The organism is Rhodococcus parequi (assembly GCF_046042785.1).
Classification (GTDB): Bacteria; Actinomycetota; Actinomycetes; order Mycobacteriales; family Mycobacteriaceae; genus Prescottella; species Prescottella parequi.
In genome coordinates, this window is the sequence record NZ_JBDLNV010000004.1 from 457,279 (window position 1) to 514,068 (window position 56,790).

The window sequence follows — 56,790 nt, forward strand, 5'->3', positions numbered from 1 at the left end:
GCGACGGCCTCGGCGGTCATCGGGCCACCCGGCCGGTACCAGCGCACGGCCACCCAGACCGTGTCGCGCATGAAACGGAAGACGATCTCGACGTCGAGGTCCTGACGGAAGCTGCCGTCGGCGACACCGGCCTCGAGCACCCCGACCCACAGGTCGCGGAACTCCTGGTTACGCTCGGCGAGGTAGGCGAACCGCTCGTTGGACGCGAGGTGCTTGACCTCGTCCTGATAGATCGCGACCGCGCTGTGCGAGGCGTCGATGGCTTCGAACGACGCGATCACGAGTGCCTCGAACGTCTCCCGGGAGCCCATGCCGGCGGCGACGATCTCGCGGTAGCGGCCGAACAGGTCGTCCTGGAAGCCGCGCAGGATCTCGTCGACCATCGACTCCTTGGAGTCGAAGTGGTGGTAGAGGCTGCCGGACAGGATGCCCGCCGCGTCCGCGATGTCGCGCACGGTGGTGGCCCGGAGACCACGTTCGGCGAACAGGCCCGCAGCGAGTTCGAGGAGCTCGGCGCGACGCCCGGACTTGTTCGAAGACTCGTCGGCGTCTCGGGGTGGAGTCATGCCGGACATCCTACCAACCAAGCGATTGCTAGGGTACCGGCGCGTTTCGCCCAGTGGGCACTTCCGCGGCGCGGCCGAATGTCTCACCGGTTCAGTCGAACTGCACCGATGTGACATTCGGTCACGGACACGGTCGGCTACCTACGCGCGCTGGCTGGAGACCGAGACGATCTCGCCGGTCATGTAGGTGGTGTAGTCGCTCGCGAGCATCGCGATGACCGACGCGATCTCCCACACCTCGGCGGCGCGGCCGTAGGCCTCACGCGACGCCAGGCTGTCGAGCAGCTCGTCGCTGGTGACCTTTGCCAGGAACGGGTGCTTGGCGATGGACGGCGACACCGCGTTGATGCGGACACCGAACTCGGCGGCCTCGATCGCGGAGCAGCGGGTGAGCGCCATGACGCCGGCCTTGGCCGCCGCGTAGTGCGACTGCGAGTGCTGCGCGCGCCAGCCCAGGACCGACGCGTTGTTGACGATCACGCCGCCGTGCGGGGCGTCCTTGAAGTAGCGCATCGCGGCGCGGGTGGCGCGGAAGGTGCTGGTCAGCGTGATGTCGACGACGCGGTCCCACTGCTCGTCGGTCATGTCGACGATCGGGGTCTCGCCGCCCAGGCCGGCGTTGTTGACCAGGACGTCGATGCGGCCCAGCTGCTCGGCGGCACCCGCGATCAGCGCGTCGACCTGCTCGGTGCTCGAGACGTCGCACACGAACGACTCGACCTGCTGGCTACCGAACTCGGCCGACAGCTTCTCGACGGTCTCACCGAGACGACGCTCGTGGAAGTCCGAGACCAGGACGTCGGCACCCTCGAGCAGCGCACGACGCGCGGTCGAGAAGCCGATGCCGGTGCCGGCCGCGGCGGTCACGACGACCTTCTTGCCCTTGAGCAGATCGTGGCCCGCAACCTCTTCGGGAGCGACGGAGAGCGGGGACTTGATGGTGGCGGTCACGGGCGTGCCTCTCGGGGAAGGCCGAGCACGCGCTCGGCGATGATGTTGCGCTGGATCTCGTTGGATCCGCCGTAGATGGTGTCGGCGCGCGTGAACAGCCACAGGCGCTGCAGGTCGTTCAGCTCCTCGCCCGGCTCGGTGTTCTCGACGCCGACCAGCGAGGCCGCACCCTGGACCTCCATGGCGAGTTCGCCGAGACCGCGGTGCCAGTTGGCCCACAGCAGCTTCGCGACCGACGCCTCGCCGCCGTTGGCGCTGGCGTCGACGCTCGCGAGCGTGCGCAGCGCGTGAGCGCGGATGACCTGCAGGCTCATCCAGGCACGGGAGATCTTGTTGCGGATCGCCGGATCCTCGGCCGCGCCGTTGCGCTCGGCCAGTTCGACGATCGACTCGAGCTCACGGGCGAAACCGATCTGCTGACCGAGGGTCGAGACGCCACGCTCGAACGTGAGCGTGCCCATCGCGGTGCCCCAGCCGTTGCCCTCGCCGCCGACGACCAGGTCCGCGTCGGTGCGGGCGTTGTCGAAGAACACCTCGTTGAACTCGGAGGTGCCGGTGAGCTGGATGATCGGGCGGACCTCGACACCTTCCTGGTTCATGGGAACCAACAGGTACGACAAGCCCTTGTGCCGCGACGAGCCGGGCTCGGTACGCGCGACGACGAAGCACCAGTCGGCCAGGTGCGCGAGCGACGTCCAGACCTTCTGGCCGTTGACGACCCACTGGTCGCCGTCGAGGCGCGCGGTGGTCGAGACGTTCGCGAGGTCGGAGCCGGCGCCCGGCTCGGAGTAGCCCTGGCACCACAACTCGGTGACGGTCTTGATGCCCGGCAGGAAGCGCTGCTTCTGCTCCTCGGTGCCGAACGCGATGAGCGTCGGGCCGAGCAGCTCCTCACCGATGTGACTCACGCGCGCAGGCGCGTCGGCGCGTGCGTACTCCTGATGGAAGATGATCTGCTGGTTCAGCGTCGCCTCGCGTCCGCCGTACTCCTTCGGCCAGCCGAGGCAGGTCCAGCCGGCGGCAGCCAGGTGACGGTCCCACTCGAGGCGTTCCTCGAACGCCTCGTGTTCACGTCCCGGCCCGCCCAAGCCCTTCAGCTCGGCAAATTTCCCGGAGAGGTTCTCTTCGAGCCATTCGCGAATTTCCCGCGCAAAGGCCTCGTCAGCAGCTGTCTGCTCGCTGGTCTCAATACCCTGGCTAACGTCCACAGCGATACGGTACCCTACCAAGCACTTGCTTTGTATAGAGGTTCCGCCTCGCCTTAGGAGAGATTGTGAGCACGAATGTGACCACCGAGCCCCGGACGACCCCGGCCGCGCTGTGGCGCGCCGCTGAGCAATTCGGATCGAACGAGGCTGTAGCGGACGGATCCGACCGCACCACTTACACCGAACTTCTGGAGCGCGTGCGTCTCGCGGCCCGCGCACTGATGGCCAAGGGCGTCGAAGCAGGCGACCGCGTTGCGGTCTGGGCGCCCAACACCCATCACTGGATCGAGGCGTTCCTCGCCGCGCAGTACGCCGGCGCCACGCTGGTACCGATCAGCACCCGCTACACCGGCCACGAGGCCCTGGACCTGCTCGAGCGCACCCAGGCCAAGGTCCTCGTCGTGCCGGATCGTTTCCTGAAGAACGATCGCCTCGCGGCTGTCCTCGATGCCGCCGGACCCGCCGGCATCCCGACGCTCAAGCTCGTGCTGCGCACGCCCTCGGACGACCCCGCCGCCGGCGCCCCCACCACCGAGTTCCCCGGCGGCGAGATCCTCGAGTGGGATCAGCTCGCGGCCGCGGCCGAGCCGGTATCGGCCGACGACGCTGATGCTCGTGCCCGCGCCGTTTCCCCCGACGATGTCGCCGACATCCTGTTCACCTCCGGCACCACCGGAAAGAGCAAGGGCGTCATGACCGCCCATCGTCAGACCGTCGGGATCGCCGACGCGTGGGCCGACTGCGCCGAGGTCGACCAGAACGACCGCTACCTGGTGATCAACCCGTTCTTCCACACCTTCGGCTACAAGGCCGGACTCATGGTGTGCATTCTGCGCGGCGCCACGATGGTCCCGGCGGCGGTCTTCGACGTCCCCACCATCATGGCGACGATCGCGAACGAGAAGATCAGCGTGCTGCCGGGTGCCCCGACCATCCACCAGACGATCCTCGACTTCCCGACCCGAGACGACTACGACCTGTCGAGCCTGCGCGTCGCGATCACCGGCGCGGCCGCGATCCCGGTCGTCCTCGTCGAGCGCATGCAGGCAGAACTCGGCTACGACGCCGTCATCACCGCCTACGGCCAGACCGAGGCGGTCGTGGTGACGATGTGCCGCACGGACGACGACCCGGTGACGGTCGCGACATCGTCCGGCCGCGCGATCCCCGGCATGGAGGTCCGGATCGGCGAGCACGGTGAGATCCTGGTGCGCGGCGAGAACGTCATGCTCGGCTACCTCGACGACCCCGAGTCGACGAAGAAGACGATCGACGCCGACGGCTGGCTGCACACCGGCGACGTGGGTGTGCTCGACGAGCGCGGCTACCTCGACATCACCGACCGCCTCAAGGACATGTACATCTCCGGCGGGTTCAACGTGTACCCCGCGGAGATCGAGAACGCCCTCGCCCGCATGGATTCCCTCGCCGAGGCCGCCGTCATCGGCATCCCGGACGAGCGCATGGGCGAGGTCGGCCGCGCGTACGTCGTGCCGAAGCCGGGCGTCGCCGTGACCGAGGACGAGGTCATCGCGTTCTGCAAGGAGCGGCTGGCCAACTTCAAGATCCCGCGCGAGGTGGCGATCGTCGGCGCCCTGCCGCGCAACCCGTCGGGCAAGGTGCTCAAGAACGACCTGCGGGAGGGCAAGGCATGACCGTCCCCCACAGCGATTCCGGTCGGGGCGACCTTCCCGACGAGGGGGACGTCGTCACCTACGAGGTGCGGGACCACGTCGCGTTCGTGACGCTGAACCGTCCCGACTACCGCAATGCCCAGAACTCGGTGATGACGTACGCCCTCGACGCCGCGTTCGAGCGTGCCGTCGAGGACGACGACGTGAAGGTGATCGTGCTGGCCGGCAACGGCGAGCACTTCAGCGCCGGCCACGACATCGGCACGCCCGGCCGCGATCACCACGTGCACTACGAGAACAAGGCCGCACTGTGGTGGGACCACCTCGGCAAGGCCGGCGGTGACCAGCGTTTCGCCCGCGAGACCGAGGTGTACCTGGGCATGTGCCGTCGGTGGCGGGAGATCCCCAAGCCGATGATCGCGCAGATCCACGGCGCCTGCATCGCCGGTGGCCTCATGCTCGCGTGGTGCTGCGACCTGATCGTCGCGTCGGACGACGCGTACTTCTCGGATCCCGTTGTGCGCATGGGCGTTCCGGGCGTCGAGTATTTCGCGCACCCTTGGGTGCTGGGATCGCGGTTCGCGAAGGAGATCCTCTTCACGGGCGACCGCTTCTCCGCGCAGCGCGCGTACGAGGTGGGCATGGTCAACCGGGTGGTGCCCCGCGCCGAGCTCGAGACCGAGACCCTCGCGCTGGCCGCCCGCGTCGCGGAGATGCCGCGGTTCGGCCTGGCGCTCACCAAGAAGGCTGTCAACCAGTGCGAGGACCTCATGGGTCAGCGCGCCGGTATGGATTCGGTGTTCGGCCTGCACCACTTTGCCCACGCGCACAACGCCGAGGTGGGCAGGGACTCGCTGGGTGGAATGGACGTCAACAGTATGAAAGCGAAGGCGAAATAGTGGATCTCGAACTGGATGAAAAGGCCCGCGCCTTCCAGCTGGAAGTGCGCGAATGGCTCGCTGCCAACGTCCCGGCGGAGCCGCTGCCGTCGATGGACACCGCGGAGGGCTTCGAGGCCCACCGCGAGTGGGAGCACAAGCTCGCCGACGCACGCCTGTCGACCGTCTCGTGGCCCGAGGAGTTCGGCGGCCGCGACGCGTCGATGATCGAGTGGGTCCTCTTCGAGGAGGAGTACTACAAGGCCGGTGCCCCCGGACGCGTCAGCCAGAACGGCATTTTCCTGTTCGCGCCGACGCTGTTCGAGCACGGCACCGAGGAGCAGCTCGCGCGCATCATGCCGAGCATGTCCCGAGCCGACGTCATCTGGGCGCAGGCGTGGTCCGAGCCGGAGGCCGGCAGCGACCTCGCGGGCATCCGGTCGACGGCTCGCCGCACCGAGGGCGGCTGGATCCTCAACGGGCAGAAGACGTGGAGCTCGCGCGCGGTGTACGCGGACTGGGGCTTCGGCATGTTCCGCACCGACCCGGAGGCGCAGCGCCACAAGGGCCTGACGTACTTCATGTTCCCGCTGAACCAGGACGGCGTCACCGTCCGGGCGATCCCGCAGCTGGACGGCGAGCCCGGCTTCGCGGAGATCTTCTTCGAGGACGTCTTCGTCCCCGACGCCGACGTCGTCGGCGAGGTCAACAACGGCTGGCGCGTCGCGATGAGCACCGCCTCCAACGAGCGTGGCCTGTCGCTGCGCAGCCCGGGCCGCTTCATCTCCGCGGTCAACCGCCTGATCGAGGTGTGGAAGTCGAACGCGGACGAGACCGACACCGCGGCCCGTGACCGTGTCGTCGACGCGTGGATCGGTGCCGAGGCCTACCGTCTGCACACGTGGGGCACCGTCACCCGCATGCTGGAGGGCGTCCCCCTCGGCGTCGAGGGCTCGATCAACAAGATCTTCTGGTCCGAGCTCGACGTCCGCATCCACGAGACGGCGCTCGACCTCATGGGCGCCGACGGCGAACTCGCCGGCAAGTGGCAGGACGGGTACCTGTTCTCGCTGTCCGGGCCGATCTACGCCGGCACCAACGAAATTCAGCGCAACATCGTTGCCGAGCGGATGCTCGGACTCCCGAAGGCGGATCGATGAAATTCTCCCTGTCCACCGAGCAGCGCGATTTCGCCGGAAGCCTCCGCGGCCTGCTCGCCAACGCCAACACCCCGGCCGTCGTCCGGTCGTGGGGTGAGAACGACACCGCCCCGGGTCTGGCCCTGCTGCAGCAGCTGGCCGAGACCGGCGTGACCGCACTCGCGGTGCCGGAGGAGTTCGACGGCATCGGCGCCCATCCCGCCGACCTGGCCGTCGCATTCATCGAACTGGGCCGCGCCGCGGTTCCCGGCCCGCTCGTGGAGACGGCCGCGGCCGTTCCCGCCCTGCTGTCCGCGCTGAACGACCAGCAGCTGGCCAAGCGCTTCCTGCCCGCGATCGCCGAGGGCACCCTCGCGTCGCTGGTGCTCGAGCCGTCCACCCCGCGTGCCCTCGACGCCGATGTCGCCGAGCCGGTCCTGCGGGTCTCGGGTGACACCCTCGAGCTGGTCCGCCCGACCACGCAGCTCGAGTCGGTCGACCCGGCCCGCCGCCTGTTCGAGGTCGAGTCGGTCGAGACGCTGGCGCAGGGCGCGGACGTCGCCGCCGCCGCGGAGAAGTCCTACGACCTCGCGGTGTTGGCCGCATCGGCGCAGCTGATCGGCGCCGGCCACGCGATGATCGAGACCGCCACCGAGTACGCCAAGAACCGTTCGCAGTTCGGTCGCGTGATCGGCAGCTTCCAGGCCGTCAAGCACCACATGTCCGACGCCCTCGTCGCCGTCGAGATGGCGACCCCGCTGGTGTACGGTGCGGCGATCTCCATCGCCGAGGGCTCCGACACCATCGCCCGCGACGTGTCGGCCGCCAAGGTCGCGGCCGCGAACGCGGCGTACGTGGCGTCGCGCAAGGCGCTGCAGGTGCACGGCGCGATCGGTTACACCCTCGAGTGCGACCTGTCGCTGTGGCTGACCAAGACGCGGGCGCTGCAGTCCGCGTGGGGCACTGCCTCCGCACACCGCGCACGGATTGCGAGCGCGCTGTGAGCGGGGTCGGAGTGTTCGCGGAGGAGCAGATCGAACTCCGCAAGACGGTTGCCCAGCTGCTGGCCAAGCGCGCCGACGCGGCCGCGCTGCGCAAGACGCTCGAGTCGGGAGAAGCGTTCGACCGCGGCCTGTGGGACGTGCTGTGCCAGCAGGTCGGTGTCGCGGCGCTCGCGATCCCGGAGGAATTCGGCGGCTTCGGTGCCACGCTCGTCGAGCAGCATCTGGTGCTCGAGGAGCTCGGCGCTGCGCTGACGCCGTCGCCGATGTTCGGTTCCGCGGTCCTGGCCGCGCAGGCGATCCTGGCGACCGGCAACGCGGAGGCGTGCGAGCGCCTGCTGCCCGGCATCGCCGAGGGTTCGTCCATCGCCGCGCTGTGCTGGGTTGGCCCCGAGGGCCACTGGCGCAGTGACGACGTGGCGTGCACTGCCGCCGGCAACGACGCCGACGGCTACACCGTCTCGGGCACCGCCCACTACGTGCTCGACGGCGCGCACGCCGACGTGCTGATCGTGGCCGCGTCCGTGGAAGGCACAGACGGCGCGATCGCGCTGTTCGAGGTCGACCCGTCCGCCGACGGCGTCGCCCGCCGCCAGCTGCCGACGATGGACCTGACCCGTCCGATGTCGTTGGTGGAGTTCGCGTCCGCCCCGGCCGTGCGGCTCACTGCCGACGACGCCACCGCGGCGCTCGAGAAGGTCCGCACCGTCGCGATCGTCGCGCTGTCGGCCGAACAGGTCGGCGCCGCCGAGCGCTGCCTGCAGATGACGGTGGACTACAGCAAGGACCGCGTCCAGTTCGGTCGCGCGATCGGCAGCTTCCAGGCGCTCAAGCACCGCATGGCGGACCTGTACTTCCTGGTGGAGACGGCCCGGTCCGCGTCGTACGCGGCGGTGTACTCGCTCAGTGAGGGCCTGCCGACGGCCGCAGCCGACGCCGCGGTCGCGAAGGCGTACTGCTCCGAGGCACTGCTCGCGGTCACCGGGGACTCGATCCAGCTGCACGGCGGCATCGCGATCACGTGGGAGCACGACGCGCACCTGTTCTTCAAGCGGGCCCACGGCAGCGCGCAGCTGCTCGGCCAGCCGGAAGAGTTCTTCAAGGAGATGGAGACGCTCGCGGGTCTGCCCGCCTGATCTCCTCCCCTCAGATCGCCGAGGGCCGGCCCGGAAGATCTCCGGGCCGGCCCTCGGCGTATCCGGGGTATGTCAGCCCGCGGACGGAGTCCAGCGAGCGTCCCGGATCCGGTCGATCTTGTGGCGGCGTCGCGGCGCCATGATCCCCGGTAACAGGAACGACAGCATCTGGTCGATCCGCTCGTACAGGTCCTCACGGCCGGTGAGCACGTTCGAGACCAGTTGCACGCCGGTGAAGGCGCCGACGATGAAGCGGCCCAACTCCTCCGGCACGACCGTGTCGACGACGTCGCCCTCGTCGATGCCGGCGCGCACCACCAGCTCGCAGGCATCGATCCAGTCCGCGTACGGCTTCCGCGGTCCCCCTTCCGCGCTCATCTCCAGGGTCAGCCGGATACCGGCCCGCACGATCGAGTCCTCGACCATCTGCCGGCCCATCTCGTAGCAGAGCATCGCCAGCTGATCGAGGCCCGGTTCGCCCGACGACGTGATGGCCTCGACGGCTTTCATCGAGATGGCATGCTGCTCGTCGATGACGACGCTCGCGAGCTCGTCCTTGGACTTGAAGTGGAAGTACAGCGCGCCCTTGGTGATTCCGGACAACTCGACGATCTCGGCGAGGCTGGCCCGCTCGTATCCGACGCGATCGAACATCTCGGCGGCACCGTTGACGATCTGCTGCCGCGTGATCACCGCCCGTTCCTGCTTGAGCATTTCGCCAGCACCCTTCGTCTCACCTACACCGACAATGCATCATTGCCGACGGCGGCAGATCGGACCAGAGTAATTCCGCAACAAAATCCCACCTAGGCCGCGAGTTCCTCGAGATACTGCGCGACACCGTCCTCGTCGTTCGACGGCAGCACCCGGTGGGCGAGCGCGCGGACCTCAGGGATCGCGTTCTCCGGACACAGCGCGGTGCCGGCCCACATCAGCATCGGGATGTCGTTGACGGCGTCGCCGATCACCGCCACCTCGTCGACCGCAACGTCCCTCGCTGCGCACAGCCGCGCGAGTGCGCTGGCCTTCGAGACCCCCGTCGCCGCCATCTCGACGTACGGCGCACCGGAGTGGGTCAGCTCGACGCCGTCCACCCCGGCCGCGACCGCGAGCCGGTACAGCTCGTGGCTGGGCATCTCGGGATGTCGGGCGACGATCTTGACCATCTGCTCCCCCGTCCGCGGCAGCCGCTCCTCGAGGATCATCTCGTCGAGTGTCCGGTGGTGGTCGGCGTAGTCACACAGGGCCGCGTACTCGGGTTCGGCCACGAACGTCGTCGGCCCTACGTTGGCGAACACCACGCCGGGCACGAGCGTGCGGACGCGTTCCATCGCCGCGAGCGCCTCGGCGACCTCGATCGAGACGGTGCCGGTGATCTCGGGCGTGCCGTCCGCGAGGTCCAGGGTGACGGCCCCGTTGGCGCAGATTGCCTCGCCGCGGAATCCGCACGACCGGGCCAGGCTGTCCACCGAGTGCCGGGCCCGCGCCGTCGCCCACACCACCTCGATGCCGGCATCCCGCGCGGCCGCCATCGCCCGCGCGGTGCGCGGCGACACCGTCCGGTCGGAGCGCAGCAGGGTGCCGTCGAGATCGGAGGCCACCAGTCTGATTCGCGTCACCTGTCGATGATCCCAGGCGCCGGATGACGTGCGGCCGGCGCATTCGATACACCATTTTCTGAATACAGAATTGGATGTACTGTCACGGCATGGAGATCCTGGTGCACCGCGACGCCCTGTCCCGCTTCGGCTACGCACTCTCCGACCCGACCCGGGCGCAGATTCTGTTGAGCCTGCGGACGGCCCCCGGCTACCCGTCCGATCTCGCGGACGCCATCGGCGTCTCCCGGCAGACGATCTCGAATCACCTTGCCTGTCTTCGCGGTTGCGGACTGGTCGTGGCGGTGCCGGAGGGCCGGCGCAGCCGATACGAACTCGCCGACCTGCGGATCGGGCACGCGCTCGGAGACCTGCTGGGACTGGTGCTGGCGGTCGACCCGGCGTGCTGCCCGGCTGCCGCCGACGAGGGCTGCTGCTGATGGCGTCCGATGTCGCGATCCCACCCGATCGGCGGGTGGTGCTGACGCGGCGCATCCGCTGGCTCGTCGCCGCCACCATCAGCTACAACGTGATCGAGGCGGCGGTCGCATTGACCGAGGGCGCGCGGGTGTCGTCGACGGCGCTCATCGGGTTCGGCCTCGACTCGGTGATCGAGGTGTCGTCGGCCGCGGCCGTCGCGTGGCAGTTCGCCGGACGTGACCCCGAGGCGCGGGAGCGGACGGCGCTGCGCATCATCGCGTTCTCGTTCTTCGGCCTGGCTGCCTACGTCACCGTCGATTCGCTGCGGTCGCTGTTCGGCGTCGACGAGGCCCGGCACTCGGCGATCGGCATCGTCCTGGCCGCGGCCAGCCTGGCGATCATGCCGGTGCTGTCGTGGGCACAGCGACGGACGGGACACGAACTGGGATCGCTCTCCGCGGTCGCGGATTCGAAGCAGACACTGTTGTGCACCTACCTGTCCGGTGTGCTCCTCGTCGGGCTCTTGCTCAACAGCGCGTTCGGGTGGGCGTGGGCCGATCCGATCGCCGCCCTCGTCATCGCGGCGATCGCGGTACGTGAGGGTGTGGAGGCATGGAAGGGCGACTCGTGCTGCGCGGGCCCGGTCAGCGACCGAACACAGTGCCACCGTTGAGGTGGATCACCTGAGCGTTCACCAGGCCACCGGCCTCGCTGCACAGCCACAGGATCGCCGCACCGACGTCTGCTCCGGTACCGAGCCGGCCGATCGGAATGCCGCGAATCATCTTCTGCACGGCGGGATCGTCGGCGCGCCCCAGCCCCTCCATCAGCCCCAGTGCCAACGCGTTGGCGGTGACGCCGTGCGGTCCGCATTCCACACCGAGGTGTCGGATCAGCCCCTCCGAGCCCGCCTTCGCAGCGCCGTACGCCCCGACGCCGATCGGCAGCCCCTGGGACGATGCTCCCGACGAGATCTGGACGATGCGACCCCAGCCGTTCTCGATCTGACGGGGCAGCACCGACTGCACCATGCGCATCATCGCGGCGAGGTTGAGGTCGATCTGCAGCTGCCAGTCCGACGAGGGCATGTCGACGAACCGGTTCGGCCTTCCGCCGCCGTCGGGGATGCCCGCGTTGTGGACGAGGATGTCGACGTCGCCCACCAGGTCGGCCACTCGGGCGAGCGCCTCCGCGGTGCCGTCGCCGTCCGTGACGTCGAACGGGCACGCCACCGCCGCTCCGCCGGCGCCGGTGATCGCGTCGACCACCGAATCCGCTCGTGCGGCATGGAGATCGTTGACCGCCACGGTGGCTCCCGCGGCGGCGAGGACGTGCGCGATGCCCGCGCCGACACCCCGGCCCGCGCCCGTCACCAGGGCCGTGCGACCGCTCAGCCCGAACTGCTCCACCCCGAGGTCCATCGTGTCCTCCGTCCGCTCCGACAGTGCTCCCATCGTGGCAGTCCGGAGTCCCGAGCGGGCTCCGCTTCTCACCGACCGGGATTCTCGGTGCCCGAACGAATTCCGTGGAATCGGTCCGAGCGGAGAGGCCACTGTGTGATGCTCCGCGAATGACAGCCCGCTCCCTCGAGGAACTCGACGCGCTGGAGGACCTCCGTCAGCTCAAGTACCGGTACTTCCGGTCGCTCGATCTCAAGCGCTGGGACGACTTCGCCGACGCCCTCGCGCACGACATCGTCGCCGAGTACGGGACGCACGCACTGAGCCGTCCGCTGGTGTTCGAAAGCCGGGACGCGCTGGTCGGTTTCATGCGCAAGGCGCTTACTCCCGCGGTCACCTCGGTGCACTTCGCCCATCACCCGGAGATCACCGTCACCGGGTCCACCGCGGAGGGCACCTGGGCGTTCGAGGACACCGTCATCGTGTCCGAGGCACGATGCCTGATTCGCGGCGCCGGGTACTACCGGGACAGCTATCGCCGTGACGACGACGGCCGCTGGCGGATCACCCGGACGTCGTACGAGCGAATCTACGAGTCGATGGTCTCGCTCGACGACGTCCCGAGTTTCGAGTTCCTCTCGCACATGTGGTCGCAGCCGCCGGCGAAGGGCGCCTGACTTCCCTGCGGCGGGCCCGGAACGCTCCTAGCCTGGACCCATGACCACTCCCGAGATCACCCTGAATTCCGGAACAGTCATCCCCCAACTCGGACTGGGCGTGTGGCAGGCCACCAACGACGAGACCGAGCACGCCGTCCGCTTCGCGCTCGACGACGTCGGCTACCGGCACATCGACACCGCCGCCGCGTACGGCAACGAGGAGGGTGTCGGACGCGGCGTCTCCGGTTCCGCGGTGCCGCGTGAGGACATCTTCGTCACCACCAAGCTCTGGAACTCCGATCAAGGTTACGAATCCACCCTCGCGGCGTTCGACACGAGCCTGTCCCGCCTCGGCCTCGACTACGTCGATCTCTACCTGGTGCACTGGCCACTGCAAGATCCGGACACGCCTGCGGACGTGGGACGCGATGGAGAAGATCGCCGAATCGGGCCGCGCCAAGGCGGTGGGTGTGTGCAATTTCGAACCGCACCACCTCCAGGAACTGGTCGACCGAGGCGGCCTGCTCCCGGCCGTCGACCAGGTGGAACTGCACCCCCATCTCCCGCAGCAGGCCATCCGCGACTTCGCGGCCCTGCACGGCATCGCCGTCGAATCGTGGAGCCCGCTCGGCGGCACCAGCAACTCCGGCTGGGGCGACGCGTCCAAGCCCAACACCCTGCTCGCCGACCCCGTCGTCGCCCGCGTCGGCGAGCGCCACGGCAAGTCCCCCGCCCAGGTCCTCATCCGGTGGCACCTGCAGAACGGCCTGATCGTGATTCCGAAGTCGGTGCACGACAACCGCATCGCGCAGAACATCGACGTGTTCGACTTCGAACTGACCGATCGGGACCTCGCCGACATCGCGACACTCGACGACGGCGTGCGGGTCGGGTTCCATCCGGACGAGATGAACCTGGGCGCGCCGGACTAGGGCGATGCGCCGGGAGATTCGCGAAAACGCCGCGGCTCCCGGCCGCTTCCCGCACGATGGTCCCGCACCCAGACCGGTTCGGGAAGGACCAGACATGCGCGCTCGGCACCGCTTCGCCCTCGCCGCCACCTGCGCCGCGGCGGCGCTAGGCCTGACGCCGGGGGTCGCCGCGGCCACCCCGAGCGAGGGCGTCACCGGCGAGATCATCGCGCAGACCACCGTGGGCGACAAGGACTACATCCTCCGCAAGATCACGATCGCACCGGGCGGCACCACGGGCTGGCACTTCCACGACGGCATGCTGTACGGCCTCGTCACCGCGGGCACACTGACGCACTACAAGTCCGACTGTTCCACCGACGGCATCTACAACGCCGGTGGCACCATCGTCGAACCGAGCGGGCACGACTACGTCCACATGGGCCGCAACCTCGGTCCGGCGCCGATGGTCCTGCACGTGCTCTACGTACTTCCGACGGGTAAGCCGATGTCGGAGGACGCGCCCGCCCCTGCCTGCGCGTAGTCACCCGTCGATATCGGCGTGCAGGGAGCGACGTGCCGACGAGAACTGCGACGCTGGGCGCGCGGCAGGTGCAGCACCCCTGAACGCCGGACCGCTCGGCTACAGCTTCGATCGCGACCGCGACGGCGTCGCATGTGAATGACTGCGCGCCATCCGATCGGCCGCTCAGGCGTCGTTGCAGGCGAATCTTCGGTGAAGTGCCGAATATGATGGGAAGTGGCCTTTTTCTGGACGGATGCCCGTTATGTTCTGTGTCGGTCGGCTACCCGACGGTGGCTGCCGCGTGCCCCCGATGGGGGTGCGGACTGTATCGGGAAGGGAACACCTCCTATGGCCATCGTTGATCGGCCACGCCCGCGGCGGCGACTGTCTCGTAGCGCGGCAGCACTAGCTGCCGGCGCCTTCGCCGTCGCGACAATCGTCACCGGAGCGGGTCCGGCATCGGCGGACACCGTCACCGACACCATCACGGTCGGCGCGTCGCCGCTCGGGGCCGCAGTCGGCGGGGACCGCGCCTACGTCACCAACTACGGCAGCAACTCGGTGTCGGTGATCGACACCGCCGCGACCCCGCCCGCTGTCGTCGCCACCATCAGGGTCGGCGCGGCTCCGGCCAGGGTGGCGGTCGACGGCAACCACGCCTACGTCACCAACTCCGAAAGCAATACGGTGTCGGTGATCGACACCGCCGCGAACCCGCCCGCGGTCACCGCGACCATCGGGGTGGGCGCGCTGCCGTTCGGGGTGGCGGTCGACGGCAACCGCGCCTACGTCACCAACTACGGCAGCAACTCGGTGTCGGTGATCGACACCGCCACGAACACCGTCGTCGGCACTGTCCCGGTCGGCGGGAATCCAGCCGGGGTGGCGGTCGACGGCAACCGCGCCTACGTCACCCACCTCGCGGACGGCACGGTGTCGGTGATCGACACCGCCACGACCCCGCCCGCCGTCGTCGCCACCCTCCCGGTCGGCACGAACCCGTACGGGCTGGCGGTCAGCGGGGACCGCGCCTACGTCGCCAACCTCTCCGACGACACGGTGTCGGTGATCGACACCGCCGCGACCCCGACCGCCGTCGTCGCCACCATCCCGGTCGGCACGCACCCGTACGGGGTGGCGATCACCCCGAACGGGGACCGCGCGTACGTCACCAACAGAGGGAGCAACTCGGTGTCGGTGATCGACACCGCCGCGTCCCCGCCCGCCGTGGTCGCCACCATCCCCATCGGCGCGAGCCCGTACGGGGTGGCGGTCGACGGCAACCGCGTCTACGTCACCAACCTCAACGGCACGGTGTCGGTGATCGCGATCGATCAGCCGCCCACCCTCGCCGGAACCCCGGTTCAGGGGGTGGTCGGCCAGCCCTACAGCCACGCATTCACCGTCACCGGCCAGCCCGCCCCGACCGTGGCCGCCACCGGCACCCTGCCCGATGGACTCACCCTCTCCCCGGACGGGGTGCTGTCCGGAACCCCCACCACCGCCGGCACCTACACCTTCACGGTCACCGCATCGAACGGCATCGGCGATGCCTCGGTCCTGCCGGTGGTCCTCGACATCACCGAAACCACCCCGACCTCGACCGGATCGCTCGGGGGTGTCGGCTCGGTGAGCTGGACGTCCTGACCCCCAGCCAGCCAGACCGCGCGAGCACAGTGGCCGCCCACCCGACCGGGTGGGCGGCCACAGTCCTTCGCACCGACAGCACAAGGGGCGGCCCCCGGCGCGTGGAACTGCACGAGAAAGTGCCCCGGATCGTAAAATGCCGGCACCCTGGTGCAGCGGATGACGAACAGGTTTGTCACCGAATCGATCTCGCGGAACTGTTCGTCCACCGTCCCGCCCCCACCACATAGAACATAGTTGCGATTCTGGGGGTCTCGTGCGTCAGACGCCATCGTCGACGTCCTGCACCGCGCACGTCCAGTCCGGTCGGGACCATCGACTACGACGGCATCCCGCCGTTCTGGAACTCGGAAGCATCCATCCGGGGAACGGGCAATCGATGTCGAAGGACCGCCCGGTAGTCTTCCCGACAACTCGCCGACTGCGACCGAACAGTCGGTCGTTTCGGGAGGACCCACGTGAAGACGTTCGGCCGCGCGGCAGTTGCCGCGGTATTGACCACGCTTGCCCTGCTGGTGCCGGGAACCGCGGTCGCGGAGGTCCCGACTGCTCCGGGCGCACCGAATGCCGGGTCCGCGACCGTCGAGATCCCGGGGGTTCCCTTCTACCTCCCCGGCACCCTGAACTCCCGCGATGCCCGCATCGTCTACCTGTACGGCGAACGAGAGATCGCTCGTGCCAACGACACCCAGAAAGCGATCGGGGTCCCGGCCGAGGTGCGTTCACGCGTCCTGTTCGAGATGCGCAATGCGCTGCGAACCCACACCCGCGTCGTCATGTCCGACCGGGTCACCGCGCTCGGTCTCGAGATCACCGACCCCAACATGACGTGGGAACAGATCACCGACCGCTACCGCGCCCGCGGGCTCGACGGAACCGCGCTGCACGAGGCGATCGCCGAGTCGGCATCGAAGTCCCGCAAGGGCATCGACGAACAATTCGGCCTCGACCCGGAGAACCTGCCGCCGCTGCCGGCGATGCGTCTGGCGCCCGCAGCCTAGGCCTTCGCGCTCTGCCCTCGTTGCTCCCCGAACCCTCTGGTGCCCGGTCCGGGTAGCTGCCCCGCCGCCGTGAACTTCACGGGCATCGCCTCGAGCCCGGACACGAAGTTCGCGGGCCGGCGCGGCAGCGGCTCGGACGTCGCGAGCGCCATGTCCGGCAGGCGCGCGAGCAGCCGCTCGAACATCATCGCGCCCTCCAACCGGGCGAGCTGGTTCCCGAGGCAGAAGTGGGTGCCGAACCCGAAGGCCACGTGCGGGTTGGGCGACCGTCGAGTGTCGAAGCGCTCGGGCTCGTCGAACATGGTCTCGTCGAAGTTCGCGGACTCGAACAGCAGCAGCATCTTCTCGCCCTGCCGCAGGTCGGTCCCGAAGAACGTGGTGTCGCGGGTGACGGTGCGGGCCATGTTCTTGATGGGCGAGACCCACCGCAGCATCTCCTCCACCGCGAGGGGAATGCCCGACGGCTCGGCCACCAGTCTGTCGCGCTGATCCGCGTGGAGCATCAACTGCTCCATGCCGCCGCTGAGGACGTGCCGCGTCGTCTCGTCGCCGCCGATGAGGATCAGCAACGACTCGTTGACTATCTCCTGGTCGTCGAGGCGCTGCCCGTCGATCTCGGCGTGCACGAGGATGCTGATGAGGTCGTCGGCGGGTTCCTTCCGGCGCTCGGCGATGGTGCGGAAGGTGTACTCGTTGAACGCGACGTACGCGTCCATCATGGCCTTCAGCTGCTCCTCGGTCGCGTTGCTGCCCAACGCCTTCACCAGATCGTCCGACCACTGCAGGAAGATCTCGCGCTCCTCGGGCCGGACGCCGAGCATGTCGCCGATCACCGCCATCGGCAGCGGGGCTGCCAGGTCGGCGACGAAGTCGCACTCCCCCGTCTCGCACACCGCGTCGATCAACTGGTCGCAGATCTCGCGGATCCGGCCGATCTTCGCCTCCACCTTCTTGCGGGTGAAGCCGGTGTTGACGAGCCGACGGCGCTGTAGGTGCGCGGGGTCGTCCATGTCGATCATCTGCGGCAGCGGACCGGTCTCCGGGCGGATACCGCCCGCGTTGGAGAACAGGCCGGGATCGCGCTCGGCGGCGATCAGCGCGGCATACGACGCCGCGGCCGCCACCCCGTTGCGATCCCGGAACACCGGTTGACGGCTGCGCATCCACGCGTACGCCGCGCGGGGATCGCCCGACTCACCCGCGTAGAAGCGGCCGTCGAGCAGATCGGTGTCGTTCACGATCGTCATCCGCGTGCTCCTTCATCCGAACGGACGAACCAGAAAGCCTCGACAATCACCCAAACCTGCCCCGATAGTAGAACTTGTTCCTACCATCGGCGGGGTATCGGACACACGAGGGGAGACGTGATGGGCTCGGAGGCGGACGTCGGCGCATTCACCGACAGATCGGTCCTGGTCACGGGCGGAGGCAGCGGCATCGGCCTCGGAATCGCCCAGGAACTCGTCGCGGCCGGCGCGCACGTCACGATCTGCGGACGCGGCGCCGACAAGCTGTCGACGGCGGCCGAGAAGATCGCGGCGACCGGCGCATTCGCCTCCGGCGGGTCGGTCTCCACCGTGGCCGCGGACGTCACCGTCGAGAGCGACGTCGAGCGTGCCGTCGCGCGCGCGGTCCAGACCACCGGCCGGCTCGACGGCGTCGTCGCCTGCGCAGGCGGCAACGAGACGATCGCGCCGATCACCCAGCTCGACGCCGACGCCTGGCGCCGCACCGTCGACCTCAACGTCACCGGCACGATGCTCACGGTCAAGCACGGCGCCCGCGCGCTCGTCGCCGCCGGCGGCGGGTCGATCGTCGCGATCTCGTCGATCGCGTCCAGCAACACGCACCGCTGGTTCGGGGCCTACGGGGTCTCGAAGTCCGGCGTCGACCACCTGGTGCAGCTGGCCGCCGACGAATTGGGCGCCAGCAACGTCCGCGTCAACGGCATCCGTCCCGGCCTCACCCGCACCGACCTGGTTGCGATGATCACCGACGGCGGCCCGATCCTCGACGACTACCTGGCGTGCACGCCGCTCGCCAGGGTCGGCGAGGTCGGGGACATCGCCGCGCTCGCGCTGTTCCTGCTGGGGCCGAAGTCCACCTGGATCACCGGGCAGGTCGTCAATGTCGACGGCGGGCAGATGCTGCGCCGCGGGCCCGATTTCACGTCGATGCTCGAACAGGTCTACGGCGCCGACGGACTACGAGGAGTGGTGTCGCAGTGAGTTCACATCAGGTACTAGGCAAGCAGGTCGACATGCCGGTCGAGATCCGGACGGCGTCGGCGTTCATGGCGATGTACTCGGTCCCCACGAAGGCCGCGCAGAGGCTCATCGACAACACGGGCCTCGAGATCCTGCAGTGGCGCGGCGGGCGCGGATTGTGCGGGCTGGTGTTCGTCGACTACATCGACGGCGACCTGGGTCCCTACAACGAATTCGGCGTCACGTTCATGGTGCGCGATCACGAGCAGCGCGGATTCAACCACGTGCGACGGGATCTGCGTTCCCTGGCGAGCGGCAAGGCCGGTGCCCTCATCCACCAACTCCCGGTCGACGGCGAGTTCACCCTGGCCGCCGGACGCGGCATCTGGGGCTTCCCGAAGATCATGGCCGACTTCGAGGCCGACCACGTCAGCGACGTCCGCCGCGGCAGGGTCAGCCAGGACGGGCGCCTCATCGCGGAACTCACCGTCAAGCAGGGCATCCCGATGCCCGGCCGCGGGACCAACACCTCGCTCGACGCATACTCCCACCTCGACGGCGTCACCCGGCGCACCTCGTGGGACATGAACCCGCGCGGGGTCCGCACGCGACTGGGGGGCGCCGAACTGAGCCTCGGGAACCACCCGATCGCCGACGAGCTGCGTTCGTTGGGGCTGCCCCGCCGAGCACTGGCGACCACCACGATCCCGGACCTGCGGATGACGTTCGGGGACGCCGCCACGGTCTGATCCCCCGAAGCGCGCGACGCGCCGGGCCTTGCGAATCCAGACCGTCTGGTGTGTGCTGGAGACTTGGACGCTTGCTCAAGTTCGATTCTCCACCTCGCGCAAAGGATTACGTCGTGACGATCAGTCGACGCAGCGTGCTGGCCGGAGCCGCGGCCGCACCGGCGCTCGCAGCCATAGCCAGCTCGACCGCTTCAGCTCAGCCCCGCTCCGCCACCGCCTCTGCCCGCCGCACCGCGCCCGACCAGGGGTTCCGGGTCGGTGTCGGCCTGTCCGACATGACCGGCCCGGTCGCCGAGAACGGCATGATGGGCTACTCGCAGTTCGACCAGCGCGCCGAGGGCCTGCACCAGCGAACCCGGGTGCGCGCCTACGTCTTCGCCGATGCCGAAGACAATCGCGTGGTCTACACCTGCGCCGACACCTGCATGGTGTTCCAGGCGGTGCACGACGCCGTGCTCGCGCGGCTCTCCGCGAAGTACGGCGACCTGTACACCGAGAAGAACGTGATGCTCACGGCCGTGCACTCGCACGCGGCGTGTGGTGGCGCGTCGCAGGACTACGCCTACAGCCTGGCGACGCTGGGCTTCCAGCCGCAGGTGTTCGACGCCGAGGTGGACGGCATGGTCGAGGCGATCGTCGCCGCGCACGAGAACCTCGCCGCCGGCACCGTCGCATACGGGCGCAGCGAACTGAAGGACGCCAGTGTGAACCGGTCGCGGGCGGCCTTCGATCGGAACCCGCAGCAGGACAGGGACTACTACCCGCTCGGCATCGACACCGCAATGCGGGTGCTCCGGATCAGCCAGGGCGGCGACAACGTCGGCGGCATCGGCTGGTTCCCCACCCACGGCGCGTCGCTGACCAACAAGAACCACCTCATCTCCGGTGACAACAAGGGCGCCGCCGCGTACTTCTGGGAGCACGACGTCGCCGGGGTGCGCTACCTCGACGGCACCCCGGGATTCGTCGCGTGCTTCCCGCAGACCAACACCGGCGACATGTCCCCCAACCTGGACCTCGAGCCCGGGCACGGCCCCACCTCCGACGAGTTCGAGAACACCCGCATCATCGGTGAGCGTCAGGTGGCCGCCGCGCGCGAGGCGTTCAAGAAGGCCGCCCCGCTGTCGTCGACCACCGTCGACAGCCGAATCATGTACCTGGACATGGCGAACCAGGTGGTGGACGGCACGTTCACCTCCGACGGCCAGGTCCGCCGGACCGCGCCGGCGTGCGTCGGAGCCGCGATGGCGGCGGGCAGCACCGAGGACGGGCCGGCGATCGACATCTTCGCCGAGGGCACTCGCAACCCGATGATCGATGCGCTCGGCGGCATCGACACCCCCACTCCGCAGTGGCTCGCCGACGCCCAGGCGCCCAAGCTGGTGCTGGTGCCGGTGGGTCTGCTGCCCCCGGACGGCTGGGTGCCGCACGTGCTCAAGATCCAGATCATCCGCATCGGCGACGTCTACGTCGTCGGCGGCCCGGCCGAGTTCACCATCGTCTCCGGACTGCGGATCCGGCGCACGGTCGCGGAGGAACTCGGCGTTCCGCTCGAGCACGTCATCTTCAACGGCTACGCCAACGCCTACTCGAGCTACTGCACCACGCCCGAGGAGTACGACGCCCAGCAGTACGAGGGCGGTTCGACGCTGTTCGGCCGCAACACTCTTCCCGCCTACCAGCAGGGTTTCGCCGCGCTGGCGGCGGCGATGAAGACCGGGGCGGACGTCCCGCGCGGACCGGCACCGCGCGACCTGTCGGGCTTCCAGCCCGGCTTCGGGCGCGAGTTCCCCTTCGACGCGCCCCTGCCCGGCCGCAACTTCGGGGACGTCCTGGTGCAGCCCGCGGGCAACGTGGGCGCCGGAGAACAGGTGGCGGTCGAGTTCGTCACCGGCCACCCGAAGAACGACCTGCACCGGCGCGGAACCTATTTCGAGGTGCAGCGCCGCGACGGCGACCGTTGGGTGCGCAGCGCCGACGACGGCGACTGGGCCACCAGGTACCGCTGGCGCCGGGACGGCCTGAACGCGTCCGTCGCCCGCATCACGTGGGACGTGCCCGCAGGCACGCCGCCCGGCACCTACCGCATTCAGCACTTCGGCAACTGGAAGAACCCGGAGGGCGCGGTCTTCGCGCTCACCGGAACTTCCGCCGAGTTCACGGTGCGTTAGTCGGTCCCCCGGCAGCTGAAGGGTTCCCTGGTGCGCTCGCGGCGCAGGAGGGGGACCCTTCAGCTATCGCTGGACTCCAGAATTTCCTTGGCATTCTCCAGGTTTCCGCGCACGTCCCGGGCGTACAACTTCTGCGCGATGGCATCGGCGAACTTGAACAGGCCCGACCCCTCCTCGCCGTCCTGCCGGAACGTCACCTTGGTGGCACCGTCCCCGTCGCTCTCGAAGTCCAGTTCACGCGTGTACCCGATCTTCGACTCCCGCGAAGCGAAGCCGATCCGCTTGTTCTTCTCGTACGCGGTGATCTCCTCCGTGGCGTGAACCTTCGCGCCGGCAACCCTCGCGTCGAGTGATGCCACCGAACCGACCTCGTCGGGCGCACCCGAGAGCATCTTGTACTCGCTGATGTTGGTTCCCCACTCCAGCGCGTGCCCGGGATCGGTGAAGTACTCGAACACCTCGGGAAGCGGACGATTGATGACGACGGATTCGTCCGTCCGCAGCGTCTTGGCCATGAATCTCACATCCTCGACTCGCGACAATGGTCGACGCGTCACGCAAGAGTCTGGCGCACCCGCGCCGATCGACCGCTCGCGCAGCCGCTTTCATGGTCCACAGCGCGGCACCCGCACGAGCATCACTGTCGATCCTAGTCCGCCATCCTGCGGTTTTGAAGGCCCCCCGCACCGACGAAGGGTCCCTTCGTGCGCCGTCAGCGCACGAAGGGACCCTTCAGCCCTTCCCCATCCCCCCGGGTCTTGCTACAGCCAGGTGTCCTCGCTGGCGGTGGTGAGGAACGCCTCGAGGTCGTCCCGCCACTTCGCCGGCACGGTCTTGTCCGGCTCGATGCCGGTGTACTGGCCGCGGTAGAACAGCAGAGGCCGTTCGGTCTTGATCTCACTCATCGAGTGCACGCGCCCGAACACCACGTAGTGGTCGCCGCCGTCGTGCACGGTCTCCACCGTGCAGTCGATGTGAGCGAGCGAGCCGGTGAGGATCGGCGATCCCAACGGTGATGCCGTCCAATCGATCCCGGCGAACTTGTCGGGCTCACGTGACCCGAAGCGAGCACACGTGGACTGCTGCTCCTCGGCGAGGACGTTGACGGCGAAGCGGCCGGACCGCTCGATCGCCGCCCACGACCGAGAGGCCTTGGTGGGACAGAACAGCACGAGCGGCGGATCGAGCGACAGCGCCGCGAACGACTGGCACGCGAATCCCACCGGGGCATCGTCGTCGATCGTCGTGATGATCGTGACTCCGGTGCAGAACTGGCCGAGCACGGTGCGGAACTGGCGCGGGTCGATCTCCGCGCCTGTTCCGACACCGGACGGCTCGTGCGGGGACATTACTTGAACCCCACCGTGAAGTCGTGGCCCCACAGGCTCACGGCGGTGCTCTCCTTGGCGATCCACTTGTCGTCCTCGACCTCGAGGCCCTCGCAGCCGAATTCGACGTCGAATCCGCCGGGAGTCTTCATGTAGAACGACAGCATCAGGTCGTTGACGTGGCGGCCCAGCGTCGCCGACATCTTCACGTTCTTGCGGAGTGCACGGTCGAGGCAGAGCCCGACATCGTCGGAGTTCTCGACCTCGACCATCAGGTGCACGATTCCCGTGGGGTTCGGCAGCGGCGCGAACGCGAGGCTGTGGTGGCGCGGGTTGCAGCCGAGGAAGCGCAGCCACGCCGGCTCACCGTCGGCCGGACGCCCGACGACCTGCGGAGGCAGGCGCATCGAATCACGCAGCTTGAACCCGAGCACGTCGCGGTAGAACTCGAGGTCCGCCTCGTCGTCCTTGGTCGCGAGCACGACGTGACCGAGGCCCTGCTCGCCGGTGACGAACTTGTGCCCGTACGGGCTCACGATGCGGCGGTGCTGCAGGGCGACGGTGTGGAAGATCTCCAGACGGGCCCCGGAGGCGTCACGGCACTTGATGAACTCGACGACGCTGCGCTCGGCCGCCTCCTCCTTGGTGCCCTCCTCGAACTCCCAGTCGGCCTTGGCCAGACGTTCGCGGATCTCCTGCAGGCCTTCGGCGTTCGCGCACTCCCAACCGACGGCGTAGAGACCGTCGCGCTCACCGGGAACGATGACGAGACGCGCGGGGTAGTCGTCCATGCGCAGGTACAGGTTGTCGGGGTTCGAGCCCTTGCCCTCGATCATGCCGAGCACCTTGAGGCCGTACTCGCGCCACGCGGCCATGTCGGTCGCCTCGATGCGCAGGTATGCCAGTGAACGGATACTCATCACTTGCCTCCATCGAGCAGGAAGTCACTTGCCAGCCTGTTGAACTCGTCGAACTTCTCGAGCTGCGCCCAGTGTCCGCAGCCGCCGAAGACGTGTAGTTGGACCCGCGGAATCATCTTGAGCGCCACCAGCGCACCGTCGATCGGGTTGACCCGGTCCTCGCGGCCCCAGATCAGCAGAACCCGCTGACGCAGCTTGTAGGCGTCGCGCCACAGCATGCCGAGCTCGAACTCCGAACTGGAGAACGACCTGCCCATGGCCTTCGCCGCGGCGAGCGACTCGGGCGCGCTCGCGGCCGCGAATCGCTCGTCGATCAGCTCGTCGGTGATGAGCTTCTGGTCGAACACCATGATGCGCAGGAAGGCCTCGAGGTTCTCCCGCGTCGGCTGGTAGGCGAACTTGCCGAGATTCCGGACGCCTTCGGTGGGATCCGGTGCGAACAGGTTGAGGCTCAGGCCGCCGGGGCCCATCAGCACGAGCCGGCCTGCACGGTCCGGGTAGTCGAGTGCGAATCGCACCGCGGCGCCACCGCCGAGCGAATTGCCCAGCAGGTGAACACGGTCGGTGATGCCGATCGTATCGAGCAGATCCTTCAGCGCCGAGGCGCTGTGGCGGAAGTACTGCGGATGCTCGGTGGGCTTGTCGGACCGGCCGTAGCCGGGCTGGTCCACCGCGATCACGTGGAACTGCTGCGCGAGAACGGGAATGTTCTTCGCGAAGTTGGACCACGACGACGCTCCCGGTCCACCGCCGTGCAGCAGCACGATCGTGGGTCCGTTGCCGACGCCCGCCTCGTGGTAGTGCAGCTTCAGGTCGTCGCGGACCTGCGCGAAGCGGGACGTCGACTCGTACGTGAGTTCCTCGGTTGCCGTCATGTGTCGCCCCCTAGACCATCGTGTCGGTGAGCGGCAGGCCGAACTCGGCGCCACCGAACATCACGTACGCGCGTTCGGCATCGTTCGCTGCGTGCACGCGGCCCGCGTGCGCATCGCGCCAGAAACGCTGGATGGGGGTTCCGTTCGCCAGCGCGGTGGCACCCGAGTTCTCGAAAAGCAGGTCGATCGAGGCGATGGCTCGGCCTGTGGCGCGGACCTGGTCGCGGCGGGCGCGCAGACGCAGTTCCATCGGCACCTCCTCACCGGCGAGCAGGTGCGCGTACTCGTCGGCGACGTTGCCCGACAGCTGCCGCCACGCGGCGTCGATGTCGCTGGACGCCTCGGCGATCCGGATCTTGGCGAACGGATCGTCCTTGGCCTTCTCGCCGGCGTAGGCCGCGCGGACACGCTTGCCCTGGTGCTCGACGTGGGCGTCGTAGGCGCCGTAGGCCATTCCGACGATCGGGCTGGAGATCGTCGTGGGATGGATGGTGCCCCAGGGCATCTTGTAGACCGGAGCCGTGTTCTGCTGCAGGCCCGGTGCCGTCAGGTCGCTCATCGCCTTGAAGCTCAGGAAGCGGTGGCGCGGGACGAAGGTGTCCTTGACGACGACGGTGTTGCTGCCGGTGCCCTTGAGCCCGACGACGTTCCACACGTCGTCGATCTCGTAGTCCTCACGCGGAATGAGGAAGCTACCGAAGTCGACGGGACGGCCGTCCTTGATGACCGGTCCGCCGACGACGACCCACGACGCGTGGTCGCAGCCCGACGACCAGGCCCAGGCACCGTTGACCTTGTAGCCGCCCTCGATCGCCTCACCGGCGCCCATCGGGGCGTACGACGACGAGATCCGGACGTCGGGGTCCTTGCCCCACACGTCTTCCTGCGCCTGCTGGTCGAAGAGGGCGAGGTGCCAGTTGTGGATGCCGAGGATGCCCGCGACCCACCCGGTGGATCCACAGGCGCTCGCGATGTTGCGGACCGCGGTGTAGAAGGTGACGGGATCGGCCTCGAGGCCACCCCACTGCTCGGGCTGCACCAACCGGAAGAACCCGGTCTCCTGGAGCGCCTTGATGGACTCGTCGGGGATGCGGCGCAGATCCTCGGTCTCCTGCGCGCGTTCACGCAGCACCGGCAGTAGCGCGTCGATCCGCCGCATCACCTCGTGGCTGTCATGGTCACCCACTGGACGCTCCCGTCTGTAATTCGATGTTGACTTGCCCTGAGACTAGAACACGTTCTCTTCCGTGTCGAGAAAACGGCAATTCCACTGGTCATGCGAAGTCTTTGCCGATCACAAGCACGCGAAATCTAGCGGAATCTCCGGAAGTTCTATAACGTGTTCTAGCAACAGCTAGAAGGGATGTGAGGTACTGATGGCGCAGATTCGTGAGATCGATGTGGGGGCTCCGCAGACGCGTTTCGCACGCGGTTGGCACTGCATCGGCCTGGAGAGCGAGTTCCTCGACGGGAAGCCGCACGCGGTCGAAGCGTTCGGCACCAAGCTGGTGGTCTTCGCGGACAGCCAGAACAAGCTCCACGTACTCGACGCGTACTGCCGGCACATGGGTGGGGACCTCAGCCAGGGCGAGATCAAGGGCGACTCGGTGGCGTGCCCGTTCCACGACTGGCGCTGGGGCGGCAACGGCAAGTGCACCGACATCCCCTACGCCCGTCGCGTGCCGCCGATCGCGCGCACCCGCTCGTGGACCACGCTGCAGGAGAACAAGCAGCTGTTCATCTGGAACGACCCCGAGGGCAACCCGCCGCCGGACGACGTCACGATTCCGCGCCTGCCGGAGGTCTTCACCGACGAGTGGACCGACTGGAAGTGGAACCGCATCCTCGTCGAGGGTTCCAACTGCCGCGAGATCGTCGACAACGTCGTCGACATGGCGCACTTCTTCTACGTTCACTTCGGCTTCCCGAAGTACTTCAAGAACGTCTTCGAGGGCCACGTCGCGTCGCAGTACCTGCAGAACCACGGCCGGCCCGACGTCGGCAGCATGGGAACCCAGTACGGCGATTCCGTCCTGGACTCGGAGGCGTCGTACTTCGGCCCGTCCTACATGGTGAACTGGCTGCACAACAACTACAGCGGCTACAAGGTCGAGAGCATCCTGATCAACTGCCACTACCCGGTCACCCAGGACTCCTTCGTGCTCATGTACGGCGTCGCCGTACAGAAGCCCAAGGGCCTCGACGACGCCACCAGCGACAAGCTCGCCACCAAGTTCACCGAGGGCGTGGCGATGGGCTTCGAGCAGGACGTCGCGATCTGGAAGAACAAGACCAAGATCGAGAATCCGCTGCTCTGCGAGGAGGACGGCCCGGTCTACCAGCTGCGACGCTGGTACGACCAGTTCTACGTGGACGTCGCCGACATCGACGAGAAGGCCACGCAGCGGTTCGAGTTCGAGATCGACACCACCAAGGCCGTCGAGGCCTGGCAGCGCGAGGTCGACGCGAACCTGGCGCGGCAGGCGGAAGAGAAGGCGGCCGCCGAGTCGGCCGAACACAAGACGGGAGTGTGAGATGACCTCGACCTGGGCCAAGGCCCCCAGCTACGCCGACAGCCCGGCCCGGGTCGAGGCCGTCCGTGCACAGACCGCCGCCGACCAGCACAACTACCTCGAGCAGGGGCTGCAGGAGGTGCAGTGCCGCGCGTGCGGGACGTGCGTGCTCGTCCAGAAGAACAGCTTCAAGCACACCAGCATCCAGTGGCAGGGCAACCCTGCCGAGGTGTGCCCGGAGTTCACCGCTGCCGGCGGACGCGCCGGGTCGCGTCAGACCTGTCCGCGCATGCTCAGCAGCATCCAGCACGCGGTGATGGAAGGCATTCTCGAGGTCCCGGAGGACCGGCCGACCGGATCCGCCGGCTGACGTACCCGCGAGCGAGGCCCCGAACCCGAGACGGTTCGGGGCCTCGCCGCGTTCGGCCGGCCTGCAATGCCGCTCCCCCGCCACCCTGACTGCAACACGTGTTCGTTTGCAGGCGGAGCCGCCGCAAAGATTCGGCAATACTTACTGGCAGAAAGCATGGACTGGCATGCACCTAGTTCTATAACGTGTTCTACATGAGCAAGCAGGAATACGACATCGTCGTCGTCGGCAGTGGCGCTGCCGGCATGACCGCAGCCCTCACCGCGGCACACAAGGGGCTGAGCGTGGTCGTGATCGAGAAGGCCGCGCACTACGGCGGCTCGTCCGCACGGTCGGGCGGAGGTGTCTGGATCCCGAACAACGAGGTGCTGAAGCGGGACGGCGTCACCGACACCGTCGACGACGCGCGCACCTACCTCCACAGCATCATCGGCGACGTCGTCGATCCCGCGAAGATCGACACCTACATCGACCGCGGCCCCGAGATGCTGTCGTTCGTCATGAAGAACAGCGCGCTCGAGCTGCAGTGGGTGCCGGACTACTCGGACTACTACCCGGAGGCCCCGGGCGGTCGACTCGGTGGCCGCTCCGTCGAGCCGGTCCCGTTCGACGGCAATCGTCTCGGCGACGACCGCAAGAACCTCGAGCCGGACTACGTCAAGGCGCCGCGGAACTTCGTCATCACCCAGGCCGACTACCGCTGGCTCAACCTCCTCATGCGCAACCGCCGCGGACCGCTGCGGGCGATGAAGGTCGGCATGCGGTTCCTGGCGGCCAAGGCCCGCGGCAAGGATCTCCTCGTCCGTGGCCAGGCACTCATGGCCGGCATGCGAATCGGCCTGCGCGACGCCGGAGTCCCGATCCTGCTGAACACGCCGCTCACCGAGCTGTACACCGAGGACGGCGCGGTTCGCGGCGTCAAGGTGCTCGTCGACGGCCCCGACGGACCCACCGAGCAGATCATCCGGGCTCGTCACGGCGTCGTCCTCGGTTCGGGCGGTTTCGAGCACAACGACGAGATGCGCAAGAAGTACCAGCGCGCCCCGATCGGCACCGAGTGGACCGTCGGCGCCGCGGCGAACACCGGTGACGGCATCGCGGCCGGTCAGAAGCTGGGTGCGGCAGTCGAATTCATGGAGGACGCGTGGTGGGGTCCGTCGATCCCGCTCACCGGCGGCCCGTGGTTCGCGCTGTCCGAGCGCACGCTGCCCGGCTCCATGATGGTCAACACGCGCGGCAAGCGCTTCGGCAACGAGGCCGCACCGTACGTCGAGGCGACGCACATGATGTACGGCGGCAAGTACGGCCACGGTGACGGTCCGGGCGAGAACATCCCCACCTGGATGATCCTCGACCAGCGCTACCGCAACCGGTACACGTTCGCCGGCATCACACCGCGTTCACCGTTCCCGGGACGCTGGCTCAAGGCCGGAGTCGTCGTCAAGGCGAACACGATCGCCGAACTGGCGGAGAAGACCGGCCTGCCGGCCGACGCTCTCGCCGAGACGGTGGCACGCTTCAACGGCTTCGCGCGCAACGGCAAGGACGAGGACTTCGGTCGCGGCGACAGCGGCTACGACCACTACTACGGCGACCCCCGCCTGAAGAATCCCAGCCTCGCCGAGATCAGCAAGGCGCCGTTCTATGCGATCAAGATGGTGCCCGGCGACCTCGGCACCAAGGGCGGCATCCGCACCGACGTCGACGGGCGTGCGCTGCGCGAGGACGGCTCGGTGATCGAGGGCCTGTACGCGGCCGGCAACTGCAGCTCGCCGGTCATGGGGCACACCTACGCCGGTCCCGGCGCGACCATCGGTCCCGCCATGACCTTCGCGTATCTCGCCGTGCTCGACATCGCCGACCGTGCCCGTGCCGCAGCGCCGTCCGTGACGAACTGACAGGAGACGCCAGTGCCTATCGATCCGTCGATCGCGATCGGAGCCGAGCTGCCGGCCCAGGAGTTCTCCTGGACGCCGTCGGACGTGCAGCTGTACCACCTCGGCATCGGCGCGGGCGCACGCCCGCTCGATCCCCGGGAACTCGCCTACCTCGACGACGCCAAGCCGCAGGTGCTTCCGACGTTCGCGACGGTCGTCGCGAACATTCACGCGACCGAGGCACCGCGAGTGTCGTTCCCGGGCGTCGAGATCGACCTCGCGAAGGTCGTCCACGGCAGCCAGGAAGTTACCGTCCACGGGCCGATCCCGGCCAGTGGGTCCGCGCAGACCACGACTCGAATCGTCGAGGTGTGGGACAAGGGCAAGGCAGCGGTGATCGTGCAGGAATCTGCCACGGTCGCGCTCGACGGGTCGCCGTTGTGGACGGCGCGATCGTCCATCTTCGCCCGCGGCGAGGGTGGTTTCGGGGGTGAACGCGGGCCGTCCGAGTCCGTCGCACTTCCCGACAGGGCACCGGATTTCGAGTCGATCTCGCAGGTCCTGCCGCAGCAGGCGCTGCTGTACCGGATGTGCGGTGACCGCAACCCGTTGCACTCGGATCCGGCATTTGCGACCGCTGCAGGCTTTCCGGCGCCTATCCTGCATGGACTGTGCACCTACGGGATCGTCTGCAAGGCTGCCACCGACACCGTCCTCGACGGTGATGCCAGCCGCGTCAAGGGATTTCGCGCTCGTTTCGCCGGGGTAGTCTTCCCCGGCGAGAGCCTTCGGACGCGAATGTGGCGCGACGGTGACCAGCTACTGATCTCCGCAACCGTTCCCGAGCGCGACGACTCGCCCGCACTGGCCGACGTCGTGCTCACCGTCGCCTAGCGACGTCCGCACACAGCTGTACCGGTCGGGTCGGCGTCCACGCCGGCCCGACCGGGAATATCTGCACCCGTACTTCTTTCCCCTCACACACCTTGGAGTACACGAATGACGCTCAACGACGAGCAGTTGCGGCTGTCCCGGCGAGGATTCCTCACCGCGGGCGCCGCGGGCGCCGGCGTGCTGGCGGCCGGCGCACTCGGCGGGTGGACCCCGGCCTTCGCCGTCCCGGCCGGTTCCGCAGGTTCCCTGGGATCGCTCGGATCGACCGGTCCGGTGGCGCCGCTTCCGACGCCGCCGAACTTCCCGAACGACATCGCGCTGTTCCAGCAGGCGTACCAGAACTGGTCCAAGGAGATCATGCTGGACGCCACCTGGGTCTGCTCGCCCAAGACGCCGCAGGACGTCGTGCGTCTTGCCAACTGGGCGCACGAGCACGACTACAAGATCCGCCCGCGCGGCGCGATGCACGGCTGGACCCCGCTCACCGTGGAGAAGGGTGCCAACGTCGAGAAGGTGATCCTCGCCGACACGATGACGCACCTGAACGGCATCACGGTGAACACGGGCGGCACCGTCGCCACCGTCACTGCAGGCGCGGGTGCCAGCATCGAGGCGATCGTCACCGAGCTGCAGAAGCACGACCTCGGCTGGGCCAACCTGCCCGCTCCGGGCGTGCTGTCGATCGGCGGCGCCCTCGCGGTCAACGCCCACGGCGCGGCGCTGCCGGCAGCCGGTCAGACCACGCAGGCCGGCCACACCTACGGCTCGCTGAGCAACCTGGTCACCGAACTGACCGCGGTCGTGTGGGACGGCACCGCCTATGCGCTGGAGACCTACCAGCGCAACGATCCGCGGATCACTCCGATGCTCACCAACCTCGGGCGCTGCTTCCTGACGTCGGTGACGATGCAGGCGGGCCCCAACTTCCGCCAGCGGTGCCAGAGCTACACCGACATCCCGTGGCGGGAACTGTTCGCGCCGAAGGGTGCCAACGGCCGCACGTTCGAGAAGTTCGTCGCGGAATCGGGCGGCGCCGAGGCGATCTGGTACCCGTTCACCGAGAAGCCGTGGATGAAGGTGTGGACGGTCTCGCCGACCAAGCCGGACTCGTCGAACGAGGTCGGAAGCCTCGGCTCGGCAGGCTCCCTCGTCGGGAAGCCTCCGCAGGCGCGTGAGGTCTCCAGCCCGTACAACTACATCTTCTCCGACAACCTGCCGGAGCCCATCACCGACATGATCGGCGCCATCAACGCCGGAAACCCCGGAATCGCACCACTGTTCGGTCCGGCGATGTACGAGATCACCAAGCTCGGGCTGGCCGCGACGAATGCCAACGACATCTGGGGCTGGTCGAAGGACGTCCAGTTCTACATCAAGGCCACGACGTTGCGACTCACCGAGGGCGGCGGCGCCGTCGTCACGAGCCGCGCCAACATCGCGACCGTGATCAACGACTTCACGGAGTGGTTCGACGAGCGCATCGAGTTCTACCGCGCGAAGGGCGAGTTCCCGCTCAACGGTCCGGTCGAGATCCGCTGCTGCGGACTCGATCAGGCAGCCGACGTCAAGGTGCCGTCGGTCGGTCCGCCGACCATCTCGGCCACCCGCCCGCGTCCCGATCATCCGGACTGGGATGTCGCGATCTGGCTGAACGTTCTCGGCGTCCCGGGCACCCCCGGCATGTTCGAGTTCTATCAGGAGATGGAGCAGTGGATGCGCGGCCACTACAACAACAGTGACGCCACCTTCCGCCCCGAGTGGTCGAAGGGGTGGGCGTTCGGCCCCGACCCGTACACCGACAACGACATCGTCACGAACAAGATGCGCGCCACCTACATCGAAGGCGTCCCGGCGACCGAGAACTGGGACACCGCGCGCACTCGGTACAACCAGATCGACCCGCATCGCGTGTTCACCAACGGATTCATGGACAAGCTGCTCCCGTAGAGCCGCCTGACCGTTCCACCGACGCCGGTGGTGCCCGAGTTACCGCCCGGGCACCACCGGCGTCGTCGTGTGCCGGGCCGGCGCCGTCGGCGTACCGTCGAAAGTGATCGGTGACAGTCGCGAACGAGGGAGTGCTGTCATGACATCGACGAATCCGGACCCCGTTCCTCCCCCGCCGCCGTCCGGCCCGACGGAACCCGCGACTCCGTACACGGGCGGCCCGCACCCACCGCAGCAGTCCCCGGGACCGCCTCCCGTCAACGCCGGCTGGGCGGTCGCGTCCCTGGTCGCGTTCTGGCCGCTGGCGTTCGCGGCGTTCAGCAACGCCTTCGAGGTGTATCCGAGGTGGGCGCGTGGTGACTACGCGGGCGCGCAGTATGCGTCCGATCGCGTGCGCAAGCTCGGCCAACTCTCGTTGTGGATCCTCGGCGGAATCCTCGTGCTGCTCGCGATCGCGTACATCGTCATGGCCGCGTTGTGGATCTCGCACGGCGGGTACGACGACAACTGGCACCGCGGACGGATGAACCCGTAGCAGGCGCTCAGCCCGCCGGGACCGTGTCGCGTCCCGGATCGACGAGGCCCGTGCGCCGGGTGCGTTCCGCGCTGATCGGGACGGATGCGACGAGCACCGCCACGGCGGACACCACGGCACCGAGCCAGAACAGCCGGGTGAGGCTCTCGTGCGTCGGAACGGTCGCCGCGCCGACCGTGACAGCCGAGGCCGCGAGGACCGCCGCACCGACCGCGCTCGCGCCCGATGTCCCGACCGAACGGATCAGGCTGTTGACGCTGTTGGCCGACGCGGTCTGGTCCAGCGGGACCGCCGTCGTGATCAGTACCGGCATCGCGGCGAGCGCGAATGCGACGCCCACCGACACGACGAACGCGCTGACGCCGACGGTGAGGACACTGCTGCCGAACACGCCGCGTTCGACGAATCCGAGGCTGATCGCGGCCGCACCGACCGCGAGCACCACCCGTGCGCCCCAGTTCCGGATCATCGCTGCCGACGCCGGAGCCAGGAAGATCATCACCAGCCCGCCCGGCAGCATCACGAGGCCGGCGGCCGCCGCGCTCAGGCCGAGTCCGTAGCCGGTCGACGTCGGCACCTGGAGTTCCTGGGTGGAGGCGTACGAGCTGAGGAACATCGCGAAGCCGAGCAGCAGTGCGCACAGGTTCGACACCAGCACCGGCCGGCGGACCGAGGTTCGGAGGTCGACCAGCGGGTGGGCGACCTTCAGCTCCAACGGAATCCACACGACGAGGCCGATCACGCCGGCAGCTGCCAGCCCGATGGTCGCGGCACTCCCCCACCCCCACGCGCCGCCGTTCGAGACCGCGAGCAGCACGGCGGTCAGCGCCGACGACAGCAGCACCGCCCCGAGGTAGTCGAATCGTCCTGCGGCACGCGTGTTCGACTCCGGCACCACGAACGGCAACAGCACGGCCATCACGACCGCGAACCCGGCGGGAACCCAGAACAACGCCTGCCAGCCCAGGTGGTCGTAGAGGACGCCGGACATCGGCATGCCGAGCACACTGCCGACGCCGATCGTCGCGCTCATCAGCGCGACGCCGCTGCCGAGCCGCTCCGGCGGCAGGACGTCGCGCATCATGCTGATCCCGACCGGCATCAGCGCCATCGCGAATCCCTGCAATCCGCGGCCTGCGACGACCGACGCGAATCCGGGCCCCAGCGCCGCGAGCACGGAACCCGCCACCATCAGTCCGAGGCATACCAGGAGCATCGTGCGCTTGCCGAACATGTCGGCGAGCTTGCCGATCAGTGGTGTGCCGACGGCGCCGGTGAGCAACGTGATGGTGACCAGCCACGACGCGCTGGTGGGTGGGACCCCGAGGTCGACGGCGAATGCGGGCAGCACCGGGACGACGAGCGTCTGGAGAAGTGCGACCAGGATGCCGCTGAGGCCGAGGACCCCGATGACGAGCCCGCTCCGCGCACTGCGCGGAGCGGGCGTCGAAGCAGTCGTCACCCGGTCACGCGAGCTGCATTACCGGCGTCGATGGGAAGGACGGTGCCGCTGATGTGGGCGCTGCCCTCGGCGGCGAAGAAGAGCACCGCGCGGGTGATCTCGAACGGGTCGAGCCACGGCACGGGCTGCGCGTGCAGGGACTGGAAGACCGGCGCGACGTCGTCCATCGTCGGCTCTTCGAGGTCCGGACGCATCATCGAGTAGAGCGCCTTGTTGTGGATCATGCCGGTCGAGATGTTGCCCGGCGCGATCGCGTTGACGGTGATGCCCTTCTGCGCGAGATCCAGTGCGGCGCTCTTGGTCATGCCGATCACGCCCCACTTCGATGCGGCGTAGGCGACCATGTTGGTGTTGCCGGCGCGGCCGAGCATCGAGGAGATCGTGACGATGCGGCCGTAGCCACGTTCGATCATGCCGGGCGAGACGGCACCGATGGTGTTGAAGACGCCGGTGAGGTTGGAACCGATGGCCTCGTCCCACTGCGCCGACGTCATCGACTGCACCGGAGCGGCGACCGAGACACCCGCGTTCGCGACCGCGATGTCGACACGCCCCAATTCGGACTCGGCCCGCGCGACCAGATCGTCCATCGCGGCGCGATCGGCGGTGTCCGCCTTGACGGCGATGCACTTGCGGCCGGTGGCCTCGACGAGGCGCACGGTCTCGGCCATGTCCTCCTCGGTGCCCAGCGGGTAGAACACCGAGTCGCTGTCCTCACACCGGTCACAGATGACGATATCGGCGCCGCGCTCGGCGAACGCCACGGCGTGCGACCGGCCCTGTCCCCGGGCTGCGCCGGTGATCAGGGCGACCTTGCCTTCGAACTCCTCCATGCTGTGTTTCTCCTCGAGATCGGGGACCGTGACGACACACGGGGTCCGCATCTATCACTACCCGCCCGGTGTGTGACTGCGGCCACAAGTCCCGGCCAGCGGGAAGTCTCTGCACGTCTCCCACGGAAGCACATTCGGCGCCCCGATCGGTAGGTGCGACGTGATCGTCACCGACCGACGACGAGAATGACCAGCGCCGACACCGCCGCGAGACACGCGACGGTGACGGCCAGTCCGAGCATCAATGCGAACGGATACACGACGCGGCCGGCCGCGAAGTGCTCGCTGACCCGTTCGTACCTGCGCCGCGCCGTCACCACGACGACGGACGCCGACACGATCGCCCACGTCCCGAGCACCTGGATCAGCACCGACGATCCCGGCACGTAGCGCAGGCAGAGAAAGGCGACCGCGGCGAGGCTCGCGGCCGTGCGGACCCAGGCGAGCGTCGTCCGCTCGGGTTGCAGGCCGGGATCCCTCGGTCCCGCGGCCGCCGTGCTCACCTCAACACCACGATCAGCAGCGTGATGCCGGCGCCGGCGATCATGCCCGCCAGCACCGCCGCGATGGCGGGCACCGGGAGACTGCGGCCGGTGCGCATCGCCGCCTCGACGCCCATCCACCGGAGGAACGCGAAGACGACCAGCAGCACGGCGCCGACGAGCAGCCCGACCACGAGGACGGTGTGCACGGTGGGCCCGACGACGCCGGTCCCGAAGGCCTCGAGCCCGACCGCCGCGGCGATCAGTCCGAGGCCCGTCCGCACCCACGCGAGATAAGTGCGTTCGTTCGCGAGCGTGAAGCGCGGGTCCGGATCGTCGCCTTCCCGAAAGGCCCTGGGGCGCCACCCTCGCGATGTCATCGTGCCGACTCCTCCTCCCACCCCGGCGATGTCACCGGGCGTAACGCTTCAGCACGGCGGCACGCCTGCGCGCCAGTATGTCGCGGCGGCCGGTCGTGTCGATCCGTTCCGTGGCCGCCGGCAACTCCGCGACAACCTCGTCGAACCTCACTTTACGCACCGTCGGGGCCGGCAGATCGGGATCGGTGGCCAGCCACCACCGGTACACGCAGCGGGTGAACTCGTTGCCCGCGGTGTCCAGCCAGTTCGCCACGCCGGGGTCGCGGTGCGCCACCACGGCGCGGAAGACCCCGTCGGCGTCGAGCACCGCCTGGTGCCCGTTGAGCGACGTCTGCCGATACGTGTAGTCGAGCGACTGACCCCAGTAGTCACCGAGGTGGATGTTCCAGAAATGGCAGTCCGGGGGCGTCACCTCGAGAATCAGAGCCTCGTCGGATCCGATCTCGAAAGTGCCGCCGCCGTAAGCGATGTATCCGCCGTCGCTCGCATACGACGAATCGACCGTGGGCTGGGTGCGCAGCACGTTCCGCTCACCGTCGCGCAGGCTGTACATCGTTGCCCAGTACTCGGCGAATCCGTCGACGAATCGTCCGACGGCCTCCACTTCCCCGGTGACGGTGACCGGTTCCGTGACCGGCCCGGGTCCGGCGACATCGATCCGCTCGATCGAGACGTGGTACGGAGCCTCGGTGTCCCAGTCGTAGAAGTACTGCCGCGTGATGATGTCCTTCGTGGTCGGTGGCATCGGCAACCAATTACCCTCGTGGGGCTCGGCGCTGATGATCACCTCGAAATCGCCGTTGGCGTGCAACGTAATTCCGCCGGGATGGGAGATCGCGCCGAGCGTCGACCCGGTGGCCGCCCTGAATGCGGCCCGGAAGTCCTTCGGTCGGTCCCCGTCGGACTGCACCTTCTCGTACAGACTCACGGTGTCGTACAGGGTGAGCCCGACGTACCGGGCCCGACCACCGGTTCCGGTGAGCCGGTACGTCCCGGCGGGATCGAGAACCGCATGCCCGAACAGGCAGTCCGGCGACTCGGTCGCATACCGCTTGGTGTTGTCCTGCAGGTGCCCCACCTCGGGATAGTCCGGATCGGCGCTGAACACCACCTGCTCGAGACCCGCGTTGAGCAGATTGAGCAGATAGCGGTAGCCCGCCGCCCGCATCACCGGATCCTCCGATCGCGGATCGCCCGCGATCACCGTCGAAGCACGGGACAGGTTGTCGCACAAACCCTGCCACGCCGCATCGAGCTCGTGGTTGCGCTGTCGACGCTCATCGGAAGCCTGCACCGTGCCTCCGCTCAGGCCGGCTCGTCGCCGAGGATGGCGACGCGCTCCATGACTCGCCGGTACGGAAAGTAGTCACTGGCGGCATAGTGCTGCGTGGCGCGGTTGTCCCAGAACGCAATCGAGTTGGGCTGCCACCGGAATCGGCACTGGAAGTCCGGCACCTTGGCCTGGTCGAAGAGGTGCCGCAGCAGCGCCTCGCCCTCCGCCGGATCCATGTCCGGGATGTGCGTGGTGAACAGACTGTTGACGAACAGCGTCCGCCGCCCGGTCTCGGGGTGGATCCGCACGATCGGATGCTCCACCGGCGGGAATTGTTCCTTCATCGCCGCAAGCTTCTCCGGTCCCATCGACCGACCGAACGACGGAACGAAGTCGTGGACCGCGACGCGACCCTCGATCTGCTCCTTCACCTCGTCGGACAGGCAGTCGTACGCGTTGCCCATGTCGGCCCACAGGGTGTCGCCACCTGCCGGCGGCACTTCCAGCGCACGCAGAACCGACCCGAGCGGCGGACGCTTCTGCCACGTCACATCGACGTGCCAGATGTTCTCGGTGCCGGGGCTGTCCTCGCCGCGCTCGAAGTGGACCACCTCGGGGACCTCGCCCTGCGGCAGCAGCGGATGCACCTCGAGTTCACCCCAGTGGCGGGCGAAATCGCGGTGCTGAGCACCGGTGATCTGCTGATCGCGGAAGAAGACCACCTTCCACTCGAGGAGCGCCCGGCGCAGGTCCTCGATCACCTCGGGACTCGGGTCCCGCAGATCCACACCGTGGATCTCCGCGCCGATGAACGGCGTCACCGGTCGCACGTCGAACCGCGTATAGGGAGCCGAATCGAATCCGTCAGCGCACCTCCGCATTCCGCGCGGTCCGAATTCGATCGAATGACCGCCGATCTCGACGGTTCGACTACTGGTCAGCGTTGCCATGCACGTCTCCTGACTTCGAGGGATCCCGCTCGGAACACACCACCGCCGACGTCGCCCGCTCGACCGGGGCCGGCGAGAACGTCCCCGGCAAAGTATCAGTCAGTGACTTAATGCGTCAAGACAGTGACTTAAAACGTGAAACATGCTGAATGCGACATGTATTGACCGCCGGCGCTCACCGCGGCCTGTCCAGGAGGCGGTGCGCCGCCTCCTTCCGCTGAGCGGGACCCACCCCGCGAGACGGCGCGCGGGTGGGACTAAGGTCCCTTCTCCGGGACGCCCACCCCGAACTCCGTCGAACGCGCCACCGCCAGGCACATTCCTCACGACGACGAGAACCTCTGCGCTGCATCTCTTTTGCGCGCACATCCGTCGTCATCTCCATACGAACCGAAGGACCACGATGGCGCTCGCCCTCAATCCGATACAAGGCAAGGTTCCGCGACCGCGGATCTTCGCTGTGCTCGCCGTGATCATTTTCTTCTCCGAGATCGCGACGTTCGAGATCCTCATGGTGTACCCCGCGATGCCCCACATGGCGCCGGCTTTCGAAACCCTGAACATCGCGTGGGTGGTCTCGATCGTCACCCTCACCGGCGCGACCCTGATGCCGCTGATCGGCAAGGCCTCCGACCGCCTCGGCAAGAAGCGCGTCATACTCGGCCTGGCGGGCGTGTTCGTGCTCGGCAGCGTCGTGTGCGCCACTGCGACATCGTTCGCCGTGCTGCTCGCAGGGCGCGCCCTGCAGGGCGTCCTGGTCGGCATCGTCGCGCTGTCCTACAGCCTCGTGCGAGACATCATGCCCCGCGACTTCGTGCCCGTCGCGCTGGGCATGGTCGCGACCGGCATCGGCATGTCCGCCGTAGCCGGACCGTTCATTGCGGGCTGGTTGATCGACAGTTACGGTTTCCACGGCATCTTCTGGTTCATGGCGATCTACCTCGGCGCGCTGATCCCGTTGTACTGGGCAGTCGTTCCGGAGAGTCCGGTGCGCACCGATCGTCCGGTGGACTATCTCGGCACCGCACTTCTCGGTCCGGGCGTCGCGGTGCTGCTCCTCGCCATCACGAAGGGAAGTTCGTGGGGTTGGTCCGCCACCAGCACCCGCAGCCTCCTACTACTCGGCATCGTGATGCTCGTGGCCTTCGTCGTATGGCAGCGCGTCGCGCCCCATCCGCTCATCGATCTCAGGATTCTGTTCGGCCGCAAGTTCGGGCCGACCGTACTGGCGGTCACCGGCCTGGCCTACATGATGAATGCCCACTCGATGCTCATGCCGACACTGCTGCAGACTCCCGCCGGAATACCCGGAATCGCTTACGGTGCCGGGCTTTCCGCCACGCAGTACGCCCTGTGGACGTGCCCTCTCGGCATCGCCGCCATGTTCGCGGGCCCTCTCGGCGGGTTCCTCGCCAAGAAGATCGGTGCGCGGCAGGTCCTGCTGGGTTCGGGAACCCTCTTCCTGATCGCGATGTTCCTGGGCAGCAAACTGCTCACACTGCCGTGGCAGGTCGCGGTGCTCAGCGCGATCGCCGGTTTCGCCGTCGGGTTCCTCCACTCGTCCAACGCCAACCTGGTCCAGGATGCGCTGCCGCCGGAGACGAGCGGAGTGGGCACCGCCATCGCGGGGGTGACGATGCAGTTGTGCTCCGCGATCGCCGTGACCGTCACGGGGGTCGTGATGTCACACCACGTTCTCGCCGTGGACCCGAAGAGCCACGCGGTGCTGTACGCGGACGACGCGATCTCGCGGGGGTTCCTCTACGCGGGCGCCGTCGGACTCGTCGGTATCGTCGTCGTGCTCGTGATGAAGCACGGCCGCGCGCCTGCGACGGGTGGGCTGGGCGCCGCCGAGCCGGCAGCCGCTCAGCCCGCGGCCGAGTCGGGCGCCGCCAACGCCCCCACCGACATGTCGATCAGATGACGCACAGTCTCGTCGAAGTCGGCCTCCACCAGCACGTTACCGCTGTTGCGTCGCTGCTCGAACACAGCGAGCGCCGACACCGCCATGTTCAGCATCAGGTCCACCCTGATCACCGCAACGCGACGCGGCAGGTGCTCGAGGGCGCGCATCAAGCGCGTCGACACCTCGCGGCTCACCTCGGTGACGTCGGTCAGGTCCGAGTTCGCGATGTCCACCGACGGCGACACCCGCGCGATGAACTGCGCGTAGTAGGAGTCGGTACCCGACGTCCGGAGGTAGTCGGCCAACGGCAGGACCACTGCCTCGACGAGACCACGGACGTCGTCGCCGCGGCCGGCGGCGTCCAGATCCGAGAGGAAGGCCGCGCGGGTGCGATTGATCTCGCGCATGCGACGCCGGAACACCTCGAGAACCAGGCCGTCACGCCCACCGAAGTGGTACTGCACGGCCGAGTTGTTCTTCTGGCCGGCCGCCGCCGCGACATCGCGCATGGAGACGCCGTCGATGCCGCGCTCGGCGAACATCCGTTCGGCGACCTCGATCATGGCGCTCTTCGCGTTTCCGGGATTCGACACGCCGAGAGCGTAGTAAGTCGACGCTTTAACGGTCAAGGCACAGCGGGTACGCTCCCCGCAGGTCCGGCGACGTCGAACCCTTCCACTCGAAGGCCCGCCGGCAGTGCGCTCCGAAACAAACTCCGCCGCAACAGAAACGAATGAGTAATACCGGTTTCCCACCCAGAGAGGCGCCCCATGAACCGCCATTCGATCCCCATCGTCCGGACTGATCCCCCGGTCTCCGCCGCGGTCGACTACCGCAACCAGAAGGAGCCGTTCACCCGGCCGCAGCCCGTGCGTCCCCCGGCCGGCGCGCCCAACGTCCTACTGGTGATGCTCGACGACGTCGGCTTCGGCGCCCCGTCCGCGTTCGGCGGACCGTGCCGCACCCCCACCGCGGAGCGTCTGGCCGCGGACGGCGTCAAGTACACCCGGTTCCACACCACCGCACTGTGCTCACCGACCCGCGCCGCGACGCTCACCGGACGCAACCACCACAGCGTCGGATTCGGAGTGATCGCCGAACAGGCCACGGCAGCACCCGGTTACAACGGCACCCGGCCCGACTCGGCGGCCACCGTCGCCCGGATCCTGCAGGGCAATGGGTACGCGACGGGCGCGTTCGGCAAGATGCACCAGACACCGACATGGGAGATCAGCGAGGCCGGCCCGTTCGACCGGTGGCCCACCCGCGAGGGATTCGACCGCTTCTACGGATTCCTCGGCGCCGAATCGGATCAGTTCGCGCCGGTGCTGTACCGGGACTTCACCGTCGTCGACCCGCCGTGCACGCCCGAGGAGGGCTACCACATGTCGGAGGACCTGGTGGACCGCGCGATCGAGTGGATCGAATCCGTCGGCACGATGGACCCGGACAAGCCGTGGTTCTGCTACCTGCCGTTCGGCGCCTGCCATGCACCGCTTCAGGTTCCGGACAGCTATCTCGACAAGTACCGCGGCGAGTTCGACCACGGATGGGACCGACAGCGGGAGCTCACCCTCGAACGGCAGAAGCAACTGGGCGTGGTCCCGCCGGAGACCGAGCTCGCGCCGTGGTCCGGCGATCTGCCGCACTGGGACGAGCTGGGCGATGATCAGAAGAAGGTCTCCGCTCGCCTGATGGAGCTGTACGCCGCCTTCCTCGAGCACACCGACGACCAGGTGGGCCGACTCGTCGACAGGTTGCAGGAACTGGGCGCGCTCGACAACACGCTCGTGCTCTACATGCTCGGCGACAACGGCGCCTCCGCCGAGGGCGGCATGGAGGGCTCGTTCAACTACCTCGCCGGGCTCAACGGCTACAAGCAGACCACCGCCGAGGTGCTCGAACGCTTCGACGAGTTGGGCACCCCCACCAGCTACCCGCACTACCCGGCATCGTGGGCGTTGGCGCTCGACACCCCCTACCAATGGGCCAAGCAGGCGGCGTCGCACTACGGTGGCACCCGCAACGGCCTGATCGCACACTGGCCCAACGGAATCAGTGAAACCGGTCTGCGCAACCAGTGGCATCACTGCGTGGACATCACCCCGACGATCCTCGAGGCGGTGGGCGTTCCCGCCCCGGACACGGTCGACGGCGTTCCGCAGAAGCCGATGGAGGGTGTCGCGATGAACTACACGTTCACCGATGCGTCTGCGGCGGACCGGCACACCACGCAGTACTTCGAGATCTACGGCAATCGCGGCATCTACGACCACGGCTGGACGGCGGTGACGCTGCACCGAGCCCCGTGGCTGATGGCGACGTACGGGCTGCAACTGCCGACGTTCGACGAGGATCGGTGGGAGTTGTACGACACCAGCGTCGACTGGTCGCAGGCCCGCGACCTCGCCGACGAGTTCCCCGAGAAGCTCGCGGAGCTCCAGCAGAAGTTCCTCGTCGAGGCGGCGCGGTTCCAGGTGCTGCCGCTCGACGACCGCACCGTGACCCGCAACGCCGCGCCCAAGGACCGGCCGCCGCACCCGCTGGGCGGGCGCACGAGCATCACGCTGTACCCACACATGAACGGTCTGCCGGAGAAGGCGGCGCCGCCGTTCTTCAACCGGTCTTACGTCCTCACCGCTTCCCTCGAGACCGGCGGCAAGCCGTGCGAGGGGGTGCTGGCGAGCGTCGGTGGCAGCTTCGGTGGACTGGCGCTGTACGTCACCGACTCGAAGCCGGTGTTCTGCTACAACTTCAGCGGCGGCGGTACCACCTTCGTCCGGCCCGACGTCGAACTGAGCGCGGACACCCGGGAGGTGCGGCTCGAATTCGAGTACGACGGAGGCGGTATCGGACTCGGTGGGGTGGCACGGATGTTCGTCGACGGCATCGAGGTGGGCAGCGGCCGTATCGAGCAGACCACCCGCGCGATCTTCAGCATGAACGAGCAGCTCGACATCGGTGTCAACCGTGGCAGCCCGGTGTGCGACGACATCGTGGGGCGCTTCGCGTTCACCGGTCGCCTGCACCACGTGCGCGTCGACCTGCCGGGTGAGGGTCGCCCCGAGACGGCCGACGAACGTCGACGGGTGGCGCTGGCGACGCACTAGGCAGTCCCGCGCCCGTGTGTCTTTCCGGTGGCGCCCGCTACCGGAAAGACACACGGGCACCGGGGATTGCGTCCCCGGGGTCAGTGAGAACGAGCGAGTCTGGAATGCTCGAGTGCACGAACGATCGCGCCGGCAGCCTGACGCACAGGCGCGCCGTGCGCCTGGCTGAACTGAACACGAGACGGGCGCCCGCAGATCGAGATGCCGGCGCGAAGTTCGCCGCGGGTGTCGATCGGCGCCGCGATGATGTTGATACCGCCGCCCTCCCCGCTGGACTCGTACGCGAGGCCCTGCGCGCCCGAGGCAAGAAGACTTCTCCCGATCGCCGACCGGTGGGCGGGCTGACGGTTGCCCGGCCGACTGGGGAGCTGTTGTGCCAGGCTTCCTCCCACCCTTTCCAGGTACAGGACATCGGGGCCGTCGAGAACTCCCAGGAACACGACATGACCCGTGGTCCGGTGAAGCCAGTGCACGATCGGCAGCGCGGCCACACTGAGGCTGTTGCGCTGCAGGGCGAGCGATCCGAGCTCCATCAGCCGAGGGCCGAGCTCGTAGGTACTGCCGTGACGCTGCAGCCACCTCATCGCCACCAGGCGCTCGAGAATTCGGTAGGACGACGTCCTGGGGATTCCGGTGTGCGCGGCCAGCTCGGCGAGCGTCAGTTGCCCGCGCCCCGTATCGAACGCACCCAGCATCGCGGCTACCCGATCCAGCAGCGTGGACGGGGGCGGAGTCGAGCGCACAGCCGGGGCCTGACTGTGATGCGACGTGGGACCGAGAGACGCCGAACGGGAGCTCACGGCACTCCCCGGAACCATACCGAAATTGCCGATTGAACCTTCATTTGGCGAAGGCTAGCACGCATTCAATGACGGTCGGGTGTTCACTCCATGGAACAGTTCCTTGAGGCGGACCGTTCTTTGAACGATCATTCATTCCCAGATCCGAACCCACTCTCGAACTTGTGACATCTACGAGGAGGATTCCGGTGGGACCGTTCGCCGTACCCGAGATCGACTTCGGACCAGGAAAACTGCATCACGTCGGCATCGTCGTGCCGGACTCCGACGCTGCGGTGCAACACTTCGAAGACCTCTACGGTCTCCCGATACGTCTGCTGCCCGAGTCGCACTACCACTGCCGAATCGACGGCGTCGCACACTCGACGGTCCAGCGCCTCGGACTCAGCATAGAAGGCCCGCCTCACGTGGAACTGCTCCGCGAGGTCCCGGAATCGACTGTATGGCACTCCCGTTCAGGGGTGCATCACCTCGGATTCGTGGTCGACGACCTGGCCGCGGCGTCGGCGGAGCTCGAACGTCGAGGCTCACCGCTGTGGATGGGCGGGCTGGCTGGCGGCCAGTGCCCGGTCGGCACCGCCTACCACCGCGATTCTCTCGGGCTGACCATCGAACTACTCGACGCCGCCACCGCCGCACGATTGGCCACCCGGCTGAACGAGGCCCGATGACGCACGTAGCCACCTGCGAATTACCAGACCGAAGAACTTGTTCGACATATCGGTGACCACTCAGTGGAACAACATGTCTTCACATCAGGAGGACCATTATGAAAATGCACGGCAGAGTTGCACTGGTGACCGGGGCTGCGCAAAGTCAGGGACGCAATCACGCGGTGGCGATGGCATCCGAGGGGGCCGACGTCATCGCGATCGACATCTGTCGGCAGCTCGATCTCGTCCCCTACCCGATGGGAACATCCGACGGGCTGGCCGAGACCGCTCGCCTGGTCGAAGCGGCAGGCCGGCGCGTGCACGCTGCAGAGGTCGACGTGCGGGACCGAACCGCCCTCACGCGAGCCGTCGCGAAAGGTGTCGAAGAGTTCGGGCGGCTCGACATCGTCGTGGCCAACGCCTCCATATGCACGGTGCAACGGCACGAGGACGTGACCGACGAGATCTGGAGGACGACGCTCGACGTCAACCTCACCGGCGTGTGGAACACCAGCGCCGCCTCCATACCTCACCTGGAGGCCACCGGCGGAGGGAACATCGTCGTCACCGGGTCGACGGCGAGCACGATCGGACTGCCGTTCTACGCGCCGTACGCGGCGTCGAAGCACGCCCTCACCGGCCTGTGCAGGTCCCTGGCGCTCGAACTGGCCGACAGGAACATCCGAGTGAACATGATCAACCCCACCGGGGTCGACACGCCCCAGGGGCACTCGCAGGTGCTTCCCGACCTGCTGGCGCAGCGCCCCGACCTCGCGCCCATCTTCGTCAACTCGTTGCCGGTCGAACGCATCGACGCGTCGGATGTGACGAACGCGCTCATGTACCTCGCATCCGACGACGCGCGGTACGTCACCGGTATCTCACTGCCGGTCGACGCCGGGTCGACCATTCGCTGAACTCACCCAACCACCAACCACCGCAAACACTTCGACCGACGAGGAGATTCCATGACCAGGGTTGTCTACGCCCGCAGTGTGCACGACGAGCGCGAGATCGAGGCGTGCCTCGAGGTCCTGCGTGGTGGCCCGTTCGCGCTGAAGATCGGCAAGAACGTCGCCGAGATGGAGCGCAAGGTCGCCGACCTGTACGGCAAGAAGCTGGGCTTGATGTGCAACTCGGGCTCGTCCGCGCTGTACCTGGCGCTCGAGCTGCTGGATCTGCCGACGGGCTCGGAAGTCATCACCTCGCCGCTGACGTTCTCGACGGATGTGTCGCCGATCGTGCGCGGTGGCTGGGTGCCGGTGTTCGTCGACGTCGAGCCCGACACCTACAACGTCGACGTCAGCAAGATCGAGGAGCTGATCACCGACAAGACCAAGGCGATCCTGGTCCCGAACCTGGCCGGCAACGCCCCCGACTGGGATGCGATCCGCGAGATCGCCGACAAGCACGATCTCAAGGTCATCGAGGATTCGTGCGACTGCATCGGTACCACCCTGCGCGGTACCGAGACCGGCTCGCGCTCGGACATCACGGTGACGAGCTTCGCGATGGCGCACATCATCACGTGTGCCGGCAACGGCGGCATGGTGTGTCTCGATGACGAGAAGCTGCGCGACAAGGGTCTGATGCTGCGCCGCTGGGGCCGCCGCTCCGAGCCGCACCTCTTCGGATCCGAACAGGCTCGGACCGGGCGCGTCTTCCGTGAGGACCTCGACGGCGTCGCCTACGACAACGACTTCATCTTCGACGTCCTGCCGTGGAACTTCGAACCGTCGGAGCTCGGTGCCGCATTCGGACTGGTCCAATTGAGCAAGCTCGACACCAATTACAAACGACGAGCGCAGATCTTCGAGGCGTTCTCGGCAGCGTTCGGCGCCTACCCGAGCCTCTTCCGCCTACCGAGGCAGCTCGAGGAATTCCGAACTGCGTGGCTGTGCTACCCGGTGACAGTCAGCGAGAACGCCGGGTTCAGCCGTTCCCAACTCCAGGAGTCACTCGAAGCTGCGGGCATCGACACCCGAACGGTCTGGAGCGGCAACGTCACCCGGCACCCGATGATGCGTAACGTCGAATATCGCATCCCCGAGGGCGGCCTGCCCTTCGCGGACGAGGTGTTCGAGCGCGGCATGTCACTCGGCATGAGCCACGGCATGACCGACGAGGAACTCGACCACGTCGTCGCGAGCATCCACGCGTTCGCATCGCGGTTCGCCGCTCCGCAGGAGAGCTTGTGATGGATGCCCGGCACGCCATGGTGACGGGAGGGTCGAGCGGGATCGGGGCGGCCGTCGTCGACCGGTTCCTCGCGCGGGGGTTGAGGGTCAGCGTGCTCGATCTCGACGTACCCGTCGCACCTGTGGATGGCGTCGACTACTACACGGTGGACGCGACCGACGGCACCGCGGTGGAATCGGTGATGCTCCGCGCGAGCACTCGGGCGCCTCTGCCCGACGTTCTCGTGACCTGCCACGGAATCCGCGGGGCCTACGTTCCCGCGCTCGACATGGATCCCGAACGTGTGCGACGAGTCTTCGACGTCCACGTCATGGGAACGCTCCTGGTCGCCTCGGCGTTCGCACGTCCGCTGGTGGAGGCCCGCAAGCCCGGGTCGATCGTGACGATCTCGTCGACGACGGCCTTCGGCGGCTGGCAACGGCAGGCCGACTACGGCCCGGCGAAAGCCGCTGTCCAGCAACTGAGCAAGAACCTCGCGATCGAGTGGGCACCCCTTCTTCGCGTCAACAGCGTCGCGCCCGGGCACACCCTGACGCCGATGGTCCAGGAGATGATCGATCAGGGCTACGACGTGTCCGCCACCGTGAAACGCACTCCGCTGGAACGCATGTGCGAGCCCGAGGAGATGGCGCGATCGATCGAGTACCTCGCCCTCGACGCGAGTTTCGTGACGGGCCTGTGCCTGCCCGTCGACGGTGGGTGGACGGCTGTCGGCAAATGACCACCGCACGCGTCCCGGTCCGTCGGCTCGGTGATCTTCTCCTGCCTCCGATCGGATTCGGTTCCATGACGATCACACAGGTTCCGGGCTACGACGTCGAGCGCGGTCGGCGGACGGTGCATGCCGCACTCGACGCCGGCGTCAGGTTGTTCGACACCGCAGACGTCTACGGACCCGCGCGGGGCGGTGACGGCGTCAACGAACTGGCGCTCATCGATGCGCTACGGCGGTGGCCGGGCCCACTCGACGACGTCGTCGTGGCCACCAAGGGCGGCCATCTGCGGTTCGCGGTGACCGACACGTGGTGGACCGACGGCCGCCGCGAGCACCTACGGAAAGCCTGCATCGCGTCGATCCGGCGCCTCGGGCTCGACCCGCTCCCCCTCTACCAGCACCACCGACCGGATCCGCAGATTCCGTACGAGGAGTCGATGCTCGCGCTCCGTGACCTCCACGACGAGGGCTTGACAGCGCGGATCGGCATCTCCAACGCCGACCTTCGCCAGATCGAGGTCGCGCAGCAGATCCTCGGCGACGCCTTGGTGGCGGTGCAGAACGAATACTCCCCCAGTGCCAGATCGGCGGAAGTCGAGATACGAGCCTGTGAGGAACGGGGCCTCGCCTTCCTGTCCTGGGGCCCATTCGGAGGTATGAGACAGGCGAAGAGCCTCGGCGAAGAGGGCTCTCCGTTCGAAGCGGTCGCACGAGCCCGCGGCGTGAGCACCCATCGCGTCGCGCTCGCATGGCAGCTTCACCGATCCCCGGTGGTGATACCCATCCCCGGCGCCTCGCGGCCGGAGTCCGTCGTCGATTCGGTCGCGGCGGCGACCTTGGCTCTGACCGCCGACGAACTCGCGCTGCTCGACGGCCCGACCGAACCACACCGACCAAGCGATGACCAGAGGCCGACCGAGCCGCATCGCGGAGAGAGACACTTCCCATGACCAGACAGATGCACCTCGCTGTATTCGCGCAAGGCGTCGGCGTCGGCCAGTCCGTATGGCGTTCGAGGCGAACAGATCCCGCGAACATGCACACCCTCGAACACTGGGCGGCGGTGGCTCGGTCCGCCGAACGCGGCTGCTTCGACGCCCTCTTCATCGCCGATGCGCTGAATCTGTCCCCCGCGATCGCCGCCGACGCCACCGACCGCCCCGATCCGATCGCCGTGCTCGCGGCGCTGTCGGTCGTCACGGAGAAGATCGGTCTGATCGGCACCAGCTCGACGACGTACAACGATCCGTTCACCGTCGCGCGCCAGTTCGCCACCCTCGACCATCTGAGCAACGGGCGCGCCGGCTGGAACGTCGTCACCACCGCGATTCCCGCCGCCGCCGAGAACTACGGCTCCGCCAAGCTCCCGGACCACGAGGATCGCTACGCCCGCGGGGAGGAGTTCGTCGACGTCGTCAGAGCCCTCTGGGACGGGTGGGACGAGGACGCCATCGTCGGCGACCGCGCGTCCGGGGTGTGGGCGGACCCGACCAAGGTTCGCCGCATCGATCATCGGGGCAAGTTCTTCGACGTCGCCGGACCGCTGACCATTCCCCGGTCCCCGCAGGGCCGGCTCCCGCTGGCGCAAGCGGGATCGTCACCCACCGGTATGAGACTCGGCGCGCGCGTCGCGGACCTCGTGTTCACCACCCAGCACGATTTGTCCGCGGGTAAGGAATTCGCCGACGGGATGCGGAGCCTGGTGTCGGCAGCAGGCCGAAGCATCGACGCCGTGAAGATTCTTCCGGGTGTGACACCCATCGTCGGCAGAACCGACGCCGAGGCCCGCGATCTGGCGATCGAGCTGGGATCCCACATCGACGACGGGACCACACTGAAGTTCCTGAACCAGTCGTTCGGCGGCATCGACCTGTCGCGCTTCGACCTCGACGAACCGTTTCCCGATCTACGAGAGTCGTTACCCACCAATGCGAGTGTGTCGCGACCGAAGCTCTTCACCGAGATCGCGCTGCGCGAGGGGCTGACCGTCCGGCAGTTGGCGCAACGCGTCGGCCTGAGCATCGGACACCGCACCCTGGTCGGCTCCGCCGACACCGTCGCCGCCGACCTCGAGCGCTGGTTCCGGTCCGGCGCCGCAGACGGATTCATCGTGCTGCCCGCCGACCTGCCCACTGGATTCGACGAGTTCGTGGACGATGTGGTCCCGCGCCTCCAGGATCGCGGGCTGCTCCGCAGAAAGTATGCCGGTGAGACGCTCCGGGATCATCTCGACGAAAACTGATCGCGAGTCCACGCCCCTATCCGTCCCATCCGCCGCGCCCGCAGGAACGGCCCCCACACCCACCGGTGCGGGGGCCGCGGAAACGGCTGCGTCGCCTCAACGTGCGGACGGGTCGCCGACCTTCAGAACGTCCCGGATCATCCGCCACAGTTCCAGGCGCGCCGGACCGGTGAGCGACAGCTTCGGAAAGGTGAGGAAGCCGTGGAAGAGACCGTCGAAGCGGTGCGCGACAACCGGCACCCCGTCCCCCGCCAACCGTTCCGCGTAGTATTCGCCCGCCGAGCACGGGGGATCGAGTTCCGCCGTGACGACCAGCGCCGGCGGCAGGCCCGCGAGAGTCGCCGCGCGGGTGGGAACCACGAACTCGCTCGACCGGTCACCGGGCGCGTACTGATCCCAGTACCAGCGCATCGCGTCGGTCGTGTTGTAGTAGCCCACGCCGTATTTCGTGTACGACTCGGTTGTGAAGTCGTCGTCGATGACCGGATAGATCAGGATCTGCGCCGCGATCCGCGGAGCACCCCGGTCCCGGGCGGCCAGCGCCACCGTCGCCGCCAGGTTCCCGCCGGCACTGTCGCCGGCAACAGCGATCCGGTCGGGGTCACCTCGATACTCGCCGGCGTTCTCCGACGCCCACAGCAGGGCCGCGTAGACGTCCTCCATCGCAGCAGGCGCCTGATGCTCGGGCGCCAACCGGTAGTCGACCGAGACGATCACGGAGTCGACCGCATCCGCCATCGAGCGGCAGAGCTCGTCGTGGGAGTCCAGATCGCAGAATACGAACCCGCCACCGTGCGCGAACACGATCACCGGGAGCGGGTCGTTCGACTCGGAATGCGGGACGTAGACACGCAACGTCAGATCCCCGCCCGGGCCGTCGATGACGACGTCGCGGGCGATCTCCATGTCCGGCTGGTGCGCGAGCGGCGCCCGACGGGAGGCGATGACCTCACGAAGCTCCGCGGCCGGGAACTTCGTGACGTCCGGGAATCCTGCCTCGAGGACGGCGAGCATCGACTCCACGTCCGGATGCAAATCAGTTCGGCGATCCACTGCCACGTCACAGTTCCTCTCTCGTACCGGATTCGGCCGAGCCGACAGCAACCACACGGGCCCCTGCCACGGCTGAGCCGACTCGTCGCGACGCCACCTTGCAGGACCCTGTCCACTGCCGCAATACCGGCGTCCCAGCGTGCGGGAGACTTTCTCGGACGCGCCGACCGGCACCGGGCAGGCGCGCCACACCGTCGTCCACCCAGCGGGCGACTCCGATGACCCCGGCGGTCTCGGCACAGATACTGCGGGACAGAACCTTTCACAATCGGACCATCCCACACGAGTGTTCAGGAGGACGGAGCACGATGACGCAGAGCTTGATCGGCAGAACCGCTTTGGTCACGGGAAGCAGCCGCGGAATCGGCCGCGCGATTGCGCAGCGGTTGGCGGCGGAGGGCGCCACGGTCGTCGTGACCGCCAGATCCCGGCAGCCATCCGAGTCGACCCGCAACGGGCAGGCCGCGACCCTGGCCGGAAGCCTCGACGAGACTGTCGACCTGATCGAAGCGGCCGGCGGACACGCGATCGCGATCCCTGCCGACATCGACGACCCCCACGATCTGGACAGACTGGTCGACGCCGTCGTCGAGCACACGGGCCGACTCGACATTCTCGTCAACAATGCGGGGTTCGCCGACTACGCCGTGGTCGAGGAGATGACTGCGGAAACCTTCGACCGCACGGTCAACCACTATCTCCGAGTCCCGTTCCTGCTGTCGCAGAAGGTTATTCCGCACATGCGCAAGCAGGGGCGCGGGTGGATCGTCAACATCGGCTCGTCGACGGGGATGTCCCCCATTCGCCCCTTCCGCGACTACAACAAGACGTCGGGCGACGTCCTGTACGCGTCGATGAAGGCGGCGCTGCACCGATTCACGCAAGGTCTCGCGGCCGAGACGCTCGACGACGACATCGCCGTCAATGCCGTGGGCCCGTCGACTGCGATCATGACGCCCGGAGCTGCCGCGCTTCTACCCGACGGCTACGAGACCGAGCCGGTGGAGTACCTGGCCGAAACGGTTCTGGCGATGTGCCGGCTGCCCGCCGCGGAACGGACGGGGCATGTCGCGTTCAGCCTGCACTACCCGTGGAGTACCGGGCTGCCCGTCATGACACTCGACGGCGGAACGGAGCTGCCCCGACGAGAGCCGCCCGAGTGGGCGAACCCCAACATTCGGCCCCAAGGGCTCTGACACGAAACCTGGGAGCCCCGACCGGATCGGTCAGGGCTCCCAGGGATTCGGTCTCGCGTACTAGGCCGTCAGCACCAGCCCCGAAGTGGGGACTCCGGTTCCGGCGGTGACCAGGACGTTCTCGACGTCCGGCACCTGGTTGACGGAGGTGCCGCGGATCTGGCGGACGCCCTCGGCGATGCCGTTCATGCCGTGGATGTACGCCTCACCGAGCTGGCCTCCGTGGGTGTTGATCGGCAGCCGGCCACCCAGCTCGATGGCGCCGTCGGCGATGAAGTCGCGGGCCTCGCCGCGGCCGCAGAAGCCGAGTTCTTCGAGCTGCATCAGCACGTACGGGGTGAAGTGGTCGTACAGCACCGCGGTCTGCATGTCCGACGGCCGCAGTCCCGACTGCTCCCACAGTTGGTCGCCGACCAGGCCCATTTCGGGTAGACCCGTCAGGCCGTCCCGGTAGTAGCTGGTCATGATGTACTGATCCGGTCCACTGCCCTGCGCGGCGGCCGCGACGATCGCCGGTTTGTTCGGCAGATCCTTGGCCCGCTCGGGTGACGTGACGACGATCGCGATGCCGCCGTCCGTCTCCTGACAGCAGTCCAGCAGGTGCAGCGGTTCGGCGATGAACCGCGAGTTCTGGTGGTCCTCGAGCGTGATCGGTTTGCCGTGGAAGAAGGCGTTGGGGTTCACCGCCGCATGTTTGCGGTCGGCGACGGCGACGCGGCCGAAATCCTCACTGGTGGCTCCGTACACGTGCATGTAGCGCTGCGCGACCATCGCCACGAAGGACGCCGGGGTCCCCAGACCGTGCGGGTAGGAAAACGCATTATCGGTGCCCGACGAGTTGACCTGCTGCACCAGACCGGTGTTGACCTGGCCGAAGCGTGCTCCCGAACGCTCGTTGAACGCCCGGTAGGCCACCACGACGTCGGCGACCCCGGTCGCGACCGCCATCGCGGCCTGCTGGATGGTGGCGCACGCGGCGCCGCCGCCGTAGTGGATGCGACTGAAGAACTTGAGGTTCGGGATCCCTACCGAACGTGCCACGGCCGCTTCGGTGTTGGTGTCCATCGTGAACGACGTCAACCCGTCGACGTCGGAGGGCGCGAGGCCCGCGTCGTCGAGCGCGGCCTGGACCGCCTCCGCAGCGAGACGAAGTTCGCTGCGGCCCGAGTCCTTCGAGAAATCGGTGGCTCCGATGCCGACGATCGCGGCCTTGCCGGACAGTCCACTCATGCTCGCCCTCCATCCGAGTCACCGTTCATGACCAGAGTGACCGTCGACGTGATGTGGTCACCGAGGCTGTCCTTGCCGACCACCTTGACCGTCACCAGTCCGTCGTCCGCCGCGACGACCTCGCCGGACAGATGCAGCGTGTCGTACGCGTACCACGGCACGCCCAGCCGCAGCTTGATCGACGTCAGTCGCGCCCGCGGGCCCGCCCAGTCGGTGACGAACCGCTGCACCAGACCGGTGTCGGTGAGGATGTTGACGAAGATGTCCTTCGACCCGCGTTGCTGCGCCTTGTCCCGGTCGTGATGCACGTCCTGGAAGTCTCTGGTGGCCAACGCTGTCGAGACGATGAACGTGGGGTCGCCGTGGACCGAGAGACCCGGCAGCTGGTCGCCGACCGAGATGTCGAGTGCGCTGGTCATCTCACGACTCCTTCACCGGACGCCACGCATACAGCGTCCAGGGCTCGTTACCGGTCTCGTCGTCGCCGGGGAAGTCCAGGAACTGGGCCTGGACCGGCATACCGACGGCGACCTCGGACGGGTCGACGTCGCGCAGCTCACCGAGCATGCGCACACCCTCCTCGAGCTCGACGAGCGCCACCACGAACGGCAGCGACCGGCCGGGCACCTTGGGGGCGTGGTGCACGACGAAGCTGAACACCGTGCCGCGGCCGGACGCCACGACGTAGTCGGTGGTCTCGGTCTTGCCCTTCCACAGCGCAGGCACCGGCGGGTGTTGCAGCGAACCGTCCGGCCGCTGCTGGATCCGCAGTTCGTGCGCGGCCACACCGTCCCAGAAGAACTGCGTGTCCCGCGACGGCGTGGGCCGCATCATCCGCGTCGGATCGAGATCTTCGGGTACCGAGACACTTTCGGACGCAGGAACGTCCTTCGCCGGCGGCATGAACTTCAGGATGCGGAACATCATCTCGGCGACGATCTCCCCCGTACCGTCTTCCCGGGCGACCTTCCAGAAGTTGCGCGTGGTGAAGAACCAGCCCTCGCCGAGTCCGGTCTTCTTGGGGCCGACGACCTCCTCGAGCGTCGACTCGATCGTCACCTCCTCACCCGGGCGCAGGTAGCGGTGGTAGATCTGGTCGCAATTGGTCGCGACCACCGACGTGTATCCGGCGTCGTCGAGAATCTGGGTCATTCGGCCCAGCGGATCGTCCTCCTCGCGGACCGCACCGAGACCGCGCATGGTCCACACCTGCGCCATTGCGGGTGGCGCGACGATCCCGCCGTGACCGGCCGCGACGGCGGCGTCCTCGTCCACGTAGATCGGGTTCTCGTCGCCGATCGCCTCGAGCCAGTTGCGGATCATCGGCGTGTTGATCGGATCGCGGCCCGCGCGGGCCTTGCTCGCGCCGCCCGCCTTGATCTGCTCGGCACCCGCGAGAATCTGTGCAGTCACGTCGTTCTCGCTCATCGCGGCACCTTCGGCAGTCCCAGTCCGGCCACCGCGATCAGTTCGCGCATGACCTCGTTGACGCCGCCACCGAAGGTGATGACGACGTTGCGCTTGACCTGGACGTCGAGCCAGTGCATGAGTGCGGCCGTCTCCGGGTCACCCGGGTCGCCGTGCGCGCCGACGATCTCGTCCACGATCCGGCCCACCCGCTGGATGCGTTCGGTGGCAAACACCTTGGTGGCCGACGCGTCCGCCACGTCGACGTCTCCCGTGGCCGCCGCGACCTGCCAGTTGAGCAGCTCGTTGAGCCGGTACGTCGCGTGGATCTCACCGAGTCCGCGGCGAACGTCGTCGAGCTCCAACAGATCCCGCTTCGCAGCCCAGTCGTGGACCTTCTCGTACAGCCCCGCGACGCGGCCGGCCGGACCCAGCATGACGCGCTCGTGGTTGAGCTGCGTCGTGATGAGCCGCCAGCCCTTGTTCTCCTCGCCCACCAGCATGCTCGCCGGCACGCGGACGTCGGTGTAGTACGTGGCGTTGACGTGGTGCGCACCGTCGGCGGTGATGATCGGGGTCCACGTGAAACCCGGGTCCTCGGTGTCGACGATCAGGATCGAGATACCGCGGTGGCGCGACTCGGCGTCACCGGTACGGACGGCGAGCCAGATGTAGTCGGCGTCGTGTCCACCGGTGGTGAAGATCTTCTGGCCGTTGACGACGTACTCGTCACCGTCACGGACCGCGGTTGTCCGCAGCGCCGCGAGGTCGGTCCCGGCGTCGGGCTCGGAGTAGCCGATCGCGAAGTGCACCTCACCGGCGAGGATGGCGGGCAGGAACTTTCGCTTCTGCTCCTCGGTGCCGTAGGTCATCAGCGTCGGGCCGACCGTCTGCAGCGTCACCGACGGCAACGGAACATCGGCGCGCACAGCCTCGTTGACGAAGATCTGCTGCTCGATCTCACCGAAGCCGCGGCCACCGAACTCGACCGGCCAGCCGACGCCGAGCCAACCGTCCTTGCCCATCCGGCGGATGACCTCACGGTAGGTGGGTCCGTGCCGTTCGGTGAGCATGATCTCGGCCTCGGCCGGCGAGATCAGACCGGAGAAGTAGCGGCGCAGTTCCGCCTGCAGCTCACGCTGTTCGGGCGTCAGATCGATGAACACCGGGCCCCCACGAGGTCGAGTCGGTACGAGGCGCCGCCGACGAGGCGCGCCAGGTCTTTGGCGATGGAGAAGTAGCGATGCATCGGGTACGTGACGTCCACGCCGATGCCGCCGTGCAGGTGGTGCAGCGTCCGCATCGCGGCCGGGATCTCGGTTGCGATCCAGTACGCCGTGACGTCGAGATCGCCTGCAGCATCGAGACCTTCGTGCACCCGCCACGCCGACGACAGGGCCGCGACGTGCAGCGTCCTGGACGTGACGTAGACGTCGGCGATCTGCTGGGCCACGGCCTGGAACGCCGCGAGCGGCTTGCCGAACTGCTCTCGGGTCGTGAGGTGATCGGCGGCCAGTGCCGTTGCGCCGGCGAGCAGGCCGTCGGCATACGCGCCGATGCTCGCGAGCGCGATCCGGTGCAGCGTCGCGACACCTTCCAGCCCGCCACCGAGGACGTCGGCCGCCGGAATACGCACGGCGTCGAACTGGACCGAGAACTCCGGCCCGCCGGACGACGTGGCACTCGGGGTGAGGGTGACACCCGGCGCGTCCGGCGCCACGAGCACCACGCCGACGTCGGTGGGCACCAGGATGCGGTGCGCGATGTCGGCGAACGGCACCGCGATCTTGCGGCCGGTCACGACGACGTCGGTGCCGTCCGTGACGGCGGTAGTCGAG

The 56,790-nt window shown here is 67.9% G+C and carries 56 protein-coding genes and 1 pseudogene (2 of these 57 cut by a window edge); 31 read left to right on the forward strand and 26 right to left on the reverse strand.

Annotated elements, in window-relative coordinates:
* The 3 genes from ABEU20_RS13820 to ABEU20_RS13830 all read right to left on the reverse strand — a co-directional run.
* Positions 1–566: the 5' portion of a TetR/AcrR family transcriptional regulator gene (locus ABEU20_RS13820; RefSeq protein ID WP_420164973.1), read on the reverse strand. It extends 58 nt beyond the left edge of the window; 566 of the gene's 624 nt are visible here — the first part of the coding sequence; the start codon lies at positions 564–566; its stop codon lies beyond the left edge, outside the window.
* 141 nt (positions 567–707) lie between these two features.
* Entirely contained in the window at positions 708–1,517 is an 810-nt protein-coding gene (locus tag ABEU20_RS13825; RefSeq protein ID WP_420164974.1) for an SDR family oxidoreductase, read from the reverse strand.
* Positions 1,514–2,725 (reverse strand): acyl-CoA dehydrogenase family protein, encoded by a 1,212-nt coding sequence (locus ABEU20_RS13830; RefSeq protein WP_420164975.1) that lies wholly within the window; start codon positions 2,723–2,725, stop codon positions 1,514–1,516. The genes ABEU20_RS13825 and ABEU20_RS13830 overlap by 4 nt, the downstream gene beginning before the upstream one ends.
* Before the next feature lie 77 nt (positions 2,726–2,802).
* Here ABEU20_RS13830 and ABEU20_RS13835 point away from each other — a divergent pair, with 77 nt between their 5' ends.
* From ABEU20_RS13835 to ABEU20_RS13855, 5 genes are read left to right on the forward strand one after another with little or no spacing between them, the layout of a single operon-like run.
* Positions 2,803–4,380 carry a FadD3 family acyl-CoA ligase gene (locus tag ABEU20_RS13835; RefSeq protein WP_420165134.1) on the forward strand — a complete coding sequence of 526 codons (1,578 nt, stop codon included), beginning with the start codon at positions 2,803–2,805 and terminating at the stop codon, positions 4,378–4,380.
* Positions 4,377–5,258, forward strand: coding sequence for an enoyl-CoA hydratase (locus ABEU20_RS13840; protein WP_420164976.1), 882 nt, complete (start codon positions 4,377–4,379; stop codon positions 5,256–5,258). The genes ABEU20_RS13835 and ABEU20_RS13840 overlap by 4 nt, the downstream gene beginning before the upstream one ends.
* The gene (locus ABEU20_RS13845) at positions 5,258–6,397 is read left to right on the forward strand and encodes an acyl-CoA dehydrogenase family protein (RefSeq protein WP_420164977.1); all 1,140 of its coding nucleotides are present in this window, start codon (positions 5,258–5,260) and stop codon (positions 6,395–6,397) included. Before ABEU20_RS13840 ends, ABEU20_RS13845 begins: the two co-directional genes overlap by 1 nt.
* Entirely contained in the window at positions 6,394–7,380 is a 987-nt protein-coding gene (locus tag ABEU20_RS13850; RefSeq protein WP_420164978.1) for an acyl-CoA dehydrogenase family protein, read from the forward strand. Before ABEU20_RS13845 ends, ABEU20_RS13850 begins: the two co-directional genes overlap by 4 nt.
* Positions 7,377–8,513, forward strand: coding sequence for an acyl-CoA dehydrogenase family protein (locus ABEU20_RS13855; protein ID WP_420164979.1), 1,137 nt, complete (start codon positions 7,377–7,379; stop codon positions 8,511–8,513). The genes ABEU20_RS13850 and ABEU20_RS13855 overlap by 4 nt, the downstream gene beginning before the upstream one ends.
* A 72-nt stretch (positions 8,514–8,585) precedes the next feature.
* Here ABEU20_RS13855 and ABEU20_RS13860 read toward each other — a convergent pair whose 3' ends face one another.
* Both ABEU20_RS13860 and ABEU20_RS13865 read right to left on the reverse strand, forming a co-directional pair.
* A complete protein-coding gene (locus ABEU20_RS13860; RefSeq protein WP_420164980.1) occupies positions 8,586–9,227 on the reverse strand; it encodes a ScbR family autoregulator-binding transcription factor in 642 nt (213 codons plus the stop codon).
* A gap of 92 nt (positions 9,228–9,319) precedes the next feature.
* A complete protein-coding gene (locus tag ABEU20_RS13865) occupies positions 9,320–10,132 on the reverse strand; it encodes an HAD family hydrolase (protein WP_420164981.1) in 813 nt (270 codons plus the stop codon).
* Positions 10,133–10,221: 89 nt separating this feature from the next.
* Here ABEU20_RS13865 and ABEU20_RS13870 point away from each other — a divergent pair, with 89 nt between their 5' ends.
* Entirely contained in the window at positions 10,222–10,551 is a 330-nt protein-coding gene (locus tag ABEU20_RS13870; RefSeq protein WP_420164982.1) for an ArsR/SmtB family transcription factor, read from the forward strand.
* The gene (locus ABEU20_RS13875; RefSeq protein WP_420164983.1) at positions 10,551–11,204 is read left to right on the forward strand and encodes a cation transporter; all 654 of its coding nucleotides are present in this window, start codon (positions 10,551–10,553) and stop codon (positions 11,202–11,204) included. Before ABEU20_RS13870 ends, ABEU20_RS13875 begins: the two co-directional genes overlap by 1 nt.
* Here ABEU20_RS13875 and ABEU20_RS13880 read toward each other — a convergent pair.
* Entirely contained in the window at positions 11,176–11,985 is an 810-nt protein-coding gene (locus tag ABEU20_RS13880) for an SDR family NAD(P)-dependent oxidoreductase (RefSeq protein WP_420164984.1), read from the reverse strand. The genes ABEU20_RS13875 and ABEU20_RS13880 overlap by 29 nt on opposite strands.
* 116 nt (positions 11,986–12,101) lie before the next feature.
* Between ABEU20_RS13880 and ABEU20_RS13885 the strand changes: the two genes are divergently transcribed.
* The 6 genes and pseudogenes from ABEU20_RS13885 (at position 12,102) to ABEU20_RS13910 (ending at position 16,675) form a co-directional block, all read left to right on the forward strand.
* Complete coding sequence (locus ABEU20_RS13885; protein WP_420164985.1) at positions 12,102–12,608, forward strand: nuclear transport factor 2 family protein; 507 nt, start codon at positions 12,102–12,104, stop codon at positions 12,606–12,608.
* 40 nt (positions 12,609–12,648) lie between these two features.
* Positions 12,649–13,522, forward strand: a pseudogene (locus tag ABEU20_RS13890) (aldo/keto reductase).
* A gap of 94 nt (positions 13,523–13,616) precedes the next feature.
* On the forward strand, positions 13,617–14,045 hold the full coding sequence (locus tag ABEU20_RS13895; protein WP_420164986.1) for a cupin domain-containing protein: 429 nt from the start codon (positions 13,617–13,619) through the stop codon (positions 14,043–14,045).
* A gap of 10 nt (positions 14,046–14,055) precedes the next feature.
* On the forward strand, positions 14,056–14,187 hold the full coding sequence (locus ABEU20_RS13900; RefSeq protein ID WP_420165135.1) for an excalibur calcium-binding domain-containing protein: 132 nt from the start codon (positions 14,056–14,058) through the stop codon (positions 14,185–14,187).
* Between the two features lie 188 nt (positions 14,188–14,375).
* Positions 14,376–15,674 (forward strand): YVTN family beta-propeller repeat protein, encoded by a 1,299-nt coding sequence (locus tag ABEU20_RS13905; RefSeq protein WP_420164987.1) that lies wholly within the window; start codon positions 14,376–14,378, stop codon positions 15,672–15,674.
* 458 nt (positions 15,675–16,132) lie between these two features.
* Positions 16,133–16,675: a hypothetical protein gene (locus ABEU20_RS13910; RefSeq protein ID WP_420164988.1), complete on the forward strand. Its 543-nt coding sequence runs from the start codon at positions 16,133–16,135 to the stop codon at positions 16,673–16,675.
* On the opposite strand, the gene ABEU20_RS13915 is transcribed toward ABEU20_RS13910, so the two are convergent.
* On the reverse strand, positions 16,672–17,922 hold the full coding sequence (locus ABEU20_RS13915) for a cytochrome P450 (protein WP_420164989.1): 1,251 nt from the start codon (positions 17,920–17,922) through the stop codon (positions 16,672–16,674). The two genes, ABEU20_RS13910 and ABEU20_RS13915, sit on opposite strands and share 4 nt — an antisense overlap.
* Before the next feature lie 120 nt (positions 17,923–18,042).
* On the opposite strand from ABEU20_RS13915, the gene ABEU20_RS13920 reads away from it, so the two are divergent.
* The 3 genes from ABEU20_RS13920 to ABEU20_RS13930 all read left to right on the forward strand — a co-directional run bounded on the left by ABEU20_RS13920 (position 18,043) and on the right by ABEU20_RS13930 (position 21,802).
* The gene (locus tag ABEU20_RS13920; protein WP_420164990.1) at positions 18,043–18,903 is read left to right on the forward strand and encodes an SDR family oxidoreductase; all 861 of its coding nucleotides are present in this window, start codon (positions 18,043–18,045) and stop codon (positions 18,901–18,903) included.
* Complete coding sequence (locus ABEU20_RS13925) at positions 18,900–19,631, forward strand: acetoacetate decarboxylase family protein (RefSeq protein ID WP_420164991.1); 732 nt, start codon at positions 18,900–18,902, stop codon at positions 19,629–19,631. Before ABEU20_RS13920 ends, ABEU20_RS13925 begins: the two co-directional genes overlap by 4 nt.
* A gap of 113 nt (positions 19,632–19,744) precedes the next feature.
* A complete protein-coding gene (locus ABEU20_RS13930) occupies positions 19,745–21,802 on the forward strand; it encodes a neutral/alkaline ceramidase (RefSeq protein ID WP_420164992.1) in 2,058 nt (685 codons plus the stop codon).
* Positions 21,803–21,861: 59 nt separating this feature from the next.
* Here ABEU20_RS13930 and ABEU20_RS13935 read toward each other — a convergent pair whose 3' ends face one another.
* From ABEU20_RS13935 to hsaA, 5 genes are all read right to left on the reverse strand, one after another.
* Entirely contained in the window at positions 21,862–22,317 is a 456-nt protein-coding gene (locus tag ABEU20_RS13935; protein ID WP_420164993.1) for an SRPBCC family protein, read from the reverse strand.
* A 246-nt stretch (positions 22,318–22,563) separates the two neighbouring features.
* Positions 22,564–23,151, reverse strand: a complete 588-nt coding sequence (gene hsaB / locus ABEU20_RS13940; RefSeq protein ID WP_420164994.1) for a 3-hydroxy-9,10-secoandrosta-1,3,5(10)-triene-9,17-dione monooxygenase reductase subunit — start codon at positions 23,149–23,151, stop codon at positions 22,564–22,566.
* Positions 23,151–24,050: an iron-dependent extradiol dioxygenase HsaC gene (hsaC, locus tag ABEU20_RS13945; RefSeq protein WP_420164995.1), complete on the reverse strand. Its 900-nt coding sequence runs from the start codon at positions 24,048–24,050 to the stop codon at positions 23,151–23,153. Before hsaC ends, hsaB begins: the two co-directional genes overlap by 1 nt.
* Positions 24,050–24,925: a 4,5:9,10-diseco-3-hydroxy-5,9,17-trioxoandrosta-1(10),2-diene-4-oate hydrolase gene (gene hsaD / locus ABEU20_RS13950; RefSeq protein WP_420164996.1), complete on the reverse strand. Its 876-nt coding sequence runs from the start codon at positions 24,923–24,925 to the stop codon at positions 24,050–24,052. Before hsaD ends, hsaC begins: the two co-directional genes overlap by 1 nt.
* 10 nt (positions 24,926–24,935) lie before the next feature.
* On the reverse strand, positions 24,936–26,111 hold the full coding sequence (gene hsaA / locus ABEU20_RS13955) for a 3-hydroxy-9,10-secoandrosta-1,3,5(10)-triene-9,17-dione monooxygenase oxygenase subunit (protein WP_420164997.1): 1,176 nt from the start codon (positions 26,109–26,111) through the stop codon (positions 24,936–24,938).
* A 190-nt stretch (positions 26,112–26,301) separates the two neighbouring features.
* Between hsaA and ABEU20_RS13960 the strand changes: the two genes are divergently transcribed.
* The 6 genes from ABEU20_RS13960 (at position 26,302) to ABEU20_RS13985 (ending at position 33,061) form a co-directional block, all read left to right on the forward strand.
* Complete coding sequence (locus tag ABEU20_RS13960) at positions 26,302–27,459, forward strand: Rieske 2Fe-2S domain-containing protein (protein WP_420164998.1); 1,158 nt, start codon at positions 26,302–26,304, stop codon at positions 27,457–27,459.
* Between the two features lies 1 nt (position 27,460).
* Positions 27,461–27,808: a hypothetical protein gene (locus ABEU20_RS13965; protein ID WP_420164999.1), complete on the forward strand. Its 348-nt coding sequence runs from the start codon at positions 27,461–27,463 to the stop codon at positions 27,806–27,808.
* Positions 27,809–28,002: 194 nt separating this feature from the next.
* On the forward strand, positions 28,003–29,706 hold the full coding sequence (gene kstD / locus ABEU20_RS13970; RefSeq protein ID WP_420165000.1) for a 3-oxosteroid 1-dehydrogenase: 1,704 nt from the start codon (positions 28,003–28,005) through the stop codon (positions 29,704–29,706).
* Between the two features lie 12 nt (positions 29,707–29,718).
* Entirely contained in the window at positions 29,719–30,579 is an 861-nt protein-coding gene (locus tag ABEU20_RS13975) for a MaoC/PaaZ C-terminal domain-containing protein (protein WP_420165001.1), read from the forward strand.
* Between the two features lie 105 nt (positions 30,580–30,684).
* Entirely contained in the window at positions 30,685–32,526 is a 1,842-nt protein-coding gene (locus ABEU20_RS13980) for a cholesterol oxidase substrate-binding domain-containing protein (protein ID WP_420165002.1), read from the forward strand.
* Positions 32,527–32,665: 139 nt separating this feature from the next.
* A complete protein-coding gene (locus ABEU20_RS13985) occupies positions 32,666–33,061 on the forward strand; it encodes a CD225/dispanin family protein (protein ID WP_420165003.1) in 396 nt (131 codons plus the stop codon).
* Between the two features lie 7 nt (positions 33,062–33,068).
* Here the strand turns inward: ABEU20_RS13985 and ABEU20_RS13990 are convergent, their stop codons facing one another.
* From ABEU20_RS13990 to ABEU20_RS14015, 6 genes are all read right to left on the reverse strand, one after another.
* Positions 33,069–34,523, reverse strand: coding sequence for an MFS transporter (locus ABEU20_RS13990; protein ID WP_420165004.1), 1,455 nt, complete (start codon positions 34,521–34,523; stop codon positions 33,069–33,071).
* Positions 34,520–35,356 (reverse strand): mycofactocin-coupled SDR family oxidoreductase, encoded by an 837-nt coding sequence (locus ABEU20_RS13995; protein WP_420165005.1) that lies wholly within the window; start codon positions 35,354–35,356, stop codon positions 34,520–34,522. The genes ABEU20_RS13990 and ABEU20_RS13995 overlap by 4 nt, the downstream gene beginning before the upstream one ends.
* A 167-nt stretch (positions 35,357–35,523) precedes the next feature.
* Positions 35,524–35,859, reverse strand: coding sequence for a DUF202 domain-containing protein (locus ABEU20_RS14000; RefSeq protein ID WP_420165006.1), 336 nt, complete (start codon positions 35,857–35,859; stop codon positions 35,524–35,526).
* Positions 35,856–36,218: a YidH family protein gene (locus ABEU20_RS14005; protein ID WP_420165007.1), complete on the reverse strand. Its 363-nt coding sequence runs from the start codon at positions 36,216–36,218 to the stop codon at positions 35,856–35,858. The genes ABEU20_RS14000 and ABEU20_RS14005 overlap by 4 nt, the downstream gene beginning before the upstream one ends.
* A 31-nt stretch (positions 36,219–36,249) precedes the next feature.
* Complete coding sequence (locus ABEU20_RS14010; protein WP_420165008.1) at positions 36,250–37,512, reverse strand: DUF1214 domain-containing protein; 1,263 nt, start codon at positions 37,510–37,512, stop codon at positions 36,250–36,252.
* Between the two features lie 11 nt (positions 37,513–37,523).
* Positions 37,524–38,441 carry a TauD/TfdA dioxygenase family protein gene (locus tag ABEU20_RS14015; protein ID WP_420165009.1) on the reverse strand — a complete coding sequence of 306 codons (918 nt, stop codon included), beginning with the start codon at positions 38,439–38,441 and terminating at the stop codon, positions 37,524–37,526.
* A gap of 403 nt (positions 38,442–38,844) precedes the next feature.
* Here ABEU20_RS14015 and ABEU20_RS14020 point away from each other — a divergent pair, with 403 nt between their 5' ends.
* Positions 38,845–40,365, forward strand: a complete 1,521-nt coding sequence (locus ABEU20_RS14020; protein ID WP_420165010.1) for an MFS transporter — start codon at positions 38,845–38,847, stop codon at positions 40,363–40,365.
* Here ABEU20_RS14020 and ABEU20_RS14025 read toward each other — a convergent pair.
* Complete coding sequence (locus ABEU20_RS14025; protein WP_420165011.1) at positions 40,308–40,940, reverse strand: TetR/AcrR family transcriptional regulator; 633 nt, start codon at positions 40,938–40,940, stop codon at positions 40,308–40,310. The genes ABEU20_RS14020 and ABEU20_RS14025 overlap by 58 nt on opposite strands.
* A 177-nt stretch (positions 40,941–41,117) precedes the next feature.
* On the opposite strand from ABEU20_RS14025, the gene ABEU20_RS14030 reads away from it, so the two are divergent.
* Positions 41,118–43,457 (forward strand): arylsulfatase, encoded by a 2,340-nt coding sequence (locus ABEU20_RS14030; protein WP_420165012.1) that lies wholly within the window; start codon positions 41,118–41,120, stop codon positions 43,455–43,457.
* Between the two features lie 80 nt (positions 43,458–43,537).
* Here the strand turns inward: ABEU20_RS14030 and ABEU20_RS14035 are convergent, their stop codons facing one another.
* Positions 43,538–44,200, reverse strand: a complete 663-nt coding sequence (locus tag ABEU20_RS14035; RefSeq protein ID WP_420165013.1) for an IclR family transcriptional regulator — start codon at positions 44,198–44,200, stop codon at positions 43,538–43,540.
* A gap of 245 nt (positions 44,201–44,445) precedes the next feature.
* Here ABEU20_RS14035 and ABEU20_RS14040 point away from each other — a divergent pair, with 245 nt between their 5' ends.
* From ABEU20_RS14040 to ABEU20_RS14065, 6 genes are all read left to right on the forward strand, one after another.
* A complete protein-coding gene (locus ABEU20_RS14040; protein ID WP_420165014.1) occupies positions 44,446–44,928 on the forward strand; it encodes a VOC family protein in 483 nt (160 codons plus the stop codon).
* Between the two features lie 104 nt (positions 44,929–45,032).
* Complete coding sequence (locus ABEU20_RS14045) at positions 45,033–45,827, forward strand: mycofactocin-coupled SDR family oxidoreductase (RefSeq protein WP_420165015.1); 795 nt, start codon at positions 45,033–45,035, stop codon at positions 45,825–45,827.
* Between the two features lie 51 nt (positions 45,828–45,878).
* Complete coding sequence (locus ABEU20_RS14050) at positions 45,879–47,108, forward strand: DegT/DnrJ/EryC1/StrS family aminotransferase (protein WP_420165016.1); 1,230 nt, start codon at positions 45,879–45,881, stop codon at positions 47,106–47,108.
* A complete protein-coding gene (locus ABEU20_RS14055) occupies positions 47,108–47,830 on the forward strand; it encodes an SDR family NAD(P)-dependent oxidoreductase (RefSeq protein WP_420165017.1) in 723 nt (240 codons plus the stop codon). Before ABEU20_RS14050 ends, ABEU20_RS14055 begins: the two co-directional genes overlap by 1 nt.
* Positions 47,827–48,774, forward strand: a complete 948-nt coding sequence (locus tag ABEU20_RS14060) for an aldo/keto reductase (protein ID WP_420165018.1) — start codon at positions 47,827–47,829, stop codon at positions 48,772–48,774. The genes ABEU20_RS14055 and ABEU20_RS14060 overlap by 4 nt, the downstream gene beginning before the upstream one ends.
* Positions 48,771–50,066, forward strand: coding sequence for an LLM class flavin-dependent oxidoreductase (locus ABEU20_RS14065; RefSeq protein ID WP_420165019.1), 1,296 nt, complete (start codon positions 48,771–48,773; stop codon positions 50,064–50,066). The genes ABEU20_RS14060 and ABEU20_RS14065 overlap by 4 nt, the downstream gene beginning before the upstream one ends.
* A 96-nt stretch (positions 50,067–50,162) precedes the next feature.
* Here ABEU20_RS14065 and ABEU20_RS14070 read toward each other — a convergent pair whose 3' ends face one another.
* Positions 50,163–51,080, reverse strand: a complete 918-nt coding sequence (locus ABEU20_RS14070) for an alpha/beta hydrolase (RefSeq protein WP_420165136.1) — start codon at positions 51,078–51,080, stop codon at positions 50,163–50,165.
* 347 nt (positions 51,081–51,427) lie between these two features.
* Between ABEU20_RS14070 and ABEU20_RS14075 the strand changes: the two genes are divergently transcribed.
* On the forward strand, positions 51,428–52,315 hold the full coding sequence (locus ABEU20_RS14075) for an SDR family NAD(P)-dependent oxidoreductase (protein WP_420165020.1): 888 nt from the start codon (positions 51,428–51,430) through the stop codon (positions 52,313–52,315).
* A gap of 60 nt (positions 52,316–52,375) precedes the next feature.
* Here the strand turns inward: ABEU20_RS14075 and ABEU20_RS14080 are convergent, their stop codons facing one another.
* The 5 genes in view from ABEU20_RS14080 to ABEU20_RS14100 are tightly spaced (at most 1 nt apart) and all read right to left on the reverse strand, a layout consistent with a single transcriptional unit that may run on beyond the window.
* Positions 52,376–53,545, reverse strand: a complete 1,170-nt coding sequence (locus tag ABEU20_RS14080) for a lipid-transfer protein (RefSeq protein WP_420165021.1) — start codon at positions 53,543–53,545, stop codon at positions 52,376–52,378.
* On the reverse strand, positions 53,542–53,964 hold the full coding sequence (locus ABEU20_RS14085) for a MaoC family dehydratase (protein ID WP_420165022.1): 423 nt from the start codon (positions 53,962–53,964) through the stop codon (positions 53,542–53,544). Before ABEU20_RS14085 ends, ABEU20_RS14080 begins: the two co-directional genes overlap by 4 nt.
* 1 nt (position 53,965) lies before the next feature.
* Complete coding sequence (locus tag ABEU20_RS14090) at positions 53,966–54,973, reverse strand: bifunctional MaoC family dehydratase N-terminal/OB-fold nucleic acid binding domain-containing protein (RefSeq protein WP_420165023.1); 1,008 nt, start codon at positions 54,971–54,973, stop codon at positions 53,966–53,968.
* The gene (locus tag ABEU20_RS14095; protein WP_420165024.1) at positions 54,970–56,118 is read right to left on the reverse strand and encodes an acyl-CoA dehydrogenase family protein; all 1,149 of its coding nucleotides are present in this window, start codon (positions 56,116–56,118) and stop codon (positions 54,970–54,972) included. Before ABEU20_RS14095 ends, ABEU20_RS14090 begins: the two co-directional genes overlap by 4 nt.
* Positions 56,103–56,790 carry the 3' portion of an acyl-CoA dehydrogenase family protein gene (locus tag ABEU20_RS14100; protein WP_420165025.1) on the reverse strand. The gene runs 386 nt beyond the window's last position, so 688 of the gene's 1,074 nt are visible here — the last part of the coding sequence; its start codon lies beyond the right edge, outside the window; it ends in the stop codon at positions 56,103–56,105. Before ABEU20_RS14100 ends, ABEU20_RS14095 begins: the two co-directional genes overlap by 16 nt.

Excerpts from the sequence above, each read along its gene's own strand:
- ABEU20_RS13840 (WP_420164976.1), top strand. The coding sequence starts at position 4,377 with ATGACCGTCCCCCACAGCGATTCCGGTCGGGGCGACCTTCCCGACGAG.
- ABEU20_RS13850 (WP_420164978.1), top strand. The coding sequence starts at position 6,394 with ATGAAATTCTCCCTGTCCACCGAGCAGCGCGATTTCGCCGGAAGCCTC.
- ABEU20_RS13860 (WP_420164980.1), bottom strand. The coding sequence starts at position 9,227 with ATGCTCAAGCAGGAACGGGCGGTGATCACGCGGCAGCAGATCGTCAAC.
- ABEU20_RS13870 (WP_420164982.1), top strand. The coding sequence starts at position 10,222 with ATGGAGATCCTGGTGCACCGCGACGCCCTGTCCCGCTTCGGCTACGCA.
- ABEU20_RS13875 (WP_420164983.1), top strand. The coding sequence starts at position 10,551 with ATGGCGTCCGATGTCGCGATCCCACCCGATCGGCGGGTGGTGCTGACG.
- ABEU20_RS13880 (WP_420164984.1), bottom strand. The coding sequence starts at position 11,985 with ATGGGAGCACTGTCGGAGCGGACGGAGGACACGATGGACCTCGGGGTG.
- ABEU20_RS13885 (WP_420164985.1), top strand. The coding sequence starts at position 12,102 with ATGACAGCCCGCTCCCTCGAGGAACTCGACGCGCTGGAGGACCTCCGT.
- ABEU20_RS13895 (WP_420164986.1), top strand. The coding sequence starts at position 13,617 with ATGCGCGCTCGGCACCGCTTCGCCCTCGCCGCCACCTGCGCCGCGGCG.
- ABEU20_RS13905 (WP_420164987.1), top strand. The coding sequence starts at position 14,376 with ATGGCCATCGTTGATCGGCCACGCCCGCGGCGGCGACTGTCTCGTAGC.
- ABEU20_RS13915 (WP_420164989.1), bottom strand. The coding sequence starts at position 17,922 with ATGACGATCGTGAACGACACCGATCTGCTCGACGGCCGCTTCTACGCG.
- ABEU20_RS13920 (WP_420164990.1), top strand. The coding sequence starts at position 18,043 with ATGGGCTCGGAGGCGGACGTCGGCGCATTCACCGACAGATCGGTCCTG.
- ABEU20_RS13935 (WP_420164993.1), bottom strand. The coding sequence starts at position 22,317 with ATGGCCAAGACGCTGCGGACGGACGAATCCGTCGTCATCAATCGTCCG.
- hsaB (WP_420164994.1), bottom strand. The coding sequence starts at position 23,151 with ATGTCCCCGCACGAGCCGTCCGGTGTCGGAACAGGCGCGGAGATCGAC.
- hsaC (WP_420164995.1), bottom strand. The coding sequence starts at position 24,050 with ATGAGTATCCGTTCACTGGCATACCTGCGCATCGAGGCGACCGACATG.
- hsaD (WP_420164996.1), bottom strand. The coding sequence starts at position 24,925 with ATGACGGCAACCGAGGAACTCACGTACGAGTCGACGTCCCGCTTCGCG.
- ABEU20_RS13960 (WP_420164998.1), top strand. The coding sequence starts at position 26,302 with ATGGCGCAGATTCGTGAGATCGATGTGGGGGCTCCGCAGACGCGTTTC.
- ABEU20_RS13965 (WP_420164999.1), top strand. The coding sequence starts at position 27,461 with ATGACCTCGACCTGGGCCAAGGCCCCCAGCTACGCCGACAGCCCGGCC.
- kstD (WP_420165000.1), top strand. The coding sequence starts at position 28,003 with ATGAGCAAGCAGGAATACGACATCGTCGTCGTCGGCAGTGGCGCTGCC.
- ABEU20_RS13980 (WP_420165002.1), top strand. The coding sequence starts at position 30,685 with ATGACGCTCAACGACGAGCAGTTGCGGCTGTCCCGGCGAGGATTCCTC.
- ABEU20_RS13985 (WP_420165003.1), top strand. The coding sequence starts at position 32,666 with ATGACATCGACGAATCCGGACCCCGTTCCTCCCCCGCCGCCGTCCGGC.
- ABEU20_RS13995 (WP_420165005.1), bottom strand. The coding sequence starts at position 35,356 with ATGGAGGAGTTCGAAGGCAAGGTCGCCCTGATCACCGGCGCAGCCCGG.
- ABEU20_RS14005 (WP_420165007.1), bottom strand. The coding sequence starts at position 36,218 with ATGACATCGCGAGGGTGGCGCCCCAGGGCCTTTCGGGAAGGCGACGAT.
- ABEU20_RS14015 (WP_420165009.1), bottom strand. The coding sequence starts at position 38,441 with ATGGCAACGCTGACCAGTAGTCGAACCGTCGAGATCGGCGGTCATTCG.
- ABEU20_RS14020 (WP_420165010.1), top strand. The coding sequence starts at position 38,845 with ATGGCGCTCGCCCTCAATCCGATACAAGGCAAGGTTCCGCGACCGCGG.
- ABEU20_RS14030 (WP_420165012.1), top strand. The coding sequence starts at position 41,118 with ATGAACCGCCATTCGATCCCCATCGTCCGGACTGATCCCCCGGTCTCC.
- ABEU20_RS14045 (WP_420165015.1), top strand. The coding sequence starts at position 45,033 with ATGCACGGCAGAGTTGCACTGGTGACCGGGGCTGCGCAAAGTCAGGGA.
- ABEU20_RS14050 (WP_420165016.1), top strand. The coding sequence starts at position 45,879 with ATGACCAGGGTTGTCTACGCCCGCAGTGTGCACGACGAGCGCGAGATC.
- ABEU20_RS14055 (WP_420165017.1), top strand. The coding sequence starts at position 47,108 with ATGGATGCCCGGCACGCCATGGTGACGGGAGGGTCGAGCGGGATCGGG.
- ABEU20_RS14060 (WP_420165018.1), top strand. The coding sequence starts at position 47,827 with ATGACCACCGCACGCGTCCCGGTCCGTCGGCTCGGTGATCTTCTCCTG.
- ABEU20_RS14065 (WP_420165019.1), top strand. The coding sequence starts at position 48,771 with ATGACCAGACAGATGCACCTCGCTGTATTCGCGCAAGGCGTCGGCGTC.
- ABEU20_RS14070 (WP_420165136.1), bottom strand. The coding sequence starts at position 51,080 with ATGCTCGCCGTCCTCGAGGCAGGATTCCCGGACGTCACGAAGTTCCCG.
- ABEU20_RS14075 (WP_420165020.1), top strand. The coding sequence starts at position 51,428 with ATGACGCAGAGCTTGATCGGCAGAACCGCTTTGGTCACGGGAAGCAGC.
- ABEU20_RS14080 (WP_420165021.1), bottom strand. The coding sequence starts at position 53,545 with ATGAGTGGACTGTCCGGCAAGGCCGCGATCGTCGGCATCGGAGCCACC.
- ABEU20_RS14085 (WP_420165022.1), bottom strand. The coding sequence starts at position 53,964 with ATGACCAGCGCACTCGACATCTCGGTCGGCGACCAGCTGCCGGGTCTC.
- ABEU20_RS14090 (WP_420165023.1), bottom strand. The coding sequence starts at position 54,973 with ATGAGCGAGAACGACGTGACTGCACAGATTCTCGCGGGTGCCGAGCAG.